52 protein-coding genes, 1 pseudogene and 1 other annotated feature (1 of these 54 running past the window's edge) are annotated in these 57,671 nt (G+C 38.5%); of the genes and pseudogenes, 44 read left to right on the top strand and 9 right to left on the bottom strand.

What is annotated here, in order from left to right; all coding sequences use genetic code 11:
• From ODU45_RS02000 to ODU45_RS01970, 7 genes are all read left to right on the top strand, one after another.
• A protein-coding gene (locus ODU45_RS02000; protein WP_205027199.1) for a dTDP-4-dehydrorhamnose 3,5-epimerase family protein crosses the window boundary here: on the top strand, positions 1-155 show its final stretch. Its footprint begins 439 nt before the window's first position; the window shows 155 of its 594 coding nt (coding positions 440-594); its start codon lies beyond the left edge, outside the window; its stop codon occupies positions 153-155.
• A complete protein-coding gene (locus ODU45_RS01995) occupies positions 155-631 on the top strand; it encodes a hypothetical protein (RefSeq protein ID WP_253216129.1) in 477 nt (158 codons plus the stop codon). The genes ODU45_RS02000 and ODU45_RS01995 overlap by 1 nt, the downstream gene beginning before the upstream one ends.
• Positions 618-1,664: a dTDP-glucose 4,6-dehydratase gene (rfbB, locus tag ODU45_RS01990; RefSeq protein WP_024385627.1), complete on the top strand. Its 1,047-nt coding sequence runs from the start codon at positions 618-620 to the stop codon at positions 1,662-1,664. Before ODU45_RS01995 ends, rfbB begins: the two co-directional genes overlap by 14 nt.
• Before the next feature lie 54 nt (positions 1,665-1,718).
• Positions 1,719-2,570: a dTDP-4-dehydrorhamnose reductase gene (gene rfbD, locus ODU45_RS01985; protein ID WP_398580660.1), complete on the top strand. Its 852-nt coding sequence runs from the start codon at positions 1,719-1,721 to the stop codon at positions 2,568-2,570.
• Between the two features lie 16 nt (positions 2,571-2,586).
• Entirely contained in the window at positions 2,587-3,630 is a 1,044-nt protein-coding gene (locus tag ODU45_RS01980) for an LPXTG cell wall anchor domain-containing protein (protein WP_398580659.1), read from the top strand.
• Between the two features lie 67 nt (positions 3,631-3,697).
• The gene (locus ODU45_RS01975; protein WP_398580658.1) at positions 3,698-6,775 is read left to right on the top strand and encodes a GBS Bsp-like repeat-containing protein; all 3,078 of its coding nucleotides are present in this window, start codon (positions 3,698-3,700) and stop codon (positions 6,773-6,775) included.
• A gap of 2 nt (positions 6,776-6,777) precedes the next feature.
• Positions 6,778-7,281 carry a glycoside hydrolase family 73 protein gene (locus tag ODU45_RS01970; RefSeq protein ID WP_398580682.1) on the top strand — a complete coding sequence of 168 codons (504 nt, stop codon included), beginning with the start codon at positions 6,778-6,780 and terminating at the stop codon, positions 7,279-7,281.
• A 51-nt stretch (positions 7,282-7,332) separates the two neighbouring features.
• Here ODU45_RS01970 and ODU45_RS01965 read toward each other — a convergent pair whose 3' ends face one another.
• Positions 7,333-9,882 (bottom strand): LTA synthase family protein, encoded by a 2,550-nt coding sequence (locus tag ODU45_RS01965; RefSeq protein ID WP_398580657.1) that lies wholly within the window; start codon positions 9,880-9,882, stop codon positions 7,333-7,335.
• Between the two features lie 213 nt (positions 9,883-10,095).
• Here ODU45_RS01965 and cps2T point away from each other — a divergent pair, with 213 nt between their 5' ends.
• The 15 genes from cps2T to ODU45_RS01890 all read left to right on the top strand — a co-directional run bounded on the left by cps2T (position 10,096) and on the right by ODU45_RS01890 (position 26,461).
• The gene (gene cps2T, locus ODU45_RS01960; protein WP_398580656.1) at positions 10,096-11,244 is read left to right on the top strand and encodes a beta 1-4 rhamnosyltransferase Cps2T; all 1,149 of its coding nucleotides are present in this window, start codon (positions 10,096-10,098) and stop codon (positions 11,242-11,244) included.
• On the top strand, positions 11,241-12,170 hold the full coding sequence (locus ODU45_RS01955; RefSeq protein ID WP_398580655.1) for a glycosyltransferase family 2 protein: 930 nt from the start codon (positions 11,241-11,243) through the stop codon (positions 12,168-12,170). The genes cps2T and ODU45_RS01955 overlap by 4 nt, the downstream gene beginning before the upstream one ends.
• A 2-nt stretch (positions 12,171-12,172) precedes the next feature.
• Positions 12,173-12,979 carry an ABC transporter permease gene (locus tag ODU45_RS01950; RefSeq protein WP_136670608.1) on the top strand — a complete coding sequence of 269 codons (807 nt, stop codon included), beginning with the start codon at positions 12,173-12,175 and terminating at the stop codon, positions 12,977-12,979.
• Entirely contained in the window at positions 12,979-14,193 is a 1,215-nt protein-coding gene (locus ODU45_RS01945) for an ABC transporter ATP-binding protein (protein ID WP_029171596.1), read from the top strand. Before ODU45_RS01950 ends, ODU45_RS01945 begins: the two co-directional genes overlap by 1 nt.
• Positions 14,175-15,938, top strand: a complete 1,764-nt coding sequence (locus ODU45_RS01940) for a rhamnan synthesis F family protein (protein ID WP_398580654.1) — start codon at positions 14,175-14,177, stop codon at positions 15,936-15,938. Before ODU45_RS01945 ends, ODU45_RS01940 begins: the two co-directional genes overlap by 19 nt.
• A gap of 32 nt (positions 15,939-15,970) precedes the next feature.
• Complete coding sequence (locus tag ODU45_RS01935) at positions 15,971-17,230, top strand: polysaccharide biosynthesis C-terminal domain-containing protein (RefSeq protein WP_024378821.1); 1,260 nt, start codon at positions 15,971-15,973, stop codon at positions 17,228-17,230.
• Entirely contained in the window at positions 17,227-18,534 is a 1,308-nt protein-coding gene (locus ODU45_RS01930) for a DUF2142 domain-containing protein (RefSeq protein ID WP_205026245.1), read from the top strand. Before ODU45_RS01935 ends, ODU45_RS01930 begins: the two co-directional genes overlap by 4 nt.
• A gap of 24 nt (positions 18,535-18,558) precedes the next feature.
• Complete coding sequence (locus ODU45_RS01925) at positions 18,559-19,548, top strand: glycosyltransferase family 8 protein (RefSeq protein ID WP_398580653.1); 990 nt, start codon at positions 18,559-18,561, stop codon at positions 19,546-19,548.
• Positions 19,549-19,550: 2 nt separating this feature from the next.
• The gene (locus tag ODU45_RS01920; protein WP_024412380.1) at positions 19,551-20,531 is read left to right on the top strand and encodes a glycosyltransferase family 2 protein; all 981 of its coding nucleotides are present in this window, start codon (positions 19,551-19,553) and stop codon (positions 20,529-20,531) included.
• A 9-nt stretch (positions 20,532-20,540) separates the two neighbouring features.
• Positions 20,541-22,601 carry a rhamnan synthesis F family protein gene (locus tag ODU45_RS01915; RefSeq protein WP_398580652.1) on the top strand — a complete coding sequence of 687 codons (2,061 nt, stop codon included), beginning with the start codon at positions 20,541-20,543 and terminating at the stop codon, positions 22,599-22,601.
• Positions 22,601-23,854 carry a glycosyltransferase family 4 protein gene (locus ODU45_RS01910; RefSeq protein ID WP_398580651.1) on the top strand — a complete coding sequence of 418 codons (1,254 nt, stop codon included), beginning with the start codon at positions 22,601-22,603 and terminating at the stop codon, positions 23,852-23,854. Before ODU45_RS01915 ends, ODU45_RS01910 begins: the two co-directional genes overlap by 1 nt.
• A 103-nt stretch (positions 23,855-23,957) precedes the next feature.
• Positions 23,958-24,674, top strand: a complete 717-nt coding sequence (locus ODU45_RS01905; RefSeq protein WP_044754523.1) for a glycosyltransferase family 2 protein — start codon at positions 23,958-23,960, stop codon at positions 24,672-24,674.
• A complete protein-coding gene (locus ODU45_RS01900; RefSeq protein WP_002937073.1) occupies positions 24,674-25,030 on the top strand; it encodes a DUF2304 domain-containing protein in 357 nt (118 codons plus the stop codon). Before ODU45_RS01905 ends, ODU45_RS01900 begins: the two co-directional genes overlap by 1 nt.
• Positions 25,020-25,790 carry a glycosyltransferase gene (locus ODU45_RS01895; protein ID WP_105248560.1) on the top strand — a complete coding sequence of 257 codons (771 nt, stop codon included), beginning with the start codon at positions 25,020-25,022 and terminating at the stop codon, positions 25,788-25,790. The genes ODU45_RS01900 and ODU45_RS01895 overlap by 11 nt, the downstream gene beginning before the upstream one ends.
• A gap of 182 nt (positions 25,791-25,972) precedes the next feature.
• Entirely contained in the window at positions 25,973-26,461 is a 489-nt protein-coding gene (locus tag ODU45_RS01890) for an EbsA family protein (protein WP_012027226.1), read from the top strand.
• Here the strand turns inward: ODU45_RS01890 and ODU45_RS01885 are convergent.
• Complete coding sequence (locus ODU45_RS01885; RefSeq protein ID WP_044671351.1) at positions 26,450-26,644, bottom strand: ferredoxin; 195 nt, start codon at positions 26,642-26,644, stop codon at positions 26,450-26,452. The genes ODU45_RS01890 and ODU45_RS01885 overlap by 12 nt on opposite strands.
• Positions 26,645-26,694: 50 nt before the next feature.
• On the opposite strand from ODU45_RS01885, the gene ODU45_RS01880 reads away from it, so the two are divergent.
• The 6 genes from ODU45_RS01880 (at position 26,695) to ODU45_RS01855 (ending at position 32,069) form a co-directional block, all read left to right on the top strand.
• A complete protein-coding gene (locus ODU45_RS01880; protein WP_044671322.1) occupies positions 26,695-27,165 on the top strand; it encodes an SAG1386/EF1546 family surface-associated protein in 471 nt (156 codons plus the stop codon).
• A 9-nt stretch (positions 27,166-27,174) separates the two neighbouring features.
• Positions 27,175-27,852 carry a (d)CMP kinase gene (gene cmk / locus ODU45_RS01875; RefSeq protein WP_398580403.1) on the top strand — a complete coding sequence of 226 codons (678 nt, stop codon included), beginning with the start codon at positions 27,175-27,177 and terminating at the stop codon, positions 27,850-27,852.
• Between the two features lie 26 nt (positions 27,853-27,878).
• Positions 27,879-28,007, top strand: a sequence feature (ribosomal protein L20 leader region).
• 40 nt (positions 28,008-28,047) lie between these two features.
• Positions 28,048-28,554 carry a translation initiation factor IF-3 gene (infC, locus tag ODU45_RS01870; protein WP_002940606.1) on the top strand — a complete coding sequence of 169 codons (507 nt, stop codon included), beginning with the start codon at positions 28,048-28,050 and terminating at the stop codon, positions 28,552-28,554.
• A gap of 26 nt (positions 28,555-28,580) precedes the next feature.
• Entirely contained in the window at positions 28,581-28,781 is a 201-nt protein-coding gene (rpmI, locus tag ODU45_RS01865) for a 50S ribosomal protein L35 (RefSeq protein ID WP_012027223.1), read from the top strand.
• A 43-nt stretch (positions 28,782-28,824) separates the two neighbouring features.
• Complete coding sequence (rplT, locus tag ODU45_RS01860) at positions 28,825-29,184, top strand: 50S ribosomal protein L20 (RefSeq protein ID WP_012028296.1); 360 nt, start codon at positions 28,825-28,827, stop codon at positions 29,182-29,184.
• A gap of 380 nt (positions 29,185-29,564) precedes the next feature.
• The gene (locus ODU45_RS01855; RefSeq protein WP_398580650.1) at positions 29,565-32,069 is read left to right on the top strand and encodes a pneumococcal-type histidine triad protein; all 2,505 of its coding nucleotides are present in this window, start codon (positions 29,565-29,567) and stop codon (positions 32,067-32,069) included.
• Positions 32,070-32,157: 88 nt separating this feature from the next.
• On the opposite strand, the gene ODU45_RS01850 is transcribed toward ODU45_RS01855, so the two are convergent.
• The gene (locus tag ODU45_RS01850; RefSeq protein ID WP_044758957.1) at positions 32,158-34,338 is read right to left on the bottom strand and encodes an LTA synthase family protein; all 2,181 of its coding nucleotides are present in this window, start codon (positions 34,336-34,338) and stop codon (positions 32,158-32,160) included.
• 115 nt (positions 34,339-34,453) lie between these two features.
• Here ODU45_RS01850 and ODU45_RS01845 point away from each other — a divergent pair, with 115 nt between their 5' ends.
• From ODU45_RS01845 to ODU45_RS01795, 11 genes are all read left to right on the top strand, one after another.
• On the top strand, positions 34,454-35,617 hold the full coding sequence (locus ODU45_RS01845) for a class I SAM-dependent rRNA methyltransferase (RefSeq protein ID WP_398580649.1): 1,164 nt from the start codon (positions 34,454-34,456) through the stop codon (positions 35,615-35,617).
• The gene (gene aroD, locus ODU45_RS01840) at positions 35,614-36,288 is read left to right on the top strand and encodes a type I 3-dehydroquinate dehydratase (RefSeq protein WP_044758954.1); all 675 of its coding nucleotides are present in this window, start codon (positions 35,614-35,616) and stop codon (positions 36,286-36,288) included. Before ODU45_RS01845 ends, aroD begins: the two co-directional genes overlap by 4 nt.
• Positions 36,289-36,291: 3 nt before the next feature.
• A complete protein-coding gene (gene aroC, locus ODU45_RS01835) occupies positions 36,292-37,458 on the top strand; it encodes a chorismate synthase (RefSeq protein WP_398580648.1) in 1,167 nt (388 codons plus the stop codon).
• Between the two features lie 7 nt (positions 37,459-37,465).
• Entirely contained in the window at positions 37,466-38,569 is a 1,104-nt protein-coding gene (locus tag ODU45_RS01830; protein WP_398580647.1) for a prephenate dehydrogenase, read from the top strand.
• Between the two features lie 9 nt (positions 38,570-38,578).
• Positions 38,579-38,917 carry a YlbF/YmcA family competence regulator gene (locus tag ODU45_RS01825; protein WP_024401417.1) on the top strand — a complete coding sequence of 113 codons (339 nt, stop codon included), beginning with the start codon at positions 38,579-38,581 and terminating at the stop codon, positions 38,915-38,917.
• A 262-nt stretch (positions 38,918-39,179) separates the two neighbouring features.
• Positions 39,180-40,325, top strand: a complete 1,146-nt coding sequence (nagA, locus tag ODU45_RS01820) for an N-acetylglucosamine-6-phosphate deacetylase (RefSeq protein ID WP_024395469.1) — start codon at positions 39,180-39,182, stop codon at positions 40,323-40,325.
• Positions 40,326-40,348: 23 nt separating this feature from the next.
• Positions 40,349-41,350, top strand: coding sequence for a tagatose-bisphosphate aldolase (lacD, locus tag ODU45_RS01815; protein ID WP_274717844.1), 1,002 nt, complete (start codon positions 40,349-40,351; stop codon positions 41,348-41,350).
• A gap of 629 nt (positions 41,351-41,979) precedes the next feature.
• Positions 41,980-42,939, top strand: coding sequence for an ABC transporter substrate-binding protein (locus ODU45_RS01810; protein WP_398580646.1), 960 nt, complete (start codon positions 41,980-41,982; stop codon positions 42,937-42,939).
• A 23-nt stretch (positions 42,940-42,962) separates the two neighbouring features.
• Positions 42,963-43,937: an ABC transporter substrate-binding protein gene (locus ODU45_RS01805; protein WP_398580645.1), complete on the top strand. Its 975-nt coding sequence runs from the start codon at positions 42,963-42,965 to the stop codon at positions 43,935-43,937.
• A gap of 55 nt (positions 43,938-43,992) precedes the next feature.
• Complete coding sequence (locus ODU45_RS01800; protein ID WP_002940642.1) at positions 43,993-44,886, top strand: ABC transporter permease; 894 nt, start codon at positions 43,993-43,995, stop codon at positions 44,884-44,886.
• A gap of 9 nt (positions 44,887-44,895) precedes the next feature.
• Positions 44,896-45,696, top strand: coding sequence for an ABC transporter ATP-binding protein (locus tag ODU45_RS01795; RefSeq protein ID WP_002940641.1), 801 nt, complete (start codon positions 44,896-44,898; stop codon positions 45,694-45,696).
• A 408-nt stretch (positions 45,697-46,104) separates the two neighbouring features.
• On the opposite strand, the gene aroB is transcribed toward ODU45_RS01795, so the two are convergent.
• The 5 genes from aroB to ODU45_RS01770 all read right to left on the bottom strand — a co-directional run bounded on the left by aroB (position 46,105) and on the right by ODU45_RS01770 (position 51,065).
• A complete protein-coding gene (gene aroB / locus ODU45_RS01790; RefSeq protein WP_105139224.1) occupies positions 46,105-47,172 on the bottom strand; it encodes a 3-dehydroquinate synthase in 1,068 nt (355 codons plus the stop codon).
• Between the two features lie 12 nt (positions 47,173-47,184).
• The gene (locus tag ODU45_RS01785; RefSeq protein WP_105139223.1) at positions 47,185-48,054 is read right to left on the bottom strand and encodes a shikimate dehydrogenase; all 870 of its coding nucleotides are present in this window, start codon (positions 48,052-48,054) and stop codon (positions 47,185-47,187) included.
• A gap of 45 nt (positions 48,055-48,099) precedes the next feature.
• Positions 48,100-49,125 (bottom strand): 3-deoxy-7-phosphoheptulonate synthase, encoded by a 1,026-nt coding sequence (locus tag ODU45_RS01780; RefSeq protein WP_398580644.1) that lies wholly within the window; start codon positions 49,123-49,125, stop codon positions 48,100-48,102.
• Positions 49,126-49,134: 9 nt separating this feature from the next.
• Positions 49,135-50,172, bottom strand: coding sequence for a 3-deoxy-7-phosphoheptulonate synthase (locus tag ODU45_RS01775; RefSeq protein ID WP_024400035.1), 1,038 nt, complete (start codon positions 50,170-50,172; stop codon positions 49,135-49,137).
• 299 nt (positions 50,173-50,471) lie between these two features.
• Positions 50,472-51,065, bottom strand: coding sequence for a DUF1361 domain-containing protein (locus ODU45_RS01770; RefSeq protein WP_105153183.1), 594 nt, complete (start codon positions 51,063-51,065; stop codon positions 50,472-50,474).
• A 154-nt stretch (positions 51,066-51,219) separates the two neighbouring features.
• Between ODU45_RS01770 and metG the strand changes: the two genes are divergently transcribed.
• From metG to ODU45_RS01745, 5 genes are all read left to right on the top strand, one after another.
• On the top strand, positions 51,220-53,223 hold the full coding sequence (metG, locus tag ODU45_RS01765) for a methionine--tRNA ligase (RefSeq protein ID WP_398580643.1): 2,004 nt from the start codon (positions 51,220-51,222) through the stop codon (positions 53,221-53,223).
• Positions 53,224-53,286: 63 nt separating this feature from the next.
• Entirely contained in the window at positions 53,287-54,228 is a 942-nt protein-coding gene (locus tag ODU45_RS01760; RefSeq protein WP_105257238.1) for a competence protein CoiA, read from the top strand.
• A 229-nt stretch (positions 54,229-54,457) separates the two neighbouring features.
• Positions 54,458-56,260 (top strand): oligoendopeptidase F, encoded by a 1,803-nt coding sequence (gene pepF / locus ODU45_RS01755; protein WP_024379667.1) that lies wholly within the window; start codon positions 54,458-54,460, stop codon positions 56,258-56,260.
• A 1-nt stretch (position 56,261) separates the two neighbouring features.
• Complete coding sequence (locus tag ODU45_RS01750) at positions 56,262-56,702, top strand: hypothetical protein (protein ID WP_398580642.1); 441 nt, start codon at positions 56,262-56,264, stop codon at positions 56,700-56,702.
• Between the two features lie 15 nt (positions 56,703-56,717).
• A complete protein-coding gene (locus ODU45_RS01745; RefSeq protein ID WP_029751865.1) occupies positions 56,718-57,266 on the top strand; it encodes a DUF6630 family protein in 549 nt (182 codons plus the stop codon).
• Positions 57,267-57,416: 150 nt separating this feature from the next.
• Here the strand turns inward: ODU45_RS01745 and ODU45_RS01740 are convergent.
• Positions 57,417-57,671: pseudogene (locus ODU45_RS01740) on the bottom strand (IS4 family transposase); the annotation flags it as partial.

Raw genomic sequence — 57,671 nt, 5'->3', positions numbered from 1 at the left:
CTTTGGAACTCAAGCCTAAGTATGCTTTCGTCAACTACGCTGACCCTAGCCTCGACATCAAGTGGGAAAACCTAGAAGAAGCGGAAGTTTCAGAAGCAGATGAAAATCACCCACTCCTCAAGGACGTTAAGCCTTTGAGAAAAGAGGACCTCTAATGAAAAATAAATTGAAGGTAGAGCCCCTTAATCTTAATGGTGTTGAAAAAGTTGTAACGGCTTTTATCTTTAGTTTAATTTTAATTTTTAAAAACTTTAGCTCAAATATTGATTGGTATGATATTTTAGAAATTGGTGCTACAATCTTTATCATTGATTTTTTATTTATTATCCATAAAAACGAACTTGAAAAAATAATTAAAGAAGGTTGTCTGACCAAGGCTTTCGGAACAGTAGTGGCTTGTGTGTTTTCATTATGTTTGCTTTATGCTCGTAATTCTTTGATAAAAGAAATTTTATCACAAAAAGAACCCTGGTTTCTACAGTATTTAAGTTTAGTTCTGGCAAATTTTATGTCAGCTTTCCTTGTGATTATAGCTGTATTATTTGCAGCCAACGTGATTGCCTTCTTAGTATATTTACTATTTGGAAAAAAACTAATCGAAAAATTCGGAGAAAAAAATGTCTCAATTTAAAAATATTATCGTAACTGGTGGAGCTGGTTTCATCGGTTCAAACTTTGTACATTATGTTTATAACAATCATCCAGACGTTCACGTAACTGTTTTGGATAAACTTACTTATGCTGGTAACAAGGCTAACATCGAAGCTATTCTTGGTGACCGTGTTGAGCTGGTTGTTGGTGATATTGCAGATGCTGAGTTGGTCGACAAATTGGCTGCTAAAGCAGATGCAATTGTTCACTATGCGGCAGAAAGCCACAACGACAACTCCCTCAACGACCCAAGCCCATTCATCCATACCAACTTTATCGGTACTTACACCTTGCTTGAAGCGGCTCGTAAATACGATATTCGTTTCCACCATGTATCGACTGACGAAGTATACGGTGACCTTCCTTTACGTGAAGATTTGCCAGGTCATGGCGAAGGTCCAGGTGAGAAATTTACAGCAGAAACCAACTACAACCCGTCATCACCATACTCATCAACCAAGGCTGCTTCAGACTTGATTGTCAAAGCATGGGTGCGTTCATTTGGTGTTAAAGCGACTATTTCCAACTGTTCAAATAACTACGGTCCATACCAACACATTGAGAAATTCATCCCACGCCAAATTACCAACATCTTGGCAGGTATCAAGCCAAAACTTTACGGTGAAGGTAAAAACGTCCGTGATTGGATTCATACCAACGACCACTCGACTGGTGTTTGGGCAATCTTGACAAAAGGCCGTATGGGTGAAACTTACCTAATCGGTGCTGACGGTGAGAAGAACAACAAAGAAGTGCTTGAATTGATCCTTGAAAAAATGGGTCAACCAAAAGATGCTTACGATCACGTGACTGACCGTGCAGGACACGATTTGCGCTATGCTATTGACGCAAGCAAACTTCGTGACGAGCTTGGCTGGACACCACAATTCACAGACTTCTCTCAAGGTTTGGAAGAAACGATCCAGTGGTACACAGACAACCAAGATTGGTGGAAGGCAGAAAAAGAAGCTGTTGAAGCCAACTATGCTAAGACACAGGAAGTTATTAAATAAGACTATTAAAGGCTAGGGCTCTTGCCCAAGCCTTTCTTGAAATAAGGAGCAAACATGATTTTAATTACAGGTGCAAATGGTCAGTTGGGTACAGAGTTGCGTTATCTCTTGGATGAGCGTGGTGTTGAGTACGTTGCCGCTGACGTAGCAGAAATGGACATCACGGATGCAGACAAGGTGGATGCCTTCTTTGCAGAAGTTAAGCCAAGCATTGTTTACCACTGTGCAGCCTATACAGCTGTTGATATGGCAGAAGATGAAGGCAAAGAACTCAACTACAAGATTAACGTAACAGGCTCTGAAAATGTTGCCAAGGCAGCTGCTAAATACGGTGCAACCCTCGTTTATATCTCTACAGACTATGTCTTCAACGGTGAGTTGCCAGTTGGTCAAGAGTGGCAAGTAGATGACCAACCAGATCCTCAATCAGAATACGGTCGTACCAAGTGCTTGGGTGAGGAAGCAGTTGAGAAGTTTGCAGACAAGTTCTACACTGTTCGTACGGCTTGGGTCTTTGGTAACTACGGTAAAAACTTTGTTTTCACCATGCAAAACCTTGCGGAAACTCGAGATACCTTGACAGTTGTTAACGACCAACACGGTCGTCCAACCTGGACACGCACACTTGCGGAATTCATGGTACACTTGGTGGACACCAAGCAAGCATTTGGTTACTACCATTTGTCAAACGATGCAGCAGAAGATACGACTTGGTTTGACTTTGCGACGGAAATCCTTAAGGATACTAATACCAAGGTATTGCCAGTGGATTCTAGCCAATTCCCAGCTAAGGCAAAACGTCCATTCAACTCAACCATGAGCTTGGATAAGGCAAAAGCCACAGGCTTTGTCATCCCAACTTGGCAAGAAGCTTTGGAAGCATTCTATAAACAAGAAAAGAAATAGTCTACAGGAGATGTGTATGAAAAAGAAAGCGATTGTTAAGCCGTTATTGACATCAGCAATCCTTCTTGCTTTACTAGGAGGTGCTATATTACCGTCCGGAGCTGTTCCAGTTGTAGCAGCAGAGACAAGTCAAAGTACGACCTATCATTTAACTGATGATGAAAAAGTTGCCGTACGTGAATATATTCAAGCTAAAATGACTATCGATATGCAAGAATATGGATTGGCGTTTCTTGAGGGAATGATGGAAGAAATGGCATCGGGTAGTGCTGAAGCTACATGGGATGAAGAAATTGCAGACTTGAAGGCAAGCTTAACAGCAGAGCAAGTTGTTGTTTTAGATGAACTTAAAGCAAATTTAATTGGTAGCATAGCTCAACATTACCATTACTTATTTGAGACACTTACAGTCGCTGGAAAAAGCGGAAGAGAAGAAGCAGCGGCTATAGTTTCTAAGTACGAGTCTGAAGATGATGCAAGTACTCCTGAAGCCGAGTTGGCTGCATTGAAATACGCTAGAGAAGTTATCGTTGAACTACTGAATAAAGAGTCGGCAGCGATTGATAATTATATTGCTTATGCAGAAGCAACTGGACAAGAATTAGCTGGATTGTTGGAAAGTGGAAACTCTAATTTAGAATCTATTACATCTGCAACTATAGGATATGGTCAAGCTCTTGCAACTGCTTCGCAACCAAAATTTCCGTATGATTTTTCAGAAATAGACCGACAGATTGCAGAACTAACTGCTAGTCTACAATCAAAAGTCGAGGATAAAAGTACAGCTAATATTGAAAATACTGGGGCACAAACAAGTCAAAGCGTTTCAAATGACTCAAATGATTTGCAAGATGTTTCAGGTCAAGGGGGCGGTCAGATTTCTGATGTAGCTACAGGCAAAGGCAATATTTCCGAAGCAGGCCAGAAAAAGGTTATACCAAATGATAAAGCTAAAGTATTACCAAAAACCTCAGGGAAATCTAGTCTTCCATTAACTGTACTAGGACTCATAACAATTTTTGCTGGTTGGTTATTGACAAAGAAGCAAGAAGAAAAATAGAAGATTAGTGTAATTGCATCTATTTTGAGAAATATAGTTGTTTTTACATGTGAAATACATAAAGGAGATGTTTGTGAAAAAAAGAACGTTGTTATTTCTTTCTTTGTGTGCGTCCGCGTTGAATGCTCAGCTTGTTCAAGCGGATATGGTAAATGCCCCATCTAGTCAAGTTTCTTCATCTCAGGTTGCTGAAACTGGCGGGCAGCTATCTGTCGTTGATGAGGCTGGTCAGATTAAAGCTATTCTGTCGAACATTCAAGGGGAAATTATTGGTGTTACAGCCCAGTTTCGCTCTGAAGCAAATAGCGGAATTACTGTCGCATTCTCAATGGATGAGCAAGGTAGATACGTAGCGGTTTTAGATCGGTCTGCATTTGCGGAGGAAGACCAAGTCTTTTCGCTGAAGTTAACAGCACAATTAACAGATGGAAGTTTTCAGACCTTATCAGATTATAGTTTCGAGTGGAAGAAGGATGTCGCAAGCGCTGCTGAGAAGCCTACTGCTTTGAATAATAGCAATGCAATCTCGTCTAAAATTGAGGAGGAAGCAACTTCTACTACTACAGGTTCAACTGTTGATTCTAGTTTGACAGCAGATGCAACAAGTAGTACTTCGAATTCGCTGACAAGAAGTTCTTCCAATACGATTGCAGGAAGTTCGAATGGCTCTACAAGTGTTCTGAGTGCTCGAGTCAGTACAGCTTCCAGTTCGGTCAATGTTACACAACCTACTGGCACCATCACAATTGAAAATCGTAACGATTCCCAAGGTACCTTTGATGTTCGTGTTACCAATATCTCTTCTCCTAAGGATATAGCGAGTGTTATCTTGCCGACCTGGTCGCAGTCAGATGATTTACGTTGGTATGAAGCAAAGCGTCAGTCAGATGGCAGTTATAAGTTAACTGTTAATAAGAAGGATCATAAGTACCGCACAGGTACCTATACAGTTCATCTATATTATAAGGATTCAAATGGTGGTTTGACAGGTGCAGGTGGTACAACGACTCATTTATCAGAAGCGAAGCCAACAGGCACCATCACAATTGAAAATCGTAACGATTCCCAAGGTACCTTCGATGTTCGTGTTACTAATGTTTCATCACCGAAAGATATAGCAAGTGTTATCTTACCTACTTGGTCCCAGACGGATGATTTACGTTGGTATGAAGCCACTCGTCAATCAGATGGCAGTTATAAGTTAACTGTTAATAAGAAGGACCATAAGTACCGTACAGGTACCTACACGGTTCATTTATATTATAAGGATTCAAATGGTGGTTTGACAGGTGCAGGTGGTACAACGACTCATTTATCAGAAGTGAAGCCAACAGGTACCATCACAATTGAAAATCGTAACGATTCCCAAGGTACCTTTGATGTTCGTGTTACCAATATCTCTTCTCCTAAGGATATAGCGAGTGTTATCTTGCCGACCTGGTCGCAGTCAGATGATTTACATTGGTATGAAGCCACTCGTCAGTCAGATGGCAGTTATAAGTTAACTGTCAATAAGAAGGACCATAAGTACCGCACAGGTACCTATACAGTTCATCTATATTATAAGGATTCAAATGGTGGTTTGACAGGTGCAGGTGGTACAACGACTCATTTATCAGAAGCGAAGCCAACAGGCACCATCACAATTGAAAATCGTAACGATGCCCAAGGTACCTTCGATGTTCGTGTTACTAATATCTCTTCTCCTAAGGACATAGCGAGTGTTATCTTACCCACTTGGTCCCAGACGGATGATTTACGTTGGTATGAAGCCACTCGTCAGTTAGATGGCAGTTATAAGTTAACTGTCAATAAGAAGGACCATAAGTACCGCACAGGCACCTACACGGTTCATTTATATTATAAGGATTCAAATGGTGGTTTGACAGGTGCAGGTGGTACAACGACTCATTTATCAGAAGCGAAGCCAACAGGTACCATCACAATTGAAAATCGTAACGATGCCCAAGGTACCTTTGATGTTCGTGTTACTAATGTTTCATCACCGAAAGATATAGCAAGTGTTATCTTACCTACTTGGTCCCAGACGGATGATTTACGTTGGTATGAAGCCACTCGTCAATCAGATGGCAGTTATAAGTTAACTGTCAATAAGAAGGACCATAAGTACCGCACAGGTACTTATACAGTTCATCTATATTATAAGGATTCAAATGGTGGTTTGACAGGTGCAGGTGGAACAACAACTCATTTATCAGAAGCGAAGCCAACAGGCACCATCACAATTGAAAATCGTAACGATGCCCAAGGTACCTTTGATGTTCGTGTTACTAATGTTTCGTCACCGAAAGATATATCAAGTGTTCTCTTACCTACCTGGTCCCAGTCAGACGATATACGTTGGTATGAAGCCACTCGTCAGTCAGATGGCAGTTATAAGTTAACTGTCAATAAGAAGGACCATAAATACCGTATAGGTACTTATAGTGTTCACTTATATTATAAGGACTCAAGTGGAGGTCTAACAGGTGCTGGCGGCACAACGACTCACTTATCAAATCCGTCAGCACAGCGATCCTACACAGTCTATATTGACCCAGGGCACGGAGGGCGAGACTCGGGCGCTTCTTACGGTGGCGTACATGAAAAAAATCTTGCATTGTCTGTTTCAAATAAGTTGCGTGAAAATCTCTTGAAATATGGAATCAATGTTTTGATGACCCGTACAGGTGATTATGATGTAGACTTCAAAACAGAGCGTTCACGAATGACGAATGCAAGTAACGCAGATTTATTTATTAGTATTCATTTTAATGCGACGGGAGCAGGAGTTTCGAATGCGACTGGTATCGAAACATACTGGTATCAATATAATCCAGAATACCAACCTAAAATTAATAAAGAAATGCATAATAACCCTACTCGTTTAGCTGAAAGTGAGATTTTAGCCAACAAGGTCCAGGAGAGTTTAATTAAAGAAACAGGTGCAGTTAACCGTGGCGTAAGAAGAGAAACTTTTGCAGTCCTTCGTGAGACAGCAATTCCTGCTATTCTAGTAGAGCTAGGATTTATGGATAATCCTTCGGAGTTGCAAGTTATCAAACAAGATTCTTACCACACTCGCCTTGCGAAAGCATTGGCACAAGGCGTAATGAATTGGTATGGTGCTGTTGAGGGAAAGTAGAAATTGCAGGTACAGGTATTGAAACAGGAAAACTTTCTAATGATCAAAAAAGTTTCATAGCTAATCTAGTACCTGCAATTGAACAAAGTTCAAAAGCTAATTCTATCCTTTCGAGCGTCATGTTATCTCAAGCCATCCTCGAAAGTGCATGGGGAACGTCATACTTGGCGACTCATGGGAATAATCTTTTTGGCATCAAAGCGGATGCTGCGTGGACAGGTGCTACAATTGAAATCATTACCAATGAATACCGTGATGGTGAGAAGAAGCAAGAAAAGCACTTGTTTAGAAAATATAATTCATGGAATGAAAGTGTAGCAGACTATGCTAAGTTCTTTACCTCTACTCCGTGGAGAATAAAAAATTACCAGAGTTTCAGAGAGGCAACTGATTATCAACAAGCAATTCTTGCGTTAAGACAATCAGGATATGCTACTGATCCGAAATATGGTGAAAAAATACGATCAATTATCGAGAATTACAAGCTTTATCTTTTAGATAATTAAGTTTTTTGGATGATAAATAGCCTTGCTCAAAAACGAGCAAGGCTATTTTTATCACTCATATAAATCTGTTAAAGGTCGTTTATCAACGGCACTATTGTATTCTAGTTGTAAGTAGGTTTGGTAAAGTGATAGGCTTGATATGTCTTCAATTTGTTGGCCATTATTATCGATATTTCCCCAGCTAGTAATGATAGGTGCTTCGATTTGCATATCACTCAAAAATTGTTGGTAAGGTGATCGAGGAAGGGCATAGTCGGATTCGGATAAAATATCCATCAAATATGGAACGAGATAGTTTGGGCTGATTGTTGTAGATTCGCGCTCCCTAATATCAAAATTCGACCAAATCACTAAAGGGGTAGAATATTTAGCAGCAGGATTATTTTCATCCATAAATTGTGCGTAAAATTCTTGAGTCAAACTAGGTTGGTGATCGCCGTACATGACGATGACCGTTGGCTCTTTGTAAGTGCTAAAGAAAGTAATTAAATCTGCAAATGCTTCATCTGTTCTTTTCATGCTGGTCAAAAATTCTGTTTCAGCTAAGTATTCAGATGTTGAACCATTAATACTGACTTCGCGAGGATAAATTTCTTCCGTACTTGGATAGCCTCCATGTCCTTGCATGGTAACAACAAAGCTAAATAGAGGCTGGTCTCCTTTTTGGGTATAAAGTTCTTTTATTCCGTTGAACAAGAATTGATCAGATGGCCAGCCACGATCGATTGTTAGTGGTGCTAAGCTACTAATAGCAGGTTCCGAATCTAAAAAATAAGATTTATTAAACCCTAGTAGAGGATATACTGCATGACGGTTGTAATTATTTCCAGATTGAGGATGTAGAGCTACGGTGTCGTAATTTTTATTTTTTAGATAAGTTGCGAAACTTGGACGTTCTTGTGTGATAATCTGCTGATATGGGAATAAATTAGAGGATAATAAACTGATTGGGTTACTTGTCAGCACTTCATACTCGGTATTTGCAGTACCACCGCCGAAAACAGAGACGTTTAGGGTGCCATGAATAGTATTGTCTGTTAATGCATGTTGGTTTGATAGCGGATCAGGCTCCATATTTAAGCCCTGTAAGTTTGAAAAATCACTCTGTGATTCATTCTGTATAAAGATAATATTAGGTCTGATTGTTTGTTTTTCTGTTTCAGGAGGGTACTTCTCAAGAACTTCATTAAGTTTTGGGAGTGAATATCCCTCAGGCTTAGTTATTTTACTGTCTTCATAGAAAGAGGCGAGTGAGAGTGGTAGCCCAAATTGACCATAGGTGACGTACATTCTCCAGTAGTTTAATGATATATTTGCATTAGAGACGACAGTTTTATTAATCATTGGAACGATTGTTATTAAAGTTATATAGCCCAGTAAAATTCTGCTGAAACGTTTCGGCCATTTGAAATCATAACTAGAATAGAACGTTCTAGAAGGTAGAAGTTTTGGTAAATATAATTTGGGGATAAAGAAAAAGAAGGTCAATAAGATATAAGAAAATACCATGCTTTGTAGCATTCGATTGTTGATATTAATTGCTACGCTAGAAGCTACATTTAATCCGTCTGTAATTTGAAAAAGATTATAAAATAATAGAGGAGCACCACGGCTGTCAATCAAAAGTTGGTTACTTATACCAATAAATACTGAAGCGGATAGAATTAATAGGCTGGCAAATCGTAGGTTAGTTGTAAATACCAGTATTAGGTAGAGGACTCCGATAATGATTAGATTGTTCCAAAGACTGTTTGGGGAAAGAGTAGAGAATTGTGAGTAGCTATTTTCAATAATAAATAATGAAAAAATGGGAACTAGAAGATAAATCACTGATAGGCTAATCGTTTTGAAGGCTTTAGAGATATGACCTCGGAGTTGTTTGTATCCTAAAAGACCAAAAAATATCAGGAAAGTTAGTGCAACTAATAGCTGTTGAGTTTCCATTTTATTAAAGTTCGAATTAAATAGCACTAATTCATTGCGATATAAACGTGGAAATGTAAAAGTAGTGAATATATATTGAACGATTAATAATATTGTTAAGATACGGATATCTCTTCTTTTGATTCTCCATGTTGCTCCATTTAAGATAAAGCATGTTAGACCTAAAGCAAGGACTATTAAGTGGAGGTACCAAAATTGATTATCTTTAGTTATCCGTAAAGTATAGGGAAGCTCAATAAAGGCTAAATTTTTATATTTATCTCCAGTTGATGTGTCAATGGATTCAACCAATTGTCCACCGACTTTAATTTTTACAATAGTCGGATTTTCACTAACAAAGTATTCAAATGATAAGGTTCTTACAGAAGAGGAAGATTTAATTACGAGTGAATTTTCTTCACCTAGAGAAGAAAAATTAGGAATTAAATCAGCATCATTGATTCCCCATTGGTTTTCTATAATTTCTGATGAGTGAATATAACGTCCATTTATTTGGATGCTGTCGATTACTTGGTTTGGTTGTTCTGCGATTATTTCTATAGTTCCATCATTTTTTGTAGAACCTAATTCGTTTTGAATGAGATGTGCATAGAGAAAAAAACTTCCAATCAATCCGATGGAGATCAGTATGTGAATAAGCTGTTTGATTAATTTCATATCTATTAACAATTCTAAGTTTTATATTTTTATGTAAAAGCCAGTACATATTATATCAAATTTTTCTTATTAACTCAAAATTTGTTTTTATCTATACTGTGGAGTCAGAGGCGTAGAAAAAGAAAAGCCTTTATAACCAAACTAGGATAGAATTAGGAAAAAAAACTAAAAAATGGTATAATGAAAAGAACTGCAATTTGATGGAGAGGATTCATGAAACACGTTTTTATTATCGGTAGTCGTGGACTGCCAGCAAAATATGGTGGCTTTGAGACCTTTGTCCAACAATTGGTCAGTCACCAGCAATCTGAGAAGATTCATTACCATGTGGCGTGCTTGTCTGATACAAGTCATCACCAACATTCGACCTACCTGGGTGCAGATTGCTTCACCATTAATCCACCAAAACTTGGACCCGCTCGTGTGATTGCTTATGATATGATGGCGATTACTTATGCCCTTAAAATCATCAAGGAACAGCAGATAGAGCGACCAATTTTCTATATCTTGGGAAATACCATAGGTGGCTTCATAGTGCCTTTTGCAAAAATGATTCACTCTGTTGGAGGTACCTTGTTTGTCAATCCAGATGGTTTGGAATGGAAACGGACCAAATGGGCTAAACCAGTTCAACGCTATCTAAAATTTTCTGAAAAAATGATGGTCAAATATGCTGATTTGATTGTCGCTGACAATGAAGGTATTGAAGATTACTTGCAGTCTGAATACTCAGCTACAAATACAACTTTTATTGCCTATGGTACAGATTTAAGTCCGACTAAGTTAACAAAAGAATCTAAACAAGTTCGCCAATATTTTACAAATTGGAACATTAAAGAGAAAGAATATTTCCTGATAGTTGGTCGCTTTGTTCCAGAAAATAATTATGTAACAGCTATCAAGGAATTTATGGCCAGCAAGACAAAACGTGATTTGGTCATTATAGCCAATCATGAAGGCTCTGCTTATTTCCAACAGCTCAAAGAAGAGACAGATTTTGCATCTGATCCACGAATCAAATTTGTTGGAACAGTGTACGATCAAGAACTACTAAAGTATCTTCGACAGGAGTGTCGTGCCTATATCCATGGACATGAAGTTGGTGGTACTAATCCTGGTCTACTTGAGGCCTTGGCACAAACCAATGAAAATTTGGTTTTAGGTGTCGATTTTAACCGAAAAGTTGCCCTAGAAGGTGCTCGGTATTGGAGTAAGGAGTCAGGTAGCTTGAGTCAATTAATTAACCAAATTGATGAGAATGCTGAAGCGGTGGAATTAGGAGAAATTGCGAAAAAACACATGAAGGATGAATACACCTGGGAAAAAATTGCACGTGAGTACGAGGAATTATTTTTACGATGAAAGTCAATATTTTGATGTCGACCTATAATGGTCAACAGTTCTTAGCTGAGCAAATTCGCTCTATCCAAGAACAGGCTTACACAGACTGGACACTATTTATTCGTGATGATGGTTCCAGTGACAATACAAAAGAAATACTTAAAGATTTTGAGCGTCAAGATAGTCGAATTCATCTTATTGATAGTGATAAGAGTGACAATCTTGGAGTTATTAAAAGTTTTCATAAACTAGTGAACCACGATAGGGCTGACTATTATTTTTTTAGTGATCAGGATGATGTTTGGTTGCCAAATAAATTGGAACTCAGTCTAAACGAAGCCCAAAATTATCCAGCTAATCTCCCCTTAATGGTTTATATGGATTTAAAAGTGGTCAATCAAGATCTAGAGATTATGACTGAAAGCATGGTTAAATCTCAATCTCATCATGCCAATACTGAATTAGTTCAAGAGCTGACCGAAAATACGGTGACAGGTGGGGTTGCCATGATTAACCATACACTCGCTGAAATGTGGCAAGAGACGGATGATATACTCATGCACGATTGGTTCTTGGCCTTACTAGCTTCAGCCTTTGGAAATTTGGTATTTATTGATCAACCAGGTGAACTGTATCGCCAACATTCGGATAATGTACTAGGTGCTCGAACTCTCTCAAAACGATTAAAAAAATGGATTCGCCCTCACATTTTATTTGCGGTCTATTGGGATTTGATTAAAAATAGTCAAAAACAAGCCCGTCATTTACTACAAATGCCACTTTCTCAATCAAATAGAGAATTAATAGAAGCCTTTGTAACCATTATGGATAAACCAATGCTTGAACGATTCAGGATTTTGAGAAAATATGGTTTAAGAAAAAACAAAACCTTTCATACATTAGTATTCACGACATTGATTGTGACAAAATTTGCATATAAGGAATAGCTATGAATTTATTAAATAAAGAAAATCAAATACTCTTAAGAGAGATGATTAAAACAGATTTTAAATTACGTTACCAAGGTTCTCTCATTGGACATCTCTGGTCGATTTTGAAACCGATGTTACTTTTTACAATTATGTATTTAGTATTTGTTCGTTTTTTGCGCTTTGATGATGGAACTCCTCATTATGCAGTAGGGCTACTATTGGGTATGGTAACATGGAACTTTTTTACAGAAGCAACTAATATGGGGATGATGTCTATTGTTTCACGCGGGGATTTGTTGCGGAAGTTGAATTTTTCGAAAGAGATAATCGTCCTTTCTTCAGTTGCAGGAGCTGCAATTAATTACGCCATTAACTTAATGGTTGTGTTTGTATTTGCTGCTATTAACGGGGTTCCCTTTACTTGGTCCGTTTTAGTTATAATCCCACTGTTTTTTGAATTGGCATTACTAGCAACAGGTATAGCTTTCATCCTATCTTCTTTATTTGTAAGATTTAGAGATATTGGTCCAATTTGGGAAGTGTTCTTACAGGCTGGATTGTATGCGACACCAATTATTTATTCATTGACATTTATTTTACAGCGTGGGCAAGTAACATTTGCTAAATTGATGATGTTGAACCCTGTTGCACAAATTATTCAAGACTTGAGACATTTTATTGTTTATTCTGGGAATACTACAGTTAGTGAATTGATTGAAAATCCTGTTATTGTGGCAATTCCGTATATTCTTCCAGTCGTTGTTTACCTATTGGGTATAACTGTGTTTAGAAAAAATGCCAAAAAGTTTGCGGAGATTTTGTAATGGTAAAAAATAATAATATTGCTGTAAAAGTAGAACATGTTAGCAAGAGTTTTAAGCTTCCAACGGAGAGTAGTCAGAGTCTAAGAACTACTTTAGTCAATTTATTTAAAGGGATTAAAGGCTACGTAGAGTATAATGTTTTGCAGGATATCAGTTTTGAAGTTGAAAAAGGGGACTTTTTTGGAATTGTTGGTCGCAATGGTTCTGGTAAGTCGACACTGTTAAAAATTTTATCTCAAATATATGTTCCTGAAAGAGGGACTGTAGCTGTGGATGGTAAATTAGTTTCTTTTATTGAACTTGGTGTTGGTTTTAATCCGGAACTAACTGGTAAGGAAAATGTATACCTAAACGGTGCGATGTTAGGATTTACTGCAGAAGAAATTGATGCAATGTATGATGATATTGTTGAATTTGCGGAATTAAGTGAATTCATGAATCAAAAGCTGAAAAATTATTCTAGTGGAATGCAGGTACGTCTAGCCTTTTCAGTTGCCATTAAAGCGCAGGGAGATATTCTGATACTTGACGAGGTTCTAGCAGTAGGCGATGAGGCCTTTCAGCGTAAATGTAATGATTATTTCCTAGAGCGTAAAAAAAGTGGAAAAACGACCATTCTTGTCACCCATGATATGGGAGCTGTGAAAAAGTATTGTAATAAAGCTCTTCTAATAGAGAAAGGATACGTCAAGGCATTAGGAGAACCTGATGATGTAGCTAATCAATACAGTTTTGATAATGTGCTTGCCTCAATAAGCGAAGTTACAGAAAACGAAGAACCACTGCATCAGAGTGATATTGTAAAAGATTTGCAGATTAACCTGGTCTCAAAAAATCAAATTGAACCTGATGAATCAATTGAAATCGAGTTTAAATATACGGTTTTAGAAGATATTGAAACACATATTGCATTTACATTTTTAGATTTAGAACGTCATTTTGATGTATATAACGACAATTCTATGGATTTAAAAACGTTTGGCAAAGGTGAGAAGTTTATCCGAGTGAAATGTAAGCTACCTTCAATTAATCAGGCAAAATTAAAAATGGCGGTGTCAGTACGAAATAGTAATAAGCAACCGTTATTATTTGCCAAGACTTCTGACACACCAGCTATTTTTATTAGTAGGAAGTTTAGCACTGATAATATTGCAGAGGAAGACGCAGCAACCGGGTTTATTCAGAGAAATAGCCAATGGGAGCTGCTAGATTAATAAAATATAACGGAGGCAGAATGTCGCGTTTGTTGGTATATGTTCACTATAATAAATATAATGTTGTCAGTGAATATATTTATTATCAATTAAAGTCGATACGAAGTATTTATTCAGACATAGTTTTTGTTTCTAACAGCCATGTTTCAAAGGACATAGTACAATATTTACAGTCGGAACGACTGATTGATTTTTTTATCCAGAGAGATAATATTGGTTATGATTTTGCGGCATGGAAAGAAGGGCTGAATCAAGTAACATTTTATCAATATGATTCGGTAACTCTGATGAATGATACATGTTTCGGCCCCCTCTGGAACCTAGAGGATTATTATAGTCAATTTGACAGTGATGTTGATGTAGATTTTTGGGGAATGACCAATCACTTAGAGACAAAAATAGATAGTGTAGTTGTCCCTGAACATTTACAGTCATATTTTATGGTATTTAAAAAACGAATCTTGCAGAGTCAAGCATTTGTTGGTTTTTGGTCATCTGTAAGTGAGTTAACAGATATTCAAGATGTTATAAAATTATACGAGAGCCAATTGACAAAAATACTTTTATCAGAGGGCTATAGCTATAAGTGTGTATTAGATACGTCCATTTGTTGTAAAACCCTTGAAAATAGCAACATTACACTAGAATATCCAGAAGTTATACTTAAAAATAATGTTCCATTCATAAAAATAAAGAGTTTTACTGAATATCCAGATAGAATATACTCTTTAATACATCTTATTAGGATGAAAACGAAATACCCAGTTGAATTAATCGAGAGGCATTTGAGGCAGATAATTATTCCGGGTACGAGTTTTATTCCTCAAATACGGGTTTCGCAAACGACGGAAACTGTTCTATCTTCGACATCGGTGCTTCTTCATATTCACATAGAATCAGTGTCTATTTTTGAAGAGTATATTGAAGAGTTATGCAAAATAGCCGATAGGTGCCAGTTACTAATAACATTGCCAGAAGCTGACTTTTCAAATAAGTGTAGTATAGTTGAGAGATATTTATTCACCTTCCAATTGAGAGCACAGATTGTAAAACTCACAGATGAATTGCATTTTTTTGAAATAGTAAATAACTATATGGGAGATGCTAAATATCTTGCTCATATAACTGTCAAACAAACAAAGGAAATAAAATATTCTGTAGAGGATATTATTGACAGGTATCAGTTGAGGAAAATGTTTTTTACATCATTTTATGCAGTGATTTCTAATTTTGAATCACAATCTAATTTGGCTGTAGTTATTCCAGACTTAACAACTAATCAAAGATATGATAGAAAAAGTCTTCGTGAAGCCAATCCGGAACGTATTCGTCAATTGAATATACTTTATGAATCACTTGCGAGAACTAAGAAAGTTGATTTTTATAAAGTGCCTTATATAATCGGAGAAGAAGTAAGTTGGTATTGGATAAAAACAGAACACTATAAAAAGATTGAGGAGAAATTTAGAAACATTGATTTTTCAAAAGAAGATAGATTATTGCTAGTTCCAATATTATTTATTTATAGCGCGTGGGATTTATCAAATGATTATGCAGTGATCGAGAATACTGAAAATGTGAGTCCAATATTGGAAAAGATTAGTTTTTCCAGCGAAAGGGAATTGCGTTTAATTATTGAAGAAAAGGAATTTTTACAAATTGGACTGAGAAGGACACTAAAGATAATATCAGTTGGGATTGTAAGTGTGTTTAAGATGATAAAGAAATCTCTATTAAAAAATTAGGGATAACGGATGACAAACAAGGGGAAGATAGTGTGAAGAGCAAAATAGTATCACCAAAAACAATATTTATTTGGAATTTATTAGGAAGTATTTCTTCAGCAGCAATATCAATATTTTTATTGTTACTAGTAACACGTTTGTTGACGGAATTAGAGGCTGATATTTTTAGTTTTGCTTATGCAGTAGCAAATCTTTTTGTAATCATTGCTAGTTTTCAGGTAAGAGATTATCAAGCGACTGATGTTTCGAAAAAGTTTTCGTTTAGCCAGTATCTTGCAACAAGGCTTATAACAATCACTATTATGCTATTACTTGCCTTAAGCTATATTTTTCTGTCTAAATATGAATTTCAAAAATCTGCCTGTATTTTCCTAATATGTTTGTATCGTGGAAGTGATGCTCTATCGGATGTTTTTCAAGGATTGTTCCAACAAAATGCTCGGCTAGATATTGCAGGTAAATCACTTTTTTTGAGAAACTCTATTGTGATTTTGACATTTGGACTTGGTTTGTTTATAACCAATAACCTGCTACTCTCATTAATCTATCTAGTCATTAGCTCATATTTATTTGTTTTCTTTTTTGATGTTCCGAATTTATTTCAATTTACGAGGGTTATCAAAGAAGAAATTAATTTGAAAGCCATTAAAAATATATTGTTAGAATGCTTGCCGTTATTTATTAATGCATTTTTACTTGTTACTATCTATAATCAACCTAAATATGCTCTCAATACTTTTTTTGAGAGAGGTGTTATAGGAACAGGTGTTCAAAGGGATTTTAACATTTTATTTATGCCTGTTTTTTCAATGAATATTTTATTGATTTTATTTAGACCCATGATAACTCAGTTGGCTATATATAGAAGAGCTGGGGACTATAATCAATTTAAACAATATCAGAAGCGTATCGTTAAAATGGTTGTCGGGTTGGCTGTGTTAGTTTTGGTCGGGGGGATAGTATTGGGGATTCCAGCATTAAATATTCTCTATGGAACGAATCTTAATAAATACTGGCTAAGCTTTATTATAACAATGCTTGGGGGAATTGCGAGTACCTTTGCAACCATTTGTGATAACATGCTTACTGTTTTGAGGAAGCAAAAGTATCTCGTAATTTCATTTGCAATTTCTTGTCTATTATCTATATTGATTTCTAATCCATTGGTAGAATATTATGGAATATTGGGGGCAGCTATTGCTTTTGTTAGTTCGATGTGGACTTGGTTTTTAATTTCTTTAGTAATATATCTAAAATTGCAAAAACATTTGAATTGGGAAGTACAAGAATGAAGATAGAAAAATTATTTTTAAGGTTAGCAATCCCCTTTTTGTTAATTTCAATATTTGTTATGCCTGTGACAAAGGTTCCTGATGAAGCAACACATGCTTTTATGTCGTGGAATATATTATTTGATTCTCCGACAAGTAGAGATACAGAGGCAATGAATGAATTACGGGCAACAGATTTTGCATATTCAAAACCGGAGATTCATGCAGTTGATTCTACAGAATATTCAAGCCTTTTTACCAAAATTCGTGATTTTTCAAAGGACAAATTATCTATCGATTTTTCTCTGAAATCGTTAATGAGTACACCTCAGCTAATTGGTTTAGTTGTAGGTAAATTGATTTATCCGTCATATGGTATGATGGTCACTATAGGGCGCCTTTTTAATACAATAGTCTATATTATAGGTATCTACTATTTGATAAAAAAAATAAAGTATGGGAAGATGACGCTGTTTTTTGTCTCACTTTTACCTATGATGATTCAGCAGGCTGGCTCTCTGTCTTATGATGTGGTGAACTATCTGGCTGTTGTTGCATTTTTTGTTTTTTATGTTAACTTATTGGTAGACAAGGTACTGACCACCAGGAAATTTATTAATTTAATATTATTATCCTTGCTACTATATTTAACAAAAGCAAATAATATTTTACTTTTGGCACTATTGTTTTTTGTTGATTTTGAATTTGAAGGTGTCTTATCTAAGTTTAATTCGATTTTAAAATGGATTCAAAAGAGAAGATTACCAATTCTTATTTTGGGATTAGGACTAGTTTTACTTGTTAGCTATCTGTTCCTACATAATAGAGGTGGTGTCGTGCACTTTGTTAAAGTGATGATAAACAGTTTATTTATCAATAATAGAAATGATCATCTTAATGGTATTTTAACGGTTGGTATTTTTGGTTATTTTGGCTGGTTTGTCACTCAATTACCTCTTTGGTTAATTTTCATAGATATTTTCATTTTTACGTTATTATTATTTAATGATGGAAATTTAAAGATAAGTAAAACAGAAGGTCTTGCTTCGTTATTTGTACTCCCTGTTCAGGTAGCTATCATTGTAGCGGGTATGTATTTTGCATGGACACCGACAGCTATTGGACCAAATGCAATGATTTCTCAAGGGGCACAAGGAAGATACTTTACTCCATTTTTAGTCTATCTATTTCCGGCATGTTTAATGTTAAAAGAGCAGGTAAGTGTATCGGTAAAACAGAAGTATTTGACACGGTTGATCACTGGCACAGTAGTCATTAACTTTATCATGTATCTATTTTTGATAGTGGATTATTATTGGTTGTAATTTAAGATAGTGGAAGAGGGAAACGTGAATATATTATTTACATTGAATGATGCTTTTGTTCCGCAAGTAGCAGCTTGTATGGGCTCAATCATGCGAACATTAAACGAAGACGATACATGCCATTTTTATCTTTTCTCAGATGGTATTAGTCAACAGAATAAAGAAAAACTTCATCAATTTGTTACCGACGAAGGTAATAAATTGACAATCGTTGAATTGGAAAACTTGGAATCATATTTTGATTTTGAAGTTGACACAAATGGTTGGGCTTCGGTTGTACTTGCAAGATTACTTGTAGATAAATTACTGCCCGACGAAGTTGATAGAATCATCTATTTAGATGGAGATACTTTAGTTTTAGAAAATATTCGGGAGCTATGGGAAGTAGATTTGGAGGGGAAAGTCCTTGGAATGTGCCCAGAACCGACAGCTTCATCTGAGAGAAGAGAAGGCTTAAATTTGGGTACGTATACATATCATAATGCGGGAGTTCTTCTAATCGATTTGAAACGGTGGCGTTCAAAAAGTATAGGAACAATTATTTTTGATTATTATAAAGAAAAAAATGGAGAGCTTTTTGCTAATGATCAAGATGCACTGAATGGAGCGTTGAAAGAAGAGATAAAAACACTCTCAATCACTTATAATTATTTTAATATTTTTGATGTTTATCCATATCGTACATTGGAAAAATTAAGTAGGCCTTCAACGTTTATTTCAAAAGAAGAATTTGTAAAAATTCGTAAGCAACCACGTATTGTTCATTTTTTAGGCGAAGAACGTCCATGGAGAATCGGAAATAAACATCGATTTAGAGAGGACTATGTTTCTGCATTAAATCAGACGCCATGGAGAGGTACTCAGTTTGAGAGTGGTTGGCAGCTTTACTTTTTCTGCTTTAATCTTTTCAATATTGTTATGAAGCCTTTTCCTATGTTGCGCTATAAAATTATTACAGTCTTAATTCCTGTATTCATGAAATATAGGAAAATTAGATTACAAAAAGGAGTCTAGGTGTGAAGTTTTCCGTTATTATCCCAGCGTACAATGTTGCTGATTATCTGGAAGAATGTGTGTATAGTGTACTGAATCAGACTTATGAAGAATTTGAAATATTGTTGGTAGATGACGGTTCTACAGATGGTAAAACCTCCAATATATGCGATAAATTAGCAGCTAAAGATGATAGGGTGAAGGTATTTCATCAGTCTAATGGGGGATTATCTGCAGCCAGAAATACAGGGATAAAGAACGCTAGTGGTGACTATATTTTATTTTTAGATGGAGATGATTTTTGGACTGATATATGCTTTTTAGATGAAATTAATAGAGAAATAATTTCACATGACGAAGTTATTGATGCAGTTATCTATCCATTTTCCTACTTTTACGGTAAGGATGATGTAGCAGTTCGAAATTTTTCTAAAAAATTACCGTTTCATCAGGTTATTACAGATACGCGCTTACTCGTTGAAACAGGAGCCCTAATCACCCCTGCTTGGAATAAGTGTGTCAGAAGAGATAAATTTACCTCTGCTCTTAATTTCTTGAGTGGATATCTATATGAAGATGGTATTTGGTGTGCAAATCTCTTGAAAGAGTTGAATGTATTTATTGTTGTAAATAATACACAATGTATGTATCGTCAGAACCGACAAGGAAGTATTACAAATAATGTCACGCTTCGACATGTAGAACATGCCTTTAGAGGAATTGAAGAAAATTTAAAGAATTTTAAACAACTATCGAATGAGAAACAAGAAGCACTTTTGATTTATTTATCAAATTCTTATATTTCCATCTTGCCATTTGTATTTCCATATCTGAATAATTCTGATATAAAAATGTTTGTGAAAAAATTTAGATATTTGCTAAAATATTCACATAGGGTAGAACTTGTTTCGTTTAGAATCTCAGGTTTAATGACCAGAGTTCTGGGGATATATGTATCAACATTTATTCAAAACAAACTTTTGAAAATTTATAAAAGTAGATAATAATAGAAAGTGATTGGTAACACTGTGAAAAGGTGGATTAGAAATTTCACAACGCGATTATTTATCTTATCAGGTAAATACAAGCTATTGTTTTATATATTAGAGCTTACCAAAAATATTGCAAAGTTTTTCTGGAGCATTCCAAAATATATAAAGCGAACTCTACTAGCTTTGCAACGTGATAAGCAACGTAGAAATAATTATTCAGATATCAAAAATCGTTACTTGATTTACACAATTTATGAACATCAATCGTCTTTACAGGACTATAAAGTAATTTTTTTAGAGGCATTGGCTAAAATTTCTCGAGATGTTTTAATTGTTGTAAATGGTAAACTTCCACAGGCTGATATAAATCGTTTAGCACAATATGGTAAAGTTGTGGAAAGAGAAAATGAGGGGTATGACGTTGCGGCTTTCCGACATGGGATAATGCATACTGGAAAAGAGGCGTTACAACAATATAATCAGCTCATCTTGGTTAATGATACGAATATTGGTCCTTTTAGAGATTTGGAAGAGGTTTTCTCTGAGTTTAATTCCGATCAGCTAGACTTTTGGGGAATTTCCATGGGTGAGGAGCAGCTAGACTTTACAGGTTATAACCCTTATGGTAAAATTCCAAAGCACTTACAATCATATTTTGTTGTTGTTGAAAATAGTTTACTAAGATATGAAGGATTTTATGATTATTGGGAAAAGCTCTCTGACACGGATTCTCGTAATAAGGCAATTGGAAAACATGAAACTGTGTTTGCAAAATATTTTTATGATCGAGGCTTTAAGTATGATGCATTGATTAAAGACACGAAAGATAGTGCATTGTATATTCATCCGCTTAAATTATTAAAGCAAGGTTGTCCATTAGTTAAGTATTCGGCCTTTAGAAATTATGACAGAGAACAATATTTTTGGCATGGTTTAGAAAGAGAATCTGAGATTCCGGATTTGATGGAGTATATTGCTAAGGAAACAGATTATCCGATTGAAGTGGTGTCTTCTATATTAGAAGATTTTAAAACTAGAGAAAATCAATCTTATATTTTGATTATTGATGGTGTCGAAAATATTATTCCACAATGTACACGTTATCGTGTGTTAAATAAGGCTGAGCAATTGCGAGAACTTGGTTATACAGTTCGAGTGATAAATAATTCTCTTGTACAACTTCAGGATGCACAGTTTGCTAGTCATATTATTATTTATAGAGCTCCATTCAATGATATGCTGAAAGAAATATGTAGGGCGGCACACATAAAGAACAGACCTGTTTATTTTGATATTGATGATTTGGTTTTTGATACAAAATTTACAGATGAACTTGAATTTACCCAAGGCTTGAGCAAGAGAGAGAAAAAAGGCTATGATACAAGTGTCTTAGCTTACAAAAAAATGCTTTCTCTCTGCGACTATGCTATCACATCGACTTCGAAATTGAAAGATGAGCTTGAACAATATAAAAACAAGGTTATCTTGAATCGCAACGTCATGTCTAAAGAATTAGTTGAGCGTAGTTTACAAGTTAAGAAAAATTCGAACGACAATAAAGTCAAAATAGGATATTTCTCAGGGTCAATTACACACAACGAAAATTTTGATTTAATTAGTCAAGCATTGCTACATCTGCTTCAAAAGTACCCGCAAGTGGAATTACATATAGTAGGATATTTAGACATTCCTAAACCATTCCAAAAATTCAAAAAACAGATTGTGAGTCATGAGTATGTTGATTGGAGAAAGCTTCCAATTTTAATTTCACAAGTTGATATTAACTTAGCGCCGCTTGTAACCACAACCTTTAATGAAGCAAAGTCGGAAATTAAATGGATAGAAGCGGCAGCAGTTAAAGTTGTGACAGTTGCAAGTAATCTTGGAGCATTTGAAGAAATGATTCAAGATGGAGTGACTGGAGTTCTAGCAGATGATAACGAATGGGAAAGTAAATTGGAGAGATTGATTCTTGAACAAGACTTGAGAGAACAAATAGCAGAAAATGCTTTTGAATTTGTAATGAATCATTGCACTACAGCAAATAGAATTAATGATTTTTTGAAAGAAGAGTTAGTCTAATGAAACGTATTTTGTTTATTTCTCCTACGACTAGTATGGATAATGGTGCGGAGAAGTCTATTTATTATCTAATGAAGTACCTTATTCAACTGGGACACACAGTTATAAATGTTACTCATGCAATAGGAGGGGAACCGCAAGATAAGCATGAGCAACTTTATAAAATGATAGGGGTTAAGAATTACTATTTGCCAACTGTCAAGTGGTGGTGGCCGGATGCACCAGGTGGAGAAATCCTTAATAGAGAAGAGGCTACAAGCTACTATCGCCAGAATGTTCAGGACATAGCTGAAATTATTGAGCAAAATGAGATAGACTTGGTTATTTCAAATACTGTTAATGTTTTTCAGGGAGCAATTGCTGCCTCATGTCAAAAGGTTCCCCATTTTTGGCTAATTCATGAATTCCCTAAAAATGAGTTTGCTTATTATGCTGATAAAATTGACTTCATAGAAGAGTATTCTTCAGAATTATTTAGTGTGACTGGAGAGTTAAATAATTTTTTAACACCACTATTTAATAAGAAAGTTCATCCGTTTATTTCTTATACTGAGCAAGAAACAAAAGATTTAAAAAAAGGCAACCAAGTTAGAATTGTTTCTGTTGGTCGATTAACAGAAGGAAAAAATCAATTAGAACTTATAAAAGCATATAAGACACTAAATAGATTAGATATTGAATTGGTTTTTATTGGAGGATGGGATAGTAAATACAAAGCTATTTGTGATGAATATATCCATGAAAATAAATTACAGAAAAATGTTATATTTTTAGGTAACTTAGATAATCCTTGGGAAGAAGTAACTGATAGAGATATCTGTGTTTTCCCCTCATCTATGGAAACTTTTGGCTTAGTCTATGTTGAAGCAATCTTAAGAGGGCTTCCAGTAATTCTATCAGATAATTTAGGACATTTGACGGCATTTGAAATATTCTCAGCAGGTCAAATTTATAAATTGGGCGATATAGAAGACTTGGTGACTAAGTTAGAGCAAGTGATTGAATCCTTTAGAGATTTTTCAGATAGGGCTCGGCTTGATGTGGAACGTTTACGTACTCTATATACACCGGAAGTTGCCTATAAAGAAATACTGAACGGCATCAATCACTTAGAATATGCTGGACACCAAAATACAAATTTAAGTCACATAAAAGAGTTACTGACTTTAAATATGCATCCAACAAGATTGGAGCGTTATGCAAGATTAATCAGCAATATCGCGACAAAAATCAGACATAAACTTCGACTTTAATGAATAATAGGATAGCTATGCTAAAATATGTATATTATAGTTTCTTCAAATGAGTAAGTAGAATCTGAAAAGTTATATAGAATTCTAGTTTTAGAGAGAAAAAATGAAAGTATTAATGATTATTCCTGCCTACAATGAAGAAGAAAGTATCCTTCAAACTGTTCAGGGAATTATAGATTATAGAAATAGTGTGAATTTCCAATTGGATTATGTTGTCATTAATGATGGCTCAACAGATCGCACGAAAGAAATTTTGATAAACAATAAATTAAATGCAATTCACTTGGTACAAAACTTGGGTATTGGCGGAGCTGTTCAAACAGGATATAAATATGCCTTGGATAATGACTATGACGTAGCAGTTCAATTTGATGGTGATGGTCAACATGACATTCGTTCATTAAATAGCTTAATTCAGCCAATCTTAATTGGTCAAGCTGATATGGTGATTGGCTCACGCTTTGTTGGTGAAACCTTGTCAGAATTCCAAACCAGTTTTATGAGAAGATTTGGAATAGGCGTTATTTCAAATATGATAAAAATAACAACTGGAAAACGCATTTGGGATACAACATCTGGTTATCGTTTGGGAAATAGAAAAGTAATTGCTCAATTCGCCAGACGATACCCTACGAAATATCCGGAACCTGAATCAACTGTTCATTTACTAAAGCAAAATTTCCAAGTAGTAGAAGCACCTGCTAATATGTTTGAGAGAGCAGGAGGGGTTTCTTCGATTACTCCATTTAAGTCCATCCGCTACATGGTAGAAGTTTGCTCATCTATTTTGATTGCTTCGCTTATGAAGGAGGGGGAATAATGACTATACAAGCATTAGCTATGTTTCTTGCCTCACTAGGTTTTTTGTATTTTATTTTTAGGAATATTAATAAAAATAAGATTTTATTCGAACATGCCTTTATGTGGATTGTTATTGGCTTCGGACTGATTGTTTTTGCACTCTTTGATGTTATTCCTATTAAATTGGCTTATTTATTCGGGTTTGGTCTGACTTCCAATTTCTTGTTATCTGTGGCAATTTTTGTTCTCTTGGTGATTGGATTTTTGCATAGTATGGCTTTATCTCAACAAAAGCAGCAGATTAAAAATTTAATTCAAGAAGTATCAATGGCTAAAAAAAGAATCTCTGAGTTGGAGGAGCATCATGCAGAATAACCATACATTTGTTATCTGTGCTTATGGAGATAGTAAGTATCTAGAAGAATGCATTCATTCGTTAAAGCAGCAAACACTTCAATCACAACTCATCCTATACACTAGTACTCCGAGTGAATATATAGAACAAATTTGCCAAAAGAATGCAATCGTAATGCATACCGCACAAGGAGGAGGTATTGGAAAAGATTGGAATTTAGCACTCTCTTTTGTAACAACCCCTTATGCTACAATTGCTCATCAAGATGATATTTATTTACCAGACTATTGTGAAAAAATAATGTCTCAGATGACAGAGGAAACGTTAATTGCTTATTCAGATTATCAGGAAGTTAAGGAAGGTGTGGCTATTCCCTTAACTTCAAACTTGAAAATCAAGCAACTCATGTTACGGACAATGGCCATGTTTCCCAAATGGAAATTTTGGCGGAATAGGGTTTTAGCCTTTGGTAATCCAATTTCTTGTCCAGCTGTGACTTATAATTTGAAGAAACTGAATGATTTCAAGTTTAATGAAGCAATGAAAGTTTCTCTTGATTGGTTTGCTTGGTATCAGATTGCACAAAAAAATGGGAGCTTTACCTTTGTAGATGAAAGTCTCATGTATCACCGCATTCATGAGGAATCTGAGACGACAAATAGCATTGAAAACAATATTCGTACAAAAGAAGACTATGAAATGTATTTGTTATTCTGGCCAAAATTTATTGCCAAGTTTCTCCTGAGTTACTATGTTAAGAGTCAAGAGACGAACGACTAAAATATTTTGGTTGTTGATCATTGTGTTCCCACCAATTCCTACTCAAAATATTTCAAAAACATTTCATAAATTTTACAAAACATTCAACATTGTCATGTAAATGTAATAAAAAATTTCAAAAGATAGAGGTTTTCATAGGAAAATCTCTTTTTTTGTGCTAGAATAATAGATGGAGGTCCGATATGATCAAAATTTTTGGTAAAATTCGTTACCATTGGCAACCGGATTTATCATGGGCCATCATATACTGGTCACTTACCTTCACACCTATTTTTATTGGTATGGCACTTTTATTGGAGAAGTTGCAAGTTTCAAGATTATTTATTCTACTTGTCTCACTCTTTGCTGTATTAGTAGTGCTCGGCTTACATCGCTATTTCGAGATAAAAGATGAGCATTTACGGATTGCTTCGGCTAATCCTTTTGCAGTGCAGAAAATTGAAATTGCTACCATAGAAAAAATTGAAGTTTCTTATTTAGCCATTCGTATATTTGCAAAAGAGTTTCCCAACGGACGGATGTATTATATGCGTAAATGGACAAAAAAATACTTTATTAACCATTTAGCTATTCATAGTTGCTTCAAGGGTAAAATTGAATTAATAGACCATTTAATAAAACAGGATTATTTTGAAGAGTATTATACAAAAAAAGCCAAATCAATCCGCTGAAATGGCTTTTGTAGGGCATGATTTGATGGCTTTAAGAATATCTGGATTGGGTTCAATTGTTTTCTCTAATTGTGAGTCGTCTGAAAAAACAACGATACCATTGTCATCATAATCAAACAGAGATGAGTAGGTTTGGCAGAGCCCGCAAGCAATGCACCGTTCAGGAATAAGTTTTACTTTCATATTAGTATTGTAATCATATTTTAATAAAAATACAAGGAGTTTTCTCAATAATGTCACAAGAGCCATGGAATGAAGAAGTTTACCACACAGAAACAACTAGTCGTAAAGAACGTCTGAGTAAGGGGGTAGCGAATACAACGGTATTTACAGTTTTGGCAATTATTTTCTTTGTTATCGTACTGATTATTGGAATTATGGCTGTCTATCTCTCAATCGGTGGCGGTAGTAAAACAGATTCAACAAAAGAATTTTATACCCCAAGCACTACAACAGTCGTAGCAGAGAGCTCTTCATCGGCTGCTGAGACACAAGAATCTACTTCGACTGACACGACAGAAACAAGTTCTAGCCCAGCGGAAGCAACGGATGGCTCTACCCTTACTGTTCAAGCAGGTGAAGGTGTAGGACAACTGGCTGCTCGTGGCGGGATTTCAATTGCAGAGCTAGAGCGTTTGAATCCAGAGAAAATGACAACAGGGTCTTGGATTGCGCATCCTGGGGATGTAGTTCGTATTAGATAAAGAGGAGTTATGAAATCAATTCAAATTGCAATTGACGGTCCAGCTTCAAGTGGAAAGTCAACGGTTGCTAAAATTATTGCTAAAAATTTTGGATACACTTACTTAGATACAGGAGCTATGTATCGCTCGGCTACCTATCTAGCCTTGACAAACGGTGTAGAGGTCACAGATCAAAAACGAATCGTGGACTTGCTTGCCCAGTATCCCATTCAATTTGGGCGTGATGAAAACGGTCAGCAACTTGTTTTTGTCGGTGGTGAAGATGTTACTTTGCCTATTCGAGATAATCAAGTAACAAATAATGTATCAGCGGTAGCAGCGCTTCCTCTAGTACGGGAAGAATTGGTCCGCCTGCAACAGGACATTGCGCAAGCTGGTGGTATTGTCATGGATGGTCGTGATATTGGTACGGTTGTGTTGCCACAAGCAGAACTCAAAATATTCCTTGTTGCCTCTGTTGAAGAGCGTGCCCTTCGTCGATTTAAGGAAAATACGGAACGTGGCATTGAGACAGACTTGGAATCTCTAATGCAGGAAATTGCGGCTCGTGACTATAAAGATTCTCATCGAGAAGTTTCTCCTTTAAAGGCAGCAGACGATGCCATTACCTTTGATACAACAGGAGTATCCATCGAAGGTGTTGTTCAATTTATTTCTGAAAAAGCGAAAGAAATTCTTGACAAGTAGTTTTAGACATGTTATAATAGTCGTATTGAGAAAAGCAGAAGTGAGAGCTTCTCGCCTTGCGACTAACGTTGTCTGGCTCTACGGATTAAGATTTCTTCGGAAAGAATAATGGTGTAGTGCGGACTTGTTTAGCAAGTCCGTTTCGTTTTTCTCGAAAAATACAAAATGAGGTGAAAAGCCATAGCAAAGCAAGATTTGTTCATCAATGATGAAATTCGAGTGCGTGAAGTTCGTCTTATCGGTCTTGAGGGTGAACAGTTGGGAATCAAACCACTCAATGAGGCTCAGGCCATTGCTGATAGCGCCAACGTGGATTTAGTATTGATTCAACCCCAAGCTAAACCACCAGTAGCGAAAATTATGGACTACGGTAAGTTCAAATTTGAATATCAGAAGAAACAGAAAGAACAACGCAAAAAACAAAGTGTTGTCACTGTAAAAGAAGTGCGTCTAAGTCCAGTTATTGATAAAGGGGACTTCGAGACAAAACTTCGTCATGCCCGTAAATTCCTTGAAAAAGGAAATAAGGTTAAGGTTTCGATCCGTTTCAAGGGTCGTATGATTACCCACAAAGAAGTTGGAGCGAAAGTATTAGCTGAGTTCGCTGAAGCAACCCAAGATATTGCCATTATCGAACAACGCGCTAAGATGGACGGACGTCAAATGTTTATGCAATTGGCCCCAGCTTCAGATAAAAAATAAGCTTTTTAAGCAAAAGGAGAATTAACATGCCAAAACAAAAAACTCACCGCGCATCAGCTAAACGTTTCAAACGTACAGGTTCTGGTGGATTGAAACGCTTCCGCGCTTATACTTCACACCGTTTCCACGGTAAAACTAAAAAACAACGTCGTCACCTTCGTAAAGCAGGTATGGTACATGCTGGTGACTTCAAGCGTATCAAATCAATGCTTACAGGTTTGAAATAAGCCGACTTACTAGAATTTAGATTATCATTTGGAGGAAAATTAAATGGCACGTGTTAAAGGTGGCGTTGTTTCTCGTAAACGCCGTAAACGTATTTTAAAATTAGCTAAAGGTTACTACGGAGCTAAACATCTCTTGTTCCGCACTGCGAAAGAACAAGTCATGAACTCTTACTACTATGCATACCGTGACCGCCGTCAGAAAAAACGTGATTTCCGTAAATTGTGGATTACTCGTATCAACGCGGCTGCTCGTATGAACGGTTTGTCATACTCACAATTGATGCACGGTTTGAAATTGGCTGAAATCGAAGTAAACCGCAAAATGCTTGCTGACTTGGCAGTAAACGATGCAGCAGCTTTCACAGCTCTTGCAGATGCTGCTAAAGCAAAACTTGCTAAATAAGTATAAAAATCTAAAGAACTTGGTAGTGATGAACCAGGTTCTTTATTTTTGGAAAGTAGCTCACCACTTGCTAAATTTCGATATGGGTGATATACTTAACTAGTAAATAAATCGACGGTTTTTAACTTTATCGTCATTTAGTTTTTCTTTTATTACTTCGTTAACTCGCCTTGCCTAACTTCAGTTATGCCTGTGGCTGTTGACACAAACTTCGTTTGTTTCATTTCCGACCTTTAAAGGTTCCCCGAACCTTTGAAGCTAGTAATAAAAGTAAACTAAAAGACTATAATAAGTGGATGTGGTGATGCTATTTTACAATAGTTGATTACATTTATCATGTCGGTAATATAATAATGGTAAATAAGGAGAGAAACATAGATATGAAACAAGGTAAGACTTTGCTTTATGTAGCAGGAGTATCGCTTATTTGTGCTGTAGCATTGGTTACTTATCAAGCGTCTAACTATAGAGAGCAATCGAACCATCAAAAAACAACAAGCATAGAAACATCGCAATCAAAGCAATCAAAAGAGATTCCTTCAGATTCGAAAAAGGAAGTTCCAGGGATTGATAAGGCGACGGATGATGGTTTTTTACTCACTGATGAGTCACAAATTGAGGAAAAAACTGATTTAGGAATTATTGTCAATCATGGTGATCATAAGCACTTTTTCTTTTATTCAGATTTAAAGAATACAAAATGGGCTTATTTAATTCCTGAAAACTATCAAGAAAAAAATCATTCTTCTCAACCTAAGAGAAGCCAATTATCGTCAGGCTCGAAACAGACCGAAGATGAATACGTTTTTGATCCTAAAGATATTGTCGCAGAGGATGCCAATGGCTATACTGTTCGGCATGGGGATCATTATCACTATATTTTAAAATCAAGCTTAGGTGGCACGACACACAGACAATTGACCTCTGATAGTCGTCAGTCGCCAACTTTTCCTATCGTTCACCAACAGGAAGGGATTCCGGGGATTGATTTTCAAACGAGTGATGGTTTCTTGTTTGATGGGCAAAATATCAGCGGTGTAACGGAAACCGGGATTCTAGTAAGGCATGGGAAACATTTGCATCTTATTCATTTTGAAACATTGAAAAGGAGTAAATGGTCTTATCTTGTGAATCAGTATAAACCAAATGTTGAATCGGATAAGAAGTCACAACCTGAGGTAGAAAATACTGAGTATCAAACGAAATTGGACTACTTAGCAAAAGAACTGAATTTAGAGCCATCACGTCTTAAGAAAGTCATTGTTGACGGTCAAATTGGATTAGAGTATCCGCATGGAGATCACACACATATTGTTTTATTAAAGGAAATTGATATAACGAAGCCGTTTGAAAGTCCGGAAGATCGTATTCTTAAACAAAAGGATGGAGAAACTCTTGAACAGAGAAAAGAACGTCTCATTAAACAGTACATGGAGCGTTTTAAAGTAAAACGTGAGGATATTACAATTGATGGGAACTATATGAGTGTACGCCATGGGGACCATGCGCACGTTTATAAAATTGATCCTAGTTTGCCAGATGATCCTGAGCGTGATGTTAAGACCGAAACGGTAAATCTTGCTATTGAGAAACAATCAGTATATGGACCTTTTTATACAGAAGGTTCGACAGAAAATTTAACACGTAATGGTGTCCATCAAAAGTATCATCCGGAAGGTCTTCAGGATATTAAAAATTTCATTCTAGTAACATTCAGTACAAATAGTGATTTTGGTGATTTTGTCGTTAATGGTAAAAAAACGAAGAGAGTTTATTATTTGGTTCGTAAAGATTTAAATTGGGAGGATTTGAATATCGCCTATCCGCAGACCCTTCAACAAAAGGGACGTGTCTTTAATGGTTGGAATGCTACTTTGCCAAAGTCTGGCAAGATGGCAAGAGAACATCAAAGTTTTTATGCTGATTTTGATAATGTTTATCGTAAGCCAACCAAAAATATTTACACTCCAAGTGATGATGTTTCAAATATCGATTTATCAGACTATGTACCTGTTAAATATAGTGCGATAGCCAATGGTCGTTTAAAATTAAATGGTGAGATTCGAGCAGGGTTCATATACTTTGTGAAATCTGACTTAACTTGGAAACAAGCTAAGGAGCAGGGGCTTGTTGTACCAGAACCGGTTCCAAGCAAAGATTATGAGTTCATTGAGTTTAGGACAGTTATTACTGGTGGTGAAAAAGATACAGATTATGTTAGTGCCACAACGAGCTTGGCAGCATTTGGGACAACGACTCCTCGTATTGGGCCTTACATTGCTAATAATACGGATAATCCAACGGACATCAATGATCCAAGTAGACATCCAAATTACTATTGGCATGATCCAAAGAATTATGTAGCCCTCGCATTTCGAGCAGGTGAAGGCGGTCAACTTCAGACCCATTTGGGAACTAGTAAAACAGTGGTTTACCTTGTTAGAAAAGGGTTAACACTAAACCAAGCTGGAATTTTTCCGCCATCTTTGAAGAGTGATACAGGTTATAAACGAGATTATACAAAACCTGTTATTCCAAATGTAGCATGGGATACACCTATTTTGGAAGATACTGTCTACGATATTCATTTCGATAAAGTTGAAAGTGATAGCAAAGATGGGACAGTTGAGCCAGGTGATACTTGGTTGCCTGGGAATCCATTGCCGAATACTCCCGATGTCCCTAATGGAGAAGGGAACGCAGATAGCTGGTTAGATGATTTGTTGACACCTAGTCCAGAAGCGACAGATGTAGAAACTGTAACAGAAGCTGAAACTACAACAGAAGATATAAAAGCAATTGAAAGTAGTACTGCTGCTCCCATAGATATCCCTAAAAAATCATCAACAGAGGAAGAGCCTAGTGAGGATTCTATATTTCCTTGATGGAATAGAGATGAGTGATTTGAAATAGTGGTCTAAAAAGGCTTAGAATCAATGTAGTAACTGACATGATTCTAAGCCTTTTAGTATATTACCGTGAATTTGAACTGGTACTTGTTGAGCTAGTGCTTGTACCAGTATTTGGTGTGCTAGTAGTTGTTGTACTACCATGAAGTTCTAGGTAGCTTGGTGCTTTAAATAGGTCAATTGTTGATTTATTGCCGTTTTTACTATACAAACTTGTTGATTGTGTACCAAGTTTATTCTCCAGTGCAATCTCGGCAGCCAATGAGTCAATGTAGTTATATTGGCTTGGATCCAAGGCTGACAATCCATTGTCGAAGAACCGGATAAGATCACCAGTTTGAATGGCATCGCTAGTCGCCAGTTGTGCTGCAGTAGCTTCTTTAATTGCATCAATTTCTTTCTGAGTTGTCTCATCTGGATTTGTAATTTCAAGACCAGTTTCTGTATAATAGATTTTACCTTCGTAGCTAGTGTATTTTGGTGTAATAAAACTTCCAGCGGTTCGAAGAGCCACAATTTGGCTGTGTTGGCTGGAAAGCAGGTCTTGACCAACTTGGAGATAGTTATCGGATTTGATTCCTAAAAGATGTTCGAGAGTAGGAAGTGCGTCAATCTCACCACCATAGGTATCAAAAATTCCACCGTTGGTCATTCCAGGTACAACAATCATATAAGGGACACGTTGCATCATGGCATTGTCAAAATCTGACCAAGTCTGCGAATCTTTTCCAATCAACGGTGCCAAGTCAGGATTACGTGAATTAGAAATTCCATAGTGATCACCATAGAGAACGATGACGGAGTTTTCGTACAAGCCAGTCGCTTTTAAGTAATCGAAAAATGCCTTTATGGACGCATCGAGATAGTTGGCAGTAGCGAAATAGCCATTAATGGTTTCATCATCTGTATTGGCTAATGGAAAGCCGATTTCATCCCCAATCAAGCTGGTTGTATAGGGGTAATGGTTGGAAACCGTGATAAATTTGGTATAGAAGGGTTGCTGCAAATGTTCAAGATATTGGATAGAGTCGGCGAACATGATTTTATCATTCAGACCGTATTGGAATGAATTTTCAGCAGTGGCTTTAGAGAAGTAGGATTGATCAAAGAAGTAATTGTAGCCCCACTGTTTATAGGTGTTGTTCCTATTCCAGAAACTGGCTGCATTACCGTGGAATACAGCAGATGTATATCCTCCATTTTGAGAGAGAATATATGGTGCAGCTTGTTGGGTATTGCTTCCACCGTATTGGACCATGAAAGAGCCTTGATTGAGGCCAAAAAGAGAGGTTTCAATCATGGTTTCGGCATCAGAGGTCTTACCTGCCTTAACTTGGTTAAAGAAATTGGAAAAGGCGAGAGTAGAGCTAGAATGATACAGAGAATTGAGGAAAGGTGTGACTTCGTGCTCGACACCGTTGACGTTCAACTTATAGTCAATAACAAATTGTTGTAAGCTTTCTAGGTGGAGATAGATAACATTTCGCCCTTTGGCAATACCGAAGTAGTTGTCATTCGGTTGAGCATAATGTTCTGCAATATATTGTTTCACAGGCTCCAAATCTGTAGATTTTGCTCCAGAACGATTCTTGTGGGCATTGTAGGTTTGATTAGCATTGTAACCAAGGAAAGCAGGTAAACCAAGGGCTCTGACGATATAAGTATTAGAAAATCCTCTCGTAAGTAGCTCTGGTCTATCAATTTCTGCTAAAAAGAGGTTGATGGAGAAAAGCATGACTGATAGTGCTGTAATAGCAAAGCTAGATTTTTTATGAAATGTCTTTTTATCCCACCGGAGTAGTTTACGATAGACTAGGATTCCAAAAATGATAAAATCAATAAAATAGACAATATCCCATAGCCTAAATAACTTAAGAGCTGCTTCCCCTAATCCAGCAGATACACTAGAGGTAGCCATTATAGTAGAGATGGAAATATAATCGGAAAATTCTCTATAATAGACTGCATTTGAAAAGAGCCAGGCGGAAAGAATAATGTAAATGATCATCGCTACGCTATAGAAGACTTTTGTATTCTTTATATAAAGCGAGAGACCGAGTAATAAAATCCCGACTGGTAGAGGATTCATAACAGCAATAAAATTTTGGAAAAACCCTTGTGTATCTAAGTTGAAATCAACATAGTAGGCCCAGAGTGTTTTGAGCCAGTAAATGATTAGCAAAATCAAGACGAAACCAAGTCGAGTTTGTCCGCTCTTCTTGACGTAGTCAATTAGTTTTTTCACAATAAAACCTCATGGTCCTTTCTAAAAGTTTAGTTCATTATACCATAATTTTAAAATAAGCCTCAAAGTTTAGAGTTTTTTTGGCATATATGAAGAAACATGTTATAATAATTCTATGAAAATAAAGGTAAACCGTATTGCAGAACAGAAAATAAACAGAGGGATTCAACTCTTGGATAGCGCTGATTTTTCAGGTTTTTCGTTTGATGAAGACAGGCTGGCTGTTTTGTATTCAGAATCTGGAAGCTATTTGGGTCAGGCTTATTTGTCCAAACAGAATAAGGGAATAGGCTGGCTGTTTAGTAGAAGCAACCAAGACTTGACCATGGATTTTTTTGTTAAATTATTCGTGGATGCGAAACAGAAACGTCAACATTTTTATCAATCTGAGATGACGAATGCTTTTCGTTTATTTAATCAAGATGGAGATAATTTTGGTGGAATGACGGTTGACTTGTATGATGAATATGCCGTTTTTTCATGGTATAATACCTTTATTTATTCTGTCAAAGAGATGATTGTTGCTGCCTTTCAACAGGTATTTCCAGAAGTAAGAGGAGCTTATGAGAAGATTCGTTTTAAAGGTTTGGCCTTTGAGTCTGCTCATCTTTATGGAGAAGAAGCCCCTGAGTATTTCACTGTATTGGAAAATGGAGTTCGCTATCAGGTCTTTATGAATGATGGACTGATGACGGGAATCTTTTTGGATCAGCATGAGGTACGTGGTTCCTTGGTGGATGGTCTGGCGGCAGGCAAGTCACTTTTGAACATGTTTTCGTACACGGCAGCATTTTCTATTGCTGCTGCTATGGGCGGAGCAGGGGAAACGACTTCTGTTGACTTAGCCAAACGCTCACGTGAACTTTCTAAAGCTCATTTTAAGGTTAATAGTTTAGACTTAGATAATCATCACTTTGTAGTAATGGATGTATTTGAATATTTCAAATATGCCAAACGTAAAGGCTTGACCTATGATGTGATTGTCTTGGATCCGCCAAGCTTTGCACGAAATAAGAAACAAACCTTTTCAGTAGCCAAAGATTATCACAAGTTGATTTCTCAATCTTTGGAAATACTAAATACAGGTGGAACTATTATTGCTTCGACCAACGCTGCAAATGTTTCTGTTGAAAAATTTAAGCGGCAGATTGAAAAAGGGTTTGGTGTTAGAAAACATCGCTATGAGGCAACTTATCGCTTGCCAGCCGATTTTGTAATCAATAAAAATGATGAAAGTAGTAATTACCTAAAGGTCTTTACGATACAGGTAGATAAATGAAAATAGTAGTTCCTATTATGCCTAGAAATCTGGAAGAGGTAGAGGCCATTGATGTAGAACGTCTAGCAGAGGCAGATATTGTTGAATGGCGAGCAGACTATCTTCCGAAAGATGATATTTTAAGAGTAGCACCTGCTATATTTGAAAAATGTAGTGGTAAGGAAGTAGTTTTCACCATTCGGACAACACGTGAAGGCGGTCACTTGGATTTGGACGATCAAGAATATGTCAATGTAATCAAAGAAGTAGCAGCGCTTTATCAGCCAGATTATATTGATTTTGAATACTACTCTTATAAGTCGGTTTTTGAGCAGATGTTGGATTTTCCTAACCTTGTGTTGAGTTATCATAATTTTGAGGAAACACCGTCTAATTATATGGAAATCATGTCTGAACTGACTAGCCTATCACCAGCTGTTGTTAAAATGGCTGTAATGGCTAAGACAGAGCAGGATGTCCTAGATGTTATGAATTATACTCGTGGTTTTAAATCGCTGAACACTGAGCAGATATTTGCGACGATCGCCATGGGTGAACTAGGGAAGTTAACACGTATTGCAGGTGTGATTACAGGCTCCTGCTGGACTTTTGCCAGCTTAGATGAAACATCTGCACCAGGACAAATGTCTTTAAGCAACACTCGTAAGTTTCTGGAAATTTTGGAGAATTAAGTTATGCGTTATTTAACAGCTGGTGAGTCTCATGGACCACGTCTAACAGCCATTATTGAGGGAGTTCCAGCGGGTCTTCCTTTAACAGCCGAGGATATTAATGAAGAGTTAAAACGGCGCCAAGGTGGATACGGTCGTGGTAGTCGTATGCAGATTGAAACAGATTGCGTAGAGATTACAGCTGGTGTTCGTCACGGTAAGACAACCGGTGCCCCGATTACATTGAATGTGACCAACAAAGACCATCAAAAATGGTTGGATATTATGGCAGTTGAGGACATCGAAGAGAAACTCAAAAGTAAGCGTCGTATCAAACATCCACGACCAGGACATGCTGACCTAGTTGGTGGTATGAAATATCGCTTTGATGATTTGCGTAATTCCTTGGAGCGTTCTAGTGCGCGTGAGACAACTATGCGTGTGGCTGTTGGTGCGGTTGCCAAACGGATTTTGGCTGAGTTGGATATTGAAATTGCTAACCATGTAGTCGTTTTCGGAGGGAAAGAAATTGATGTCCCAGATGGTTTAAGCGTAGAAGAAATCAAAGAGCGTGCAGCCCAGTCAGAAGTATCCATTGTCAACCAAGAGCGTGAAGAAGAAATCAAAGCCTATATTGATCAAATCAAGCGAGATGGAGATACTATTGGCGGAGTGATTGAGACTGTTGTTGGAGGAGTTCCAGCTGGCTTGGGGTCATATGTGCAATGGGATAAAAAGTTAGATGCAAAATTAGCGCAGGCTATTGTTTCAATCAATGCTTTTAAGGGAGTAGAATTTGGAGTAGGCTTCCAAGCTGGCTATCTCAAAGGGAGCCAAGTCATGGACGAAATTCTCTGGTCCCAAGAAAAAGGATATACACGCCGAACCAATAATCTAGGTGGTTTCGAAGGTGGTATGACCAATGGCGAGGCTCTGATTATTCGTGGTGTTATGAAACCAATTCCGACCCTCTATAAGCCATTGATGTCGGTTGACATTGATACTCATGAGCCTTATAAAGCTACTGTGGAGCGTTCAGATCCAACGGCTCTCCCAGCAGCTGGCGTAGTCATGGAATCAGTCGTAGCTACAACTCTAGCGACAGAAATCCTAGAGAAGTTCTCTTCCGATAATATGGAGGAATTGAAAGCTGCAGTAGCCAGTCATCGTGACTATGTTAAAAATTTCTAAGTAATTAATGAAAAAAACGATTTTAATTGTAGGTCTAGGGTTGATTGGAAGTTCACTTGCGCTCTGTATCCGTAAAGACCATCCTGACTATCACCTCATTGGCTTTGATCCTAACGAACAATCATGCCAAATTGCCTTGGGCAAGGGGATGGTTGATGAGGTATCAACGGAATTGGAGGTTGTAGCAAAGCAGGCTGATGTGATTCTTCTTTGTGTTCCAATTCAAGTTTCTTTGCGCTTGATTGAAGAATTTAGTGCCCTTGAATTGAAGGATACGGTCTTGATTACAGATGCAGGTTCAACGAAGTCTGCAATTGTGGCTGCTGCAGAGGAACATTTGGCGCCAAGACAAATTAATTTTATCGGTGGCCACCCTATGGCAGGTAGTCATAAATCTGGTGCCAGTGCAGCAGATCTCTATCTATTTGAGAATGCTTACTACATTATGACACCGTGTCAGGCTACCAAGCGGGATGCGGTTCCCCGATTGACAGATTTATTATCTGGAACGGGGGCACGTTTTGTTCAGATTGATGCAGCAGAACATGACCGTGTGACCAGTCAAATTTCACATTTTCCACACGTATTGGCTTCTAGTTTGATGCATCAAGCTGGAGAGTTTGCGCAAGAACATCCCTTTACGAATAATTTTGCAGCTGGAGGATTTAGAGACATGACACGGATTGCGGAAAGTGAGCCGAGCATGTGGACTAGCATTTTGCTGACCAATGCAGATTCTATTCTAAATCGAATCGAGGAATTTCAAGAACGTCTTTCAGAAATTTCAGATGTGCTCAGATCTGGCGATCAAAAAGCAATTTGGGACTTTTTTGGTAAGGGGCGTCAAACTCGTAAAGCCATGGAAATTCACAAGCGTGCAGGTGTTGATTCTTTCTACGATTTATTCCTTAGTGTTCCTGATGAGGAAGATACGATTTTGAAGGTTTTGGAAGTCTTACGGGGTATTTCCATTGTCAATATTCGTATCAATGAAGAGAACCGTGAAGATATACACGGTATTTTACAAATTACGTTTAAAAATAAGGGAAATTTGGAAGACGCTGCGAAACGTTTAAGAGAGCAGACGACTTACAAAATTCATTTAGATTAGGAGAAAATTATGTCAACAAATATCTATGATATAGCAAATGAATTGGAACGTGCAATCCGTAACCTGCCTGAATATAAGGCGGTGGAAGCCGTTAAGGTCTCAGTTGAGGGGGATTCAGAAGCCAAAGAAATATTGGAAAGTTATATTTCTTTCCAAAAAGAAATCCAATCTAAATTGCAGGCTGGTGAAATTCCTACTGAAGCTGACCAAAAGAAAATGTTGGATTTCAACAAGAAAGTTCAGGGAAATCCACTTTTGACGGAATATTTCAGCAAGCAACAACAATTGGGAACTTATGTAGCTGATTTGGAACGTATCATCTTCAAGCCTCTCAACGAATTGTTGTAATATATTTATATTTGATAGGAGCAGGGTGTTAGGTCATGGATTGACGCCTAGTATACACTGCTTACGTAGAGTTCTTATCTCCAAGTACAGATTCAGAAACGGTACTTTGGGGAGTAAGAACTCTTTTTTCTACCTTCTCACAGCATCCATTTCTTATAAAGTTATGGTAATTACTTGACATTTTCTAATAGAAGTTCTACAATATATTTAGTATATGGTTATAACCAGTTTGATAAGTATATATATCAATAAAGGAGATAGTATGACAGTATTTATAAAAGCAAAATCTATTATTTTACCAGAGAGTGAGGTCGAATCAGCCTATTTGGAAATTACTGACAAGGGTCAGTTTGGACGGATTGTGACTGAAAAGCCTGAAGGGGAAATTGTTGATTATTCGGACTTTCATTTAGCACCGGGGCTAGTTGATACACATATCCACGGCTACGCTTCTCACGATGTTATGGACAATGATTTTGAAGGGATCAAGGTAATTTCAGAAGGCCTCTTGTCTTGTGGGGTAACCTCTTGGCTTCCAACGACCTTAACAGATACGACTGAAAATTTAGATGCAGTTTGTGAAACGATTGGGACTTATGCAGGGCAGGAAACAGGCGCCAAGATTCAAGGTATTTTCTTAGAAGGTCCCTTCTTTACAGAAAAATACAAGGGAGCACAAAATCCTAAGTACATGAGCGATCCATCCATTGAAAAGTTGGACAACTGGCACAGCTTATCTAAAGGTTTAGTCAATAAAATTGCTATTGCTCCAGAACGTGAAGGCGTCAAAGAATTCATCGAGTTTGCTAACAGCAAGGCAATTCATACTGCCTTGGCTCACAGCGATGCGACCTATGCGCAAGCGGAAGCGGCAGTAGAAGCTGGTGCCAATATCTTCGTCCATGTTTACAATGGGATGAGTGGGCTTCATCACCGTGAACCAGGTATGGTCGGTGCTGCTTTGAATTTAAAAAATGTCTATGCGGAAATGATTTGTGATGGGCACCATGTTCATCCAGCTGCGGCAGAAATCGTGGTCAAAGCACGTGGAGCAGAGGAAACTGTTTTGATTACGGACTGTATGCGAGCTGGCGGTATGGGTGAAGGGGAGTCCCGCCTCGGTGAATTTGAAGTTGTTGTAAAAGATGGAACTGCTCGTTTAAAAGAAAGTGGTAGTTTGGCAGGTTCTATCTTAGAATTGATCGAAGCAGTGCAGAATGTTGTGAAATGGGGCTTGGTGTCCCTACCTGATGCCCTTCGTATGGCTTCTCTGGCACCAGCTCGCTCTGTCAATATTGACCATATTTGTGGTCGGATTGCAGAAGGACGAGCTGCAGACTTTATCGTCGTAGATGATGCAGGACGCTTACAAGCGACCTATCTAGATGGCGTGAAACGATTTGGTTAATAAAATTCCTTAGGAGGAAACTAATGACAAAATTACAACTTTCTCAGGCTAAATTCAATCACATGACCCGCTTGTCAAACAGCAATCAGGTGATTGCGGCCTTGGCGATTGACCAACGGGGGGCTTTGAAACGCTTGCTTGCTGCTGCAGCAGGTGGTGGCGAATTTGGAGATGACATTTTGATTGATTTCAAGAAAGTCATTTCAAGCGATTTGACCCCTTATGCAAGCTCTATCCTCTTGGATGCTGAGTATGGTGTTCCAGCTTCAGAATTACGTCATGCAGATTGTGGCTTCATTGCTGCTTATGAAAAAACAGGTTACGATGCGTCCACACCGGGTCGTTTGCCAGACCTTTTGCCAAACTGGTCTGCAAAACGCATCAAGGAATTGGGTGCAGATGCCGTAAAAATCTTGCTTTACTATGATGTAGATGACAAGCCAGAAATCAACGACATTAAGCATGCCTGGGTAGAACGTATTGGTAGTGAGTGTATCGCAGAAGATATTCCTTACTTTGTCGAAATCTTGACTTACGATGCCAGCGATATGGATGTGACTTCTCGTGAATACGCAGCCCTCAAACCACACAAGGTTAATGGAGCCATGCGTGAATTTAGCAAGTCACGTTATAATGCCGACGTGCTCAAGGTTGAAGTGCCTGTCAATATGAACTTTGTAGAAGGCTACACAGATGAAGAGCCAGTCTATACAGTTGAGGAAGCCAAGGCCTTCTTCAAGGAACAAACAGACAGTACTCACTTGCCATTCATTTATTTGAGTGCAGGTGTGTCTGCCAAACTCTTCCAAGAAACACTTGTCTTTGCCAAAGAAGCAGGTTCAAGCTTTAATGGTGTCCTTTGTGGTCGGGCGACTTGGAAGGATGCAGTAGCCATCTTTGCAAGCGAGGGTGAAGAAGCAACCAAAGCTTGGTTGGCAGATCAAGGTCGTCGCAACGTAGAAGAACTCAACGAGGTTCTAGCAACTACAGCATGTCCTTGGACTGAAAAAGTTGAAGTTAAATAATTGTTTTAGTAGGGTCTGGGCTTAGGTTCAGACTTTTTTGTGACATCAAATATAGTCATTTATACCCTTCGAAAATCAAAATCAGTCGTTGTTGACCCGATTTTGCACTCCGCTCTTATATCTCCCGCCTTGAACAGTCTATTTACTGTGCAAGCAATCCCAGAAACAAGAAAGCATTGAGTTATAGCTGCGGCTGTTGACAGATCGTTTTATAGCTAATAATATATGGGGTTATTTTTGGAAAAATTCAAAAAAACATGAAAAATCTGAAAATTTACGCAATTTCCTATTGACAAATAATTTGAAAACAGTTATGATAGTTACAAATAAATGAGAAAGGGAAACAGAGATGTTACAGATGTGTCAAAATCATTCAGCTAATCATACTTATTTCTACGGCTATTTTAGATAGTGTTTGTAGACATGGTCAACATGGATGCAAACACGGGAACGTAAAGTTTGTATCTATGTGGCTGTAGCTATTTTGACATGTGCCCATAGATGATACATCTAGATGGCACGGATAATTCATTCTGTTTTCCTATACAGATGAAATATAAGGACCGTTTAGAGTGTAGTCTAAGCGGTCCTTTCTTGTTTGCAATTATATTTATAAAAGGAGAATAATCATGGGATTTAAAAAAATTATACTTAGTTCAGTGGCACTTTTGTCAGCAGTAACGCTTGTTGCATGCAGTTCCAATTCGTCAGATTCAAGCTCAGTCAATGTTGGTATTATTCAATATGCTGAACATGAAGCATTGACCTCAGCTCGTGAAGGTTTTGTAGAGGCACTCGAAGAAGCAGGCTACAAGGAAGGTGAAAATCTGACGATTGATTTGCAAAATGCCCAAGGTGATCAAGCAAACTTACAGACAATGGTTGAGAAATTGGCAGGGAAAAATGATATTAACTTTGCCATCGCAACACCGGCAGCCCAAGCCATGCTTAATGCAGATAGTGAAACATCAAGTGTATTTACAGCTGTCACAGATCCAGTTGAAGCAGGTTTGGTTGAATCATTGGAAAAACCAGGTGGGACCATGACAGGATCTACTGATGCAACTGATGTGGAAGGTCAAATCGAGATGTTGCTCAAAGTTGTACCAACTGCGAAGACTGTCGGTATTTTCTACAATTCTAGCGAGGTTAACTCAGAAGTTCAAGCTGAGCAGGCTAAAAAAGCACTCGAAGCAAAAGGTGTAAAGGTAGAAGTGACAACAGTTACGACTACAAACGATGTTCAGCAAGCTATTACTTCACTTGCAGGAAAAGTCGATGCTATCTATCTTCCAACTGATAATACAGTTGCCTCTACAGCTTCAACAATCGGTGATATTTTAAAAGAAGCAAAAGTTCCAGCTATGGGAAGTGACGCGGCAGTTATTGACGCAGCTCTATTTACCTACGGTGTCGACTACCATGCTATCGGTGTTCAAGCTGGTGAATTGGCCGTGAAGATTTTGAAGGGTGAAAAGCCTGCTGACTTAGCAGTTGAAAAACCAAATACAGCGGCTATTACTGTCAATGAAGAAATGGCTAAAGCTGTTGGTATTGATGCAGCGACTATAAAAGCATTAGAAGAGTAAAATATTTAGGAGAAGAAACGTTTATGTATTATAAGCTAGTAAAAAAATTGGTAACTATTTCAGTAGCAAGTATGGGTTTGCTAATACTTGCAGCTTGTTCCTCATCATCAGAACAAGCTTCCTCAGATGTGGTCAAAGTTGGAGTTCTCCAATATATGGAGCATGAATCATTGACAGCTGCCCGTGAGGGTTTTGTGGCGGAATTAGAAGCAAATGGTTATAAAGAGGGTGAAAAATTGGTTTTGGATTATCAAAATGCCCAAGGCGATCAAGCTAACCTTCAAACCATTTCAGAACAATTAATCGATGGAAATGATATTGTCTTGGCAATCGCTACGCCCTCTGCCCAGAGTTTAGCGACTGTGTCTACTGAAACGCCGATTGTCTTTACTGCGGTTACAGATCCCTTGTCAGCTGACTTGGTAGAATCCATTGAAAAACCAGGTGGACTTTTGACAGGTACATCTGACCAAGCTCCAATTGACAAACAGGTTGAATTGCTAGGTCAAGCTGTTCCAGATGCTAAGACCGTCGGTATTTTGTACACTACTAGCGAACGTAATTCAGAAGTCCAGGTAGAGCAAGCTAAGGAATTGCTAGAAAAAGCAGGTTATAAGGTAGTAGTAAAAGGAATCACATCTTCAAATGAAGTCCAAGATGCGACAACTAGCTTGATGAAGGATGTAGATGCTCTCTTTATTCCAACAGACAATACTGTCGCTTCAACCATGACCATGATCGGTGAATTATCTGTGGAGCATAAGGTTCCAGTAATTGGTGGTTCAACGGACATGGTGGATGAAGGAGGTCTTTTGACTTACGGTACCAACTATGAAGCTTTAGGTCGTCAAACTGCAAAAGTGGCTATTAAGATTATCGAAGGAGCCAATGTGTCAGAAACAGCAGTAGAATACCCAGAGACCGTCAGTCTTCACGTTAATGAAGAAATGGCTCAGAAATTAGGTATCGATACTTCTAAGCTTGCTGTATCTGAATAAGATCGGTAAGAATAGAACCTAGTATTGACTACGAATTTAGAAAAAGGAGAAAATCGTGGATATTATTTTATCAAGTATCTCGCAAGGTTTGCTTTGGTCAGTTATGGCGATTGGTGTTTACTTGACGTTTCGTATTTTAGATATTGCTGATATGACAGCTGAGGGATCTTATCCGCTTGGAGCTGCTGTTTGTGCGACAGGGATTGTGAACGGAGTGAATCCCTTGCTGGCAACCTTTATGGCTATGGTAGCTGGTATGGGTGCAGGATTGATTTCTGGTTTACTTCATACAAAACTAAAAATTCCAGCCCTTTTGACCGGTATTGTAACCTTGACAGGTCTCTACTCTATCAACTTGAAAATCTTAGGCAAAGCCAATGTGGCTCTGCTTAAGCAAGAAACTCTAGTGACCCAATTGCAGGATTTCGGTTTGACAAAAACCAATGCTGTTTTGGTCATTGGTCTGGTCTTTGTACTAGCAGTTGTGGGCCTATTGACGCTCTTGCTCAATACACAAATTGGTCTAGCCATTCGTTCAACAGGGGATAACATTCCAATGAGTGAGGCCAACGGTATCAATGTAGACAATATGAAAATCTACGGCTATATGTTGTCGAATGGTCTAATTGCCCTTTGTGGTGCTCTTCTTACTCAGAATAATGGCTATGCAGATCTCAATTCAGGTACTGGTACCATTGTTATCGGTCTAGCATCTGTCATTATTGCAGAAGTTATCTTGCGTAACTTACGCTTGGGTTGGAGACTCCTATCGGTTGTTCTCGGTGCAGTTGTTTACCGTTTGATTATCTTAGCAATTTTGGAAATTCCAGGTATGGATGCAGACCTTGTTAAACTCTTCTCAGCTATCCTTCTGGCAACCGTTCTCTATGTGCCAGAATTGCAAAAGAAATTGAATATTCGTCGTCCAAAATTGAATGGAAATGCTTAGGAGGAAGTCATGTCTACAATTTTATCAATTCAAAATATTCATAAAACCTTCGAAGCTGGAACAGTTAATGAGAACCATGTCCTTCGTGGGTTGAACTTAGATGTAAAAGAGGGTGATTTTATCTCCATCATTGGTGGTAATGGTGCTGGTAAATCAACTTTCATGAACTCACTTGCAGGTGCCTTGACGGTTGATTCGGGTGATATTTTGCTTGAAGGTAAATCCATTAAGCATGTCTCAGCTGCCAAACGTTCTAAGGACATCAGCCGTGTCTTCCAAGATCCTAAGATGGGAACAGCTTCCCGCTTGACCATTGAAGAAAATATGGCTATTGCCTATCGTCGTGGATTGTCACGTGGTCTTGGCTGGGGTGTGAAGGATAGTGAACGTGCTATTTTTAAGGAAGCCTTGAAAGAGCTTGGTCTGGGACTAGAAAACCGTATGAAGGTTGACACGCAATTTCTTTCAGGTGGTCAACGTCAGGCTCTGACCTTGATGATGGCTTCGCTGGTTAAACCAAAAGTTCTGCTCCTGGACGAACATACTGCTGCCCTGGATCCAAAAACCAGCGATATGGTCATGGAATTGACTAAGAAAATCGTGGAAAGTCACCAGTTGACAGCTCTTATGATTACGCATAATATGGAAAACGCCATTGAATATGGTAATCGTTTGGTCATGTTGCACCGTGGTCAGATTGTTGTTGATGTAGAAGGTGAAGAGAAGAAGAACCTCACAGTTCAAAATCTAATGGACCTTTTCTACAAAAACAGTGGTGAGAAGCTGACAGACGATGAAATGATTTTATAAAAAAATAAGACTACTGATGAATTTCAAATCAGTAGTCTTTTTCTTATATCGTCATTTAGTTGACTTTTATTACTTCGACGTAAGAGGAAACTTTCCAAATTCAAACACTCTACTGGATTGTTTGAACTCGCCTTGCCTGATTTTGCAAAAGCGACTTGCTTCGCTCTTTTATCTCCCACCTTGCACAGTCCATTAACTGTGCAAGCAATCTGGGGGATACGAATAGTCCAGTGGACTATTCGTACCTGAGCCTGAAAACAAAAAAGCGAAGTACATCAGCTGGTCACCTAGAAACAAGAAAGCATTGAGTTATGCCTTCGGCTGTCGATGCGAACTTTGTTCGCTTTATTTCCAACCTCCAACTATCTCCCAGATAGTTGGAGCAAGTACTAAAAGTAAACTAAAAGACTATACTTGTAGAAATTCCAGCATTTCTTCCATTGGGATTTGATGGATGGCTGCTTGGCCTAATTGTGGTACGATGACAAGTTTGATGGTCTTGCCTCGTGCTTTTTTATCGTGAGTTAGGGCGGCGTATAATTCATCTACATTCCAAGGCTGGTGTGTAGTCGGCAAGCCGAATTTTTCACACATGGCGATAATTTTTTCTGTCAGACCAGCTGGCATCAGTCCTTTTTTCTCAGCTGCGCGTGAGATTTGTACCATACCGATGGCAACAGCTTCACCGTGCATGACCTGGCCGTAGCCAGCGGTCGCTTCAATAGCATGTCCAATCGTGTGACCGAAGTTGAGGTAGAGTCTGACACCGTTGTCTAATTCATCTTCGACAACAACCTTGCGTTTGACTTCACAGGAGTGGTAGACGATATAGTCAGCATGCTCCAGAATGCTCTCGACAGAGCCGTCTAATTGGTCTAGGGTTTCCCAGAGCTCCACATCATCTATTAAGCCATATTTGACAACCTCGCCCATTCCTTCAATCAATTCTCGTTTGCCGAGTGTTTTGAGGGTATCAGGGTCGATGAGAACGCCGTCTGGTTGGCAGAAGGTCCCCACCATATTTTTAGCAAATGGGGTGTTCACGCCAGTTTTTCCCCCGATAGAAGAATCAACTTGGGCAGTTAGGCTGGTTGGGATTTGTAGGAAATGGATACCACGCATATAGGTAGAAGCGACAAAACCTGCCAAATCGCCAACGACTCCTCCGCCGAGAGCAATGATTCCATCACTTCGTGTCATACCATTTTTTACGAGAAATTCGTAGGCCTGATTGACGGTATCAAGATTTTTTGAGGCTTCACCTTCTGGAAATTCAAAAACAATGGTTTCAAAACCAGCTTGTTCTAAGCTTGACTGGACTGTTTCACGGTAGAGTGAGCCAACGTGGTCATCTGTAATAATGGCGATTTTCTGAGGTTTCCAAAGTTCTTTGACCCATGTACCTGTCTGTGCTAAACTTCCTCTTTGGATAAGGATGTCGTAGGGAGTGTTGGGAAGATTGACGGTCAGTTTCATCAGATTTCCTCTCTATTTGATGTCGTATTTCTGGACTAATTGGTCCCAAATCAAGTCAGTCGGCATTTCTTTTCCAGTCCAGGTTTGGAATGCTTCAGCCGCTTGGAAAAGGAGCATGCCCAAACCATTGATAGTTGGGTTGCCTTGTGACTGGGCAAGCTTCATTAAAGGTGTTTCGAATGGTTGATAGATCACATCCGCAACCAAAAGATTTTCAGGAAAGCGAATGGTAGAAGGAACAGGTTGAGAATACCCATCCATGCCTACACTAGTTCCGTTGACTAGTAAGTCGGAGTTGGTAATACGTTCCTGTAGTAATTGGCTATCTTTGAGCGCTAGGACCTGCATAGGAACTCCAGTTGCTTGAGCAATAGGTGTAAGACTCGCCTGTGTTCTTTCCAAGCTTTGTTGACGGCAGAAAATGGTAATTTCCTTTGCACCATCCAATGCAGCCTGAGCTATGATAGCAGTAGAAGCACCACCACCACCTAGAATGGTCAGTCGCTTGTTGCGTACTTGGAATCCTCTTAGTTTTTCTAAACTTTTGAAGAATCCAATGCCATCGGTATTATGACCGATTAGTAAGCCGTTCTGATGAATGACAGTATTGACAGCGCCAATCAGGCGTGCAGAGGCTGTTAAATCATCTAGATAAGGAATGACAGCTTGTTTATAGGGCATGGAAAGATTGATGCCAAACATATCGTAGCGTTTGATATTTTCAAGAGTAGCAGCCAAATCCTCTTCTGGAATTTCCAAAGCGACATAGACACCGTTTACACCTGTTTCCTTAAAAGCCAGATTATGAATGAAGGGGGAAATGGAGTGTTTGATTGGCTTTGCAACAACGGCAGCAAGACGAGTGTAACCATCAATGTTCATAGCTTACCTCCAAATTATTTATCCTATAAAAAATTAAGGGAAGAATTAGACAGTTTGATGAATTTCACGAATTAGAGCTTCCGTTTTTTCCCAACCCAAGCAAGGATCGGTAATGGATTTGCCGAATACCTCAGGGCTATCTTGACGGCCGTCTTCTAAGTAGGATTCAATCATGAAACCACGGACATATTTGCGAATGGCTTCATTCCAATCACGGTTGATGAGGGTCTGACGGATGATACGGATTTGTTCCAGGTAATTTTTACCAGAATTGTCGTGGTTGGTATCAATTACGATAAATGGATTTTTAAGACCAAATTGTTCATACTGTTTGATGGTTTTCAAGAGAATATCGTAGTAGTAGTTTGGCTCATAACCGCCCTTTTCAGTATTGGCACCACGAAGGATAGCATGAGCTAGAGGGTTGCCATCTGTATCAACTTCTGCATCGCGGTAAATAAAGTTCTGTTTGTTTTGTGCGGCGTAGATACCATTGAACATAACGGTCAAATTACCAGAAGTCGGGTTTTTCATACCAGTTGGCATATCGACACCTGATGCAACAAATCTGTGTTCTTGGTCTTCAACCGAACGTGCTCCGATAGCATGGTAGGACACCAAGTCTTCCACAAGAGGGTAGTTGGCAGAGTAGAGCATTTCATCAGCAGTTGTGAGTCCGGTCTCAGTAATGACACGGTAATGCAAATTACGAACGGCTGCAATTCCATTAATGAGGTCTGGTAATTTAGAAGTATCTGGCTGATGAACCAGTCCTTTATAGCCTTCCCCATTGGTACGTGGTTTAGCTGTGTAAACCCGCATGACCATGAAGATTTTATCTTTGACTTCCTCTTGAAGCTTAGAGAGACGACGTGCATACTCTAGAACGGCCTCTTCATTATCTGATGAGCAAGGGCCGATAACCAAGAGCAGACGGTCATCTTCACCTCGGATAATTCTTTTCAGTTCTTCATCGCGCCGATTTTTTGCAGCTAGAAATTCTCCTTCTAGCTTGGAAAGTTCCTTTACTTTATCGATGTCTAAACTGGTGCTACGTTTGTGAATTCCCATAATATCTTCCTATCTGTTGTAAATTTCTCGGATGAGTTCTTGTGTTTTTTCCCAGCCTAAGCAAGGGTCTGTGATGGATTTTCCATAGACATCTGGATTGTCTTGGCGACCGTCTTCAATGTAGGATTCAATCATGAATCCGCGAACGTAGTTACGAATGGATTCGTTCCAGTCACGGTTGATTAAGGTTTGACGGACGATACGGATTTGTTCCAAATAATTTTTCCCAGAATTGTCATGGTTGGTATCGATAATAATAAATGGATTTTTCAAGCCAAATTGGTCATAGAGCTCAATGGTTTCTAGAAGATTGTCATAGTAATAGTTTGGTAGGTATTTACCATTTTCATTGACTGCGCCACGAAGAATAACGTGAGCAAGTGGATTGCCAGATGTTTCAACTTCAGTATTGTTGAAGAGGAAGGATTGCTTCTTCTGAGCAGCAAAAAGACCGTTGAACATGACTTTGAGGTTACCAGATGTTGGATTTTTCAAGCCTGTTGGAACATCGATGCCTGACGCTACAAAGCGGTGCTGCTGATTTTCAACCGAACGAGCTCCGATAGCGATGTAGGAAACCAAGTCATCAACCAAAGGCAGGTTTTCAGGATAGAGCATCTCGTCAGCAGTAGTTAAACCTGTTTCCGTAATGACACGATAGTGGAGGTTACGAACTGCTTTGATTCCGTTGATGAGGCTTGGTGCAGCATCTGTATCTGGTTGGTGTATGAGTCCTTTATAACCATCACCATTGGTACGTGGCTTGGCAGTATAGACGCGCATGACCATGAAAATTTTATCTTTGACTTCTTCTTGGAGCTTGGCCAAGCGGTGAGCATAATCTAAGACAGCCTCTTCATTGTCAGATGAACATGGTCCAATCACTAGGAGAAGACGATCATCTTCTCCTTTTAAGATGGCTTCAAGTTCACGGTCACGAGCTTGTTTTTTAGCAAGTGTTTCAGGAGAAAGTTTAGAGTGCTCTCGGACTTGATTGATGTCAATTTTTTCGCTGATTGGTGTAAACAATAGATCTCCCTCTTTCATTTATAGATTTCTCAATTATACCATTATTTTTAAGAATTTAAAATCAATATCTATGATTTTATGTAAAATTTACAGTAAATTCTGAATATTTTATACAAAGGAAATTTAAGAAATTTTGCTTACAATAGGTTAACGATTTTTGCCTCATACACTTTGGATAAAAATGTAATGGAGAGAAACGGAGAAGATATAAATTTATCAAAAAAGTTTGTTTATGTCCTTGAAAAATCTTCCCAAAAGGAACGATAGTCCTTGAGTGTGGGAAGATGCTTGAAGATAATGGCTATGAGATAAAAATCTTATTCATTTATTGAAAAGACAAGAACCATAATTTGGATAAAGGTGAAGCCGAGGATAAAGGGGAGGGCATCCCACGAAATAACAGCAAGCATTTCATCAATAACGACAGTTGGTCTGGTAAAGATGTCCCATGAATTCAGTCTTGCATATCGTCCGATATGAATGGCAAAGCTGGATAGTAGGGAAAGACCACTAATCATAAACAGTTTTAGCCAGTAGGATTTGATAGAAAAAGCAGAGAAAATAAGTCGTACACTTTCAACGCCAGCCATGACCCCAAAGAAAATACTTGGAACATAAAGCATAAATAGAATCATGCTTTCTCGTTGCCATAGTACTGTGTTGGCAAAGTGCATATGGACGATGTCTGTCACCATGTAAAAAGTATTGGGGTAGAAAAAGAGCCAGAGGAGACCTGCTATCACTTTGAGGATATGGTACTTTGTATGATTGGTAAGGATTGCAAAATCAAGTGCTACCAATGCCAAGAACATATTCCATGTCAAGTCAGGTGCCGTGACACCGTACCGTTTTAGTCCGACTGCTATGATGAGGAAAAAGAGATGAGTAAGAATATTTTTCTTTGTAAACATAGATGACCTCTTTCTGTTTGAGTTGTATCATAGTATAGCATAGATAGAGGAAGAATTGTAGTTAGAACCATTTTGTGATTTAGCTGAAAATATGATAAAATAGGATGTTGTCAATAACAGGGTTTCATTTGCTCTGATTTGAAAGGAAAAAAGCATGACAAAAACACCGTTTTATATCACTACACCGATTTATTATCCGTCTGGAAAACTTCATATCGGTTCAGCTTACACGACCATTGCCTGCGATGTCTTGGCTCGTTACAAACGCCTTATGGGGCATGAAGTCTACTATCTAACAGGGCTTGATGAGCACGGGCAGAAGATTGAGGAGAAGGCAAAAGAGGCTGGTTTGACACCGCAAGCCTACGTTGACGGTATGGCGGTTGGCGTCAAGGAGCTCTGGAGCTTGCTAGACATCTCTTACGACAAGTTCATCCGCACGACTGATGATTACCACGAGGAAGTGGTGGCGGCTGTTTTTGAAAAATTGCTGGCACAGGACGATATTTACTTGGGAGAGTATTCTGGATGGTACTCCGTATCGGACGAGGAATTCTTCACCGAGAGCCAATTAGAAGAGGTCTTCCGAGATGAAAACGGCAAGGTAACAGGCGGTATCGCTCCGAGCGGTCACGAGGTTGCCTGGGTTTCAGAAGAATCCTACTTCCTCCGCCTCAGCAAGTATCAGGATAAATTGGTCGAGTTTTTCAATGCTCATCCAGACTTTATCCAGCCAGACGGCCGCCTCAATGAAATCATGAAAAACTTCATTGAGCCAGGCTTGGAAGATTTGGCGGTATCTCGTACATCATTTACTTGGGGCGTGCCTGTTCCGTCCAATCCTAAACACGTTGTTTACGTATGGATTGATGCCCTACTCAACTACGCAACTGCCTTGGGTTATGGTCAGGAAGAAACAGCCAACTATGATAAGTTCTGGAATGGAACAGTTTACCACATGGTTGGTAAGGACATTCTTCGTTTCCACTCCATTTACTGGCCAATCATGCTCATGATGTTGGACATGAAGTTGCCAGACCGCTTGGTCGCTCATGGCTGGTTTGTCATGAAAGATGGCAAGATGTCCAAGTCTAAGGGCAATGTGGTCTATCCAGAAATGTTGGTTGAGCGTTTCGGCTTGGATCCACTCCGTTACTACCTCATGCGTAGTCTGCCAGTTGGCTCTGACGGCACCTTTACACCAGAAGACTACGTTGGCCGTATCAACTATGAACTGGCTAATGACCTTGGAAACTTGCTCAACCGTACGGTTGCTATGATTAACAAGTATTTCAGCGGTCAGGTACCAACCTTTGTTGCTAACGTGACTGATTTTGATGCGGACTTGGCGGCAGTAGTAGCTGACAACTTGGCAAGCTATCACAAGTATATGGAAGCTGTTGACTATCCACGTGCCTTGGAAGCTGTTTGGAATATCATCTCCCGTACCAACAAGTACATCGATGAAACAGCACCGTGGGTCTTGGCAAAAGAAGAAGCTGACCGTGACAAGTTGGCAGCGGTGATGGCTCATTTGACAGCAGGTCTTCGTGTGGTGGCGCACCTCATTCAACCATTTATGATGACGACTTCAAATGCTATTATGGAACAGCTTGGTTTGGGAACAGCATTTGACCTTGAAAACCTTGACTTTGCAGGTCTTCCAGCTGGTTTGACAGTGGTCGCAAAAGGTACGCCTATCTTCCCACGACTCGATATGGAAGAGGAAATCGCCTATATCCAAGCCCAAATGGGCGGTAGCTCTGCTATTTCCCAAGAGGAAGAAAAAGAGTGGGACCCAGCTGACGTGGAGCTGAAAAACGAGAAAGCCGCGATTAAGTTCGAGGACTTCGACAAGGTGGAAATCCGCGTGGCCGAAGTCAAGGAAGTGGCCAAGGTGGAGGGTTCTGACAAGCTGCTCAAGTTCCGTCTGGACGCAGGTGACGGTCAGGACCGCCAAATCCTGTCTGGTATCGCTAAATACTATCCAAACGAGCAAGAGTTGGTCGGCAAGAAAGTTCAAATCGTTGCCAACCTCAAGCCGCGTAAGATGATGGGCTTGCTCAGCCAGGGCATGATCCTCTCAGCCGAACATGGTGACAATTTAACACTCTTAACAGTAGACCCATCAGTGCCAAACGGCAGTCAGATTGGGTAAGAAAGTTCAAACACTCAGCACAGCTGGGTGTTTTTTTGCGAACTAATATAGAAAGGAGGTTTTATGTTAGTTGCACTTGATGAAGATGGACAAGTTTTTAATGTCTTGGAAAATCCTGCGCCGCAAGGTCGCTTTTGCTGTCCAGGTTGTGGAGGACTAGTTCGATACAAATCCGGAAAAGTTCTGCGTTCGCACTTTGCCCACGTAACCCTGCGGGATTGCACATACTTTTCCGAGAATGAGTCGGCCCAGCACCTGTCCCTTAAGTCTTGTCTGTACAGTTGGTTAATCAATGCCGAACAAGTTGAACTTGAAAAATGCCTGCCTAGTATAGGGCAGGTCGCTGATTTATTTGTTAATAATAGTCTAGCTTTGGAAGTACAGTGTTCCAGTCTACCCATTTCTCGTTTGCAGGTGAGGACGCAAGCCTATCATGAAGCTGGTCTTCAGGTTCTCTGGCTGTTGGGAAAAGGCCTATGGTTAAAAGAAAGATTAAGCAAATTACACAAGCAATTTCTCTCTTTTAGTATGAACATGGGTTTTCACCTCTGGGAATTGGATGACGAGAAAAAAGAATTGCGTCTTCGTTACCTTATTCATGAAGACTTACGAGGTAAGGTCCACTGTCTGACAAAGATTTTTCCATTTGGCGAGGGAAATTTATTGGAAATCTTGCGTCTGCCATTTGCCAAGCAAGCTTTATCGCATCTTACTTGCCCGTTAGATAGGGATTTGCCTCGCTACATTGCTCAACAGCTTTATTACAAATCCCCCAATTGGTTAGCCCTGCAGGCAGAGTCTTATAGCCGAGGGGAGAATTTGCTGACAAAGACGGCAGAAGAATGGTATCCCCATATCCGTCTGCCCCGCTCTGCCATTGGCTTTGCCCAAATACAAAAAGATTTAACCCTAGTTTATCAGGATTTTGACCAGTATTACGGCAATATTGAAGACAAGCAGAAACAGGTTCTATATCCACCAATAATTTATAGAAAACCAATGTAAATAGAGATAGCTGATGGAGGTGTATATATTGCTTTTGAAAATATGCTCAACATTTTATGTTAGGCATGCTACTGTTGGTGAAGGTTGTAGACTTTGTTATCCTAGTGGCGACTTGCGATAGCGAATACCAAAAACTATTTTCCAGTTGAAATAGTAACCTATAAGCCCTCACTTTCCGTTGGAAAGAGGGGATTTTTTATGTTAGAATAAAGGATACGGAGGATTAATTATGTCTAAACAACGTTACGAAATTGAAGAAAAATACCAGTGGGATTTAACCACTATTTTCCCAACGGATGAAGCTTGGGAAGCAGAACTTGCAGATTTACAAGCTGAAACTGAAAAAACAAAAGAATTTGCAGGTCACTTGCTCGACTCAGCGAAGAGTCTTTTGACAATCAGTGAAACGCAACTTGGTCTCATGCGTCGCATTGAAAAACTCTATGTCTATGCGTCTATGAAGAACGACCAAGATACTCGTGAAGGCAAATACCAGGAATTTCAAGCTAAAGCCATGGGCTTGTATTCGGTCTTTTCACAGGCTTTTGCCTTCTATGAGCCTGAATTTATGGCCATTACTGAAGAGCAGTTGGAAGCCTTTAAGGCAGAGGAGCCAGCTCTTGTTCAGTACAGCCACCAATTTGAAAAACTTTTAGCGGCTAAGGACCATGTCCTGTCACAAGAGGTGGAAGAAGTATTGGCAGCGACCAGCGAGATTTTCGAATCACCTGCTGAAACTTTCTCAGTCTTGGACAATGCCAGCCTGCGTTTCCCAGAAATTGCAGATGAGGACGGTCACTTGGTGCCCCTTTCACACGGTAACTACATCCACTTTATGGAGTCTAAAAACCGTGACGTCCGCCAAGAAGCATATGAGGCTATGTACGGTACCTACGAGCAGTTCCAGCATACCTACGCTAAGACCCTTCAGTCTAATGTCAAGGTCAATAACCTGAAAGCTCGTTTGCGGAAGTACGATTCAGCCCGTCACGCATCACTTGCAGCTAATTTCATTCCAGAATCCGTTTACGATACATTAGTGGCGGCAGTCAACAAGCACCTTCCGCTCTTGCACCGTTATATCAATTTGCGTAAGAAACTCTTGGGTATTGATGACTTGAAGATGTATGATATGTACACGCCATTGTCAGATTTCAGTACCAAGATTTCTTATGAAGATGCACTCAAGAAATGCCAAGAAACCTTGGAAATTTTCGGTGAGGAGTATTCGGCTATTGTAAAAGAAGCCTTCGAAAATCGCTGGATTGATGTCCATGTCAATGAAGGAAAACGCTCAGGAGCATACTCAGGAGGTGCCTACGACACCAACGCCTTCATGCTTCTCAACTGGCAGGATAACTTGGATAACATGTACACTCTTATCCATGAAACAGGCCACTCTCTCCATTCTATGTTGACTCGTAAGACTCAACCTTATGTCTATGGACATTATTCCCTATTCTTGGCTGAAATTGCTTCAACGACCAATGAAAATCTTTTGACAGAAAAACTCTTGGCAGAAGTAGAAGATGACAAGGAACGCTTTGCTATTCTCAATCATTACCTAGATGGGTTCCGTGGCACTGTTTTCCGCCAGACCCAATTTGCCGAGTTTGAACAAGCAATCTACAAGGCAGACCAGGAAGGTCAAGTCTTGACGGCTGATTTCCTCAATGAATTGTACGGTCAGACAAATGAGAAGTACTACGGACTTTCTGCAGAAGAAAATCCAGAAATCCAGTTTGAGTGGGCTCGTATTCCACACTTCTATTATAATTTCTATGTCTATCAGTATGCGACAGGTTTCGCAGCAGCATCAGCTCTAGCAAACAAGATTGTTAATGGTAGTCCAGAAGACAAAGAAAACTATCTCAACTACCTGAAGGCTGGTAGCTCAGATTATTCCCTCAATGTCATTGCCAAAGCAGGCGTAGACATGACCAAGGAAGATTACCTCAACGATGCTTTCAAGGTATTTGAAGCTCGTTTGGAAGAATTAGAAGCTCTCGTTGAGAAAGGTGTGCACCTCTAATATGATTTCCTATAAACGTTCGATTGTCATTCCCAGTGTGATTAGTCTTGTTTTAATCTTGATCGGTCTTGGTGGTCTGACCAGGCCTGAACCATCTGTGGGAAGTGTTGTCTATTTGATATTTTTACAACCTTTGCTGGTTTATTTATATATATTGAGAAAGCAAAAGGCTATTTTTATCTTGACAAAACAGTACATAGAATTTCAAGAACACTTTTGGAGTGAACGTCAACGCCATTCGTTAGAAGAGATTGCGGAGATTCGCTACCTTGTTTCTCCTGTCTATCGTGGCTATCAGTCGAAACGTTTGCGAATTGTAGGAAATAAGGGGGTACTACTTGCAGTCGTCAGCTTGAATAGGCTTGATGGTGCAGATTTTAATGATATTTACCATTTTGTAGAGCAAGTAGCACCGCATATAAGATGGGATTTTTCAAATTAATAAAGAGAGGGGACTATGTTAACAGAAGAACAACTACAAGATATTTTTGAATTAGCAGATTTAATGTCAAATGGTGATAGGGAACTATTTCTCCAACTTAGAGAAGTAGTCTTCGCCAGTGATCCACACCAGATTCTCAATTTTATGGAACGTATTTTAGATTCAGAGTCATTCGATGATTTCTTGGATCGTGTTGGAGAGTCTGAAAAGGAAAATCTTTGGTTAATCTTGATAAAATTACTAGAGCATTTGAACTATATTTGTGTGCGTGATTATAAGGACAATCTTGAAGATTTTATCTACTTTTTTGATTGCCTTCAGCAGGTCCGCAATGCGGGAATTTCTCTTAAATTGGATTCAGGTGGATTAAGTCCAATTGCATCTATTTCAGAATGGGCAAGAGTTATTGATAACAAATATCTTGATGAAAACTTTTGTCTAGGGGCAGTAGATATGGACACGGATAGTTACTATCTCTTTTTCAGTAAGCAGGCGACTTTTATTCGACTTCAAGAACTAGCTGGAAATTTAGGGTATCGAATTGATTACGCCAAAAATATGTAAAGAAAAGGTGGGGAAACCTCAATGTCATTAAGTTAAGCATTTAAGTAGCTAAAGAAACTATTCCCGTCTGAGCAGTTGATGACAAGACGGGAATAGTTTTTGTATTTAGGGCGCACAAAAAGGAGGTTTTTTAACCCTATTTTTCAACTATTATGTTACTCTATAAGTGAAGCTTACAGGTACCTTGCTTTTTATCTTTCTTTGGAACGTTCGATTGGGTCGGATGATGGATAAATGTTTGGCAATGTAGGTTTCCAATTGGAAGGAAGTGAGTTCAGCTCTAAGAAATTTTCGACAGGCATAAACAGCGTCTGAAAAACAAATTTTATAAGCCTGTTTTAACTTTGATGTTTTAATAGCAACGTATGAGGTTAGCCATTTACAAACATTAAAATTGATAAAGCG

Source organism: Streptococcus sp. 2022WUSS135, assembly GCF_044427045.1.
GTDB lineage: Bacteria > Bacillota > Bacilli > Lactobacillales > Streptococcaceae > Streptococcus > Streptococcus hashimotonensis.
Note: the sequence above shows the minus strand (reverse complement) of the source record. Positions and strands in the feature narration are given on the sequence as shown.

Bases quoted from the DNA above. Each gene is read 5' to 3' on its own strand.
- ODU45_RS01995 (WP_253216129.1), top strand. From the start codon at position 155: ATGAAAAATAAATTGAAGGTAGAGCCCCTTAATCTTAATGGTGTTGAA.
- rfbB (WP_024385627.1), top strand. From the start codon at position 618: ATGTCTCAATTTAAAAATATTATCGTAACTGGTGGAGCTGGTTTCATC.
- rfbD (WP_398580660.1), top strand. From the start codon at position 1,719: ATGATTTTAATTACAGGTGCAAATGGTCAGTTGGGTACAGAGTTGCGT.
- ODU45_RS01980 (WP_398580659.1), top strand. From the start codon at position 2,587: ATGAAAAAGAAAGCGATTGTTAAGCCGTTATTGACATCAGCAATCCTT.
- ODU45_RS01975 (WP_398580658.1), top strand. From the start codon at position 3,698: ATGTTTGTGAAAAAAAGAACGTTGTTATTTCTTTCTTTGTGTGCGTCC.
- ODU45_RS01965 (WP_398580657.1), bottom strand. From the start codon at position 9,882: ATGAAATTAATCAAACAGCTTATTCACATACTGATCTCCATCGGATTG.
- cps2T (WP_398580656.1), top strand. From the start codon at position 10,096: ATGAAACACGTTTTTATTATCGGTAGTCGTGGACTGCCAGCAAAATAT.
- ODU45_RS01955 (WP_398580655.1), top strand. From the start codon at position 11,241: ATGAAAGTCAATATTTTGATGTCGACCTATAATGGTCAACAGTTCTTA.
- ODU45_RS01950 (WP_136670608.1), top strand. From the start codon at position 12,173: ATGAATTTATTAAATAAAGAAAATCAAATACTCTTAAGAGAGATGATT.
- ODU45_RS01945 (WP_029171596.1), top strand. From the start codon at position 12,979: ATGGTAAAAAATAATAATATTGCTGTAAAAGTAGAACATGTTAGCAAG.
- ODU45_RS01940 (WP_398580654.1), top strand. From the start codon at position 14,175: ATGGGAGCTGCTAGATTAATAAAATATAACGGAGGCAGAATGTCGCGT.
- ODU45_RS01930 (WP_205026245.1), top strand. From the start codon at position 17,227: ATGAAGATAGAAAAATTATTTTTAAGGTTAGCAATCCCCTTTTTGTTA.
- ODU45_RS01910 (WP_398580651.1), top strand. From the start codon at position 22,601: ATGAAACGTATTTTGTTTATTTCTCCTACGACTAGTATGGATAATGGT.
- ODU45_RS01905 (WP_044754523.1), top strand. From the start codon at position 23,958: ATGAAAGTATTAATGATTATTCCTGCCTACAATGAAGAAGAAAGTATC.
- ODU45_RS01900 (WP_002937073.1), top strand. From the start codon at position 24,674: ATGACTATACAAGCATTAGCTATGTTTCTTGCCTCACTAGGTTTTTTG.
- ODU45_RS01895 (WP_105248560.1), top strand. From the start codon at position 25,020: ATGCAGAATAACCATACATTTGTTATCTGTGCTTATGGAGATAGTAAG.
- ODU45_RS01890 (WP_012027226.1), top strand. From the start codon at position 25,973: ATGATCAAAATTTTTGGTAAAATTCGTTACCATTGGCAACCGGATTTA.
- ODU45_RS01885 (WP_044671351.1), bottom strand. From the start codon at position 26,644: ATGAAAGTAAAACTTATTCCTGAACGGTGCATTGCTTGCGGGCTCTGC.
- ODU45_RS01880 (WP_044671322.1), top strand. From the start codon at position 26,695: ATGTCACAAGAGCCATGGAATGAAGAAGTTTACCACACAGAAACAACT.
- cmk (WP_398580403.1), top strand. From the start codon at position 27,175: ATGAAATCAATTCAAATTGCAATTGACGGTCCAGCTTCAAGTGGAAAG.
- rpmI (WP_012027223.1), top strand. From the start codon at position 28,581: ATGCCAAAACAAAAAACTCACCGCGCATCAGCTAAACGTTTCAAACGT.
- rplT (WP_012028296.1), top strand. From the start codon at position 28,825: ATGGCACGTGTTAAAGGTGGCGTTGTTTCTCGTAAACGCCGTAAACGT.
- ODU45_RS01855 (WP_398580650.1), top strand. From the start codon at position 29,565: ATGAAACAAGGTAAGACTTTGCTTTATGTAGCAGGAGTATCGCTTATT.
- ODU45_RS01845 (WP_398580649.1), top strand. From the start codon at position 34,454: ATGAAAATAAAGGTAAACCGTATTGCAGAACAGAAAATAAACAGAGGG.
- aroD (WP_044758954.1), top strand. From the start codon at position 35,614: ATGAAAATAGTAGTTCCTATTATGCCTAGAAATCTGGAAGAGGTAGAG.
- aroC (WP_398580648.1), top strand. From the start codon at position 36,292: ATGCGTTATTTAACAGCTGGTGAGTCTCATGGACCACGTCTAACAGCC.
- ODU45_RS01830 (WP_398580647.1), top strand. From the start codon at position 37,466: ATGAAAAAAACGATTTTAATTGTAGGTCTAGGGTTGATTGGAAGTTCA.
- ODU45_RS01825 (WP_024401417.1), top strand. From the start codon at position 38,579: ATGTCAACAAATATCTATGATATAGCAAATGAATTGGAACGTGCAATC.
- nagA (WP_024395469.1), top strand. From the start codon at position 39,180: ATGACAGTATTTATAAAAGCAAAATCTATTATTTTACCAGAGAGTGAG.
- lacD (WP_274717844.1), top strand. From the start codon at position 40,349: ATGACAAAATTACAACTTTCTCAGGCTAAATTCAATCACATGACCCGC.
- ODU45_RS01810 (WP_398580646.1), top strand. From the start codon at position 41,980: ATGGGATTTAAAAAAATTATACTTAGTTCAGTGGCACTTTTGTCAGCA.
- ODU45_RS01805 (WP_398580645.1), top strand. From the start codon at position 42,963: ATGTATTATAAGCTAGTAAAAAAATTGGTAACTATTTCAGTAGCAAGT.
- ODU45_RS01795 (WP_002940641.1), top strand. From the start codon at position 44,896: ATGTCTACAATTTTATCAATTCAAAATATTCATAAAACCTTCGAAGCT.
- aroB (WP_105139224.1), bottom strand. From the start codon at position 47,172: ATGAAACTGACCGTCAATCTTCCCAACACTCCCTACGACATCCTTATC.
- ODU45_RS01785 (WP_105139223.1), bottom strand. From the start codon at position 48,054: ATGAACATTGATGGTTACACTCGTCTTGCTGCCGTTGTTGCAAAGCCA.
- ODU45_RS01780 (WP_398580644.1), bottom strand. From the start codon at position 49,125: ATGGGAATTCACAAACGTAGCACCAGTTTAGACATCGATAAAGTAAAG.
- ODU45_RS01775 (WP_024400035.1), bottom strand. From the start codon at position 50,172: ATGAAAGAGGGAGATCTATTGTTTACACCAATCAGCGAAAAAATTGAC.
- ODU45_RS01770 (WP_105153183.1), bottom strand. From the start codon at position 51,065: ATGTTTACAAAGAAAAATATTCTTACTCATCTCTTTTTCCTCATCATA.
- metG (WP_398580643.1), top strand. From the start codon at position 51,220: ATGACAAAAACACCGTTTTATATCACTACACCGATTTATTATCCGTCT.
- ODU45_RS01760 (WP_105257238.1), top strand. From the start codon at position 53,287: ATGTTAGTTGCACTTGATGAAGATGGACAAGTTTTTAATGTCTTGGAA.
- pepF (WP_024379667.1), top strand. From the start codon at position 54,458: ATGTCTAAACAACGTTACGAAATTGAAGAAAAATACCAGTGGGATTTA.
- ODU45_RS01750 (WP_398580642.1), top strand. From the start codon at position 56,262: ATGATTTCCTATAAACGTTCGATTGTCATTCCCAGTGTGATTAGTCTT.
- ODU45_RS01745 (WP_029751865.1), top strand. From the start codon at position 56,718: ATGTTAACAGAAGAACAACTACAAGATATTTTTGAATTAGCAGATTTA.